47 protein-coding genes and 1 pseudogene are annotated in these 53,788 nt (G+C 71.1%); 38 read left to right on the forward strand and 10 right to left on the reverse strand.

Annotated features, from left to right (window positions below; all coding sequences use genetic code 11):
* The 4 genes from Afe05nite_RS04700 to Afe05nite_RS04715 form a co-directional block, all read left to right on the forward strand.
* Positions 1 to 215: hypothetical protein (locus tag Afe05nite_RS04700; RefSeq protein WP_203815719.1), on the forward strand; the 215-nt coding region annotated here is incomplete at its 5' end.
* 834 nt (positions 216 to 1,049) lie between these two features.
* Positions 1,050 to 1,244: a hypothetical protein gene (locus tag Afe05nite_RS04705; protein WP_203815720.1), complete on the forward strand. Its 195-nt coding sequence runs from the start codon at positions 1,050 to 1,052 to the stop codon at positions 1,242 to 1,244.
* Between the two features lie 242 nt (positions 1,245 to 1,486).
* Entirely contained in the window at positions 1,487 to 5,065 is a 3,579-nt protein-coding gene (gene smc, locus Afe05nite_RS04710; RefSeq protein ID WP_203815721.1) for a chromosome segregation protein SMC, read from the forward strand.
* A gap of 5 nt (positions 5,066 to 5,070) precedes the next feature.
* Positions 5,071 to 5,691 carry an HAD family hydrolase gene (locus Afe05nite_RS04715; RefSeq protein ID WP_203815722.1) on the forward strand — a complete coding sequence of 207 codons (621 nt, stop codon included), beginning with the start codon at positions 5,071 to 5,073 and terminating at the stop codon, positions 5,689 to 5,691.
* Positions 5,692 to 5,705: 14 nt separating this feature from the next.
* Here the strand turns inward: Afe05nite_RS04715 and Afe05nite_RS04720 are convergent, their stop codons facing one another.
* Positions 5,706 to 6,230, reverse strand: coding sequence for a DinB family protein (locus Afe05nite_RS04720; RefSeq protein ID WP_203815723.1), 525 nt, complete (start codon positions 6,228 to 6,230; stop codon positions 5,706 to 5,708).
* Positions 6,227 to 7,906: an alkaline phosphatase D family protein gene (locus Afe05nite_RS04725; protein WP_203815724.1), complete on the reverse strand. Its 1,680-nt coding sequence runs from the start codon at positions 7,904 to 7,906 to the stop codon at positions 6,227 to 6,229. Before Afe05nite_RS04725 ends, Afe05nite_RS04720 begins: the two co-directional genes overlap by 4 nt.
* Positions 7,907 to 8,026: 120 nt before the next feature.
* Between Afe05nite_RS04725 and ftsY the strand changes: the two genes are divergently transcribed.
* From ftsY to Afe05nite_RS04760, 7 genes are all read left to right on the forward strand, one after another.
* On the forward strand, positions 8,027 to 9,208 hold the full coding sequence (ftsY, locus tag Afe05nite_RS04730) for a signal recognition particle-docking protein FtsY (RefSeq protein WP_203815725.1): 1,182 nt from the start codon (positions 8,027 to 8,029) through the stop codon (positions 9,206 to 9,208).
* 15 nt (positions 9,209 to 9,223) lie between these two features.
* Positions 9,224 to 10,048: a phosphotransferase gene (locus Afe05nite_RS04735; RefSeq protein ID WP_203815726.1), complete on the forward strand. Its 825-nt coding sequence runs from the start codon at positions 9,224 to 9,226 to the stop codon at positions 10,046 to 10,048.
* Positions 10,049 to 10,297: 249 nt separating this feature from the next.
* On the forward strand, positions 10,298 to 11,668 hold the full coding sequence (locus Afe05nite_RS04740) for an ammonium transporter (protein ID WP_275407443.1): 1,371 nt from the start codon (positions 10,298 to 10,300) through the stop codon (positions 11,666 to 11,668).
* Between the two features lie 35 nt (positions 11,669 to 11,703).
* Positions 11,704 to 12,042, forward strand: coding sequence for a P-II family nitrogen regulator (locus Afe05nite_RS04745; RefSeq protein WP_020517993.1), 339 nt, complete (start codon positions 11,704 to 11,706; stop codon positions 12,040 to 12,042).
* A gap of 10 nt (positions 12,043 to 12,052) precedes the next feature.
* Entirely contained in the window at positions 12,053 to 14,302 is a 2,250-nt protein-coding gene (locus Afe05nite_RS04750) for a [protein-PII] uridylyltransferase (protein ID WP_239117554.1), read from the forward strand.
* Between the two features lie 43 nt (positions 14,303 to 14,345).
* Positions 14,346 to 16,829 carry a glycosyltransferase family A protein gene (locus Afe05nite_RS04755; RefSeq protein ID WP_203815729.1) on the forward strand — a complete coding sequence of 828 codons (2,484 nt, stop codon included), beginning with the start codon at positions 14,346 to 14,348 and terminating at the stop codon, positions 16,827 to 16,829.
* 2 nt (positions 16,830 to 16,831) lie between these two features.
* Positions 16,832 to 17,824, forward strand: a complete 993-nt coding sequence (locus Afe05nite_RS04760) for a class I SAM-dependent methyltransferase (protein WP_203815730.1) — start codon at positions 16,832 to 16,834, stop codon at positions 17,822 to 17,824.
* A 132-nt stretch (positions 17,825 to 17,956) separates the two neighbouring features.
* Here the strand turns inward: Afe05nite_RS04760 and Afe05nite_RS04765 are convergent, their stop codons facing one another.
* Entirely contained in the window at positions 17,957 to 20,281 is a 2,325-nt protein-coding gene (locus Afe05nite_RS04765) for a glycosyltransferase family A protein (RefSeq protein ID WP_203815731.1), read from the reverse strand.
* A 97-nt stretch (positions 20,282 to 20,378) separates the two neighbouring features.
* Here Afe05nite_RS04765 and Afe05nite_RS04770 point away from each other — a divergent pair, with 97 nt between their 5' ends.
* From Afe05nite_RS04770 to Afe05nite_RS04785, 4 genes are all read left to right on the forward strand, one after another.
* Entirely contained in the window at positions 20,379 to 22,391 is a 2,013-nt protein-coding gene (locus tag Afe05nite_RS04770) for a glycosyltransferase (protein ID WP_239117555.1), read from the forward strand.
* Positions 22,378 to 22,986 (forward strand): hypothetical protein, encoded by a 609-nt coding sequence (locus Afe05nite_RS04775; protein WP_203815732.1) that lies wholly within the window; start codon positions 22,378 to 22,380, stop codon positions 22,984 to 22,986. Before Afe05nite_RS04770 ends, Afe05nite_RS04775 begins: the two co-directional genes overlap by 14 nt.
* A 78-nt stretch (positions 22,987 to 23,064) precedes the next feature.
* On the forward strand, positions 23,065 to 24,648 hold the full coding sequence (locus Afe05nite_RS04780) for a hypothetical protein (protein ID WP_203815733.1): 1,584 nt from the start codon (positions 23,065 to 23,067) through the stop codon (positions 24,646 to 24,648).
* Positions 24,648 to 25,661 (forward strand): class I SAM-dependent methyltransferase, encoded by a 1,014-nt coding sequence (locus tag Afe05nite_RS04785; RefSeq protein ID WP_239117556.1) that lies wholly within the window; start codon positions 24,648 to 24,650, stop codon positions 25,659 to 25,661. The genes Afe05nite_RS04780 and Afe05nite_RS04785 overlap by 1 nt, the downstream gene beginning before the upstream one ends.
* Here the strand turns inward: Afe05nite_RS04785 and Afe05nite_RS04790 are convergent.
* Complete coding sequence (locus Afe05nite_RS04790) at positions 25,655 to 26,140, reverse strand: CAP domain-containing protein (protein WP_203815735.1); 486 nt, start codon at positions 26,138 to 26,140, stop codon at positions 25,655 to 25,657. The two genes, Afe05nite_RS04785 and Afe05nite_RS04790, sit on opposite strands and share 7 nt — an antisense overlap.
* A 220-nt stretch (positions 26,141 to 26,360) precedes the next feature.
* Between Afe05nite_RS04790 and Afe05nite_RS04795 the strand changes: the two genes are divergently transcribed.
* Positions 26,361 to 28,535: a glycosyltransferase gene (locus Afe05nite_RS04795; RefSeq protein WP_239117557.1), complete on the forward strand. Its 2,175-nt coding sequence runs from the start codon at positions 26,361 to 26,363 to the stop codon at positions 28,533 to 28,535.
* Positions 28,532 to 29,191, forward strand: a complete 660-nt coding sequence (locus Afe05nite_RS04800) for a hypothetical protein (protein WP_239117558.1) — start codon at positions 28,532 to 28,534, stop codon at positions 29,189 to 29,191. The genes Afe05nite_RS04795 and Afe05nite_RS04800 overlap by 4 nt, the downstream gene beginning before the upstream one ends.
* Here Afe05nite_RS04800 and Afe05nite_RS04805 read toward each other — a convergent pair.
* Positions 29,180 to 31,219 (reverse strand): acyltransferase family protein, encoded by a 2,040-nt coding sequence (locus Afe05nite_RS04805; protein ID WP_203815738.1) that lies wholly within the window; start codon positions 31,217 to 31,219, stop codon positions 29,180 to 29,182. The two genes, Afe05nite_RS04800 and Afe05nite_RS04805, sit on opposite strands and share 12 nt — an antisense overlap.
* 90 nt (positions 31,220 to 31,309) lie before the next feature.
* Here Afe05nite_RS04805 and Afe05nite_RS04810 point away from each other — a divergent pair, with 90 nt between their 5' ends.
* The 3 genes from Afe05nite_RS04810 to Afe05nite_RS04820 are packed head-to-tail and all read left to right on the forward strand — an operon-like array spanning position 31,310 to position 34,249.
* Positions 31,310 to 32,866, forward strand: a complete 1,557-nt coding sequence (locus tag Afe05nite_RS04810) for a hypothetical protein (protein WP_203815739.1) — start codon at positions 31,310 to 31,312, stop codon at positions 32,864 to 32,866.
* A complete protein-coding gene (locus Afe05nite_RS04815; protein WP_203815740.1) occupies positions 32,863 to 33,840 on the forward strand; it encodes a glycosyltransferase family 2 protein in 978 nt (325 codons plus the stop codon). Before Afe05nite_RS04810 ends, Afe05nite_RS04815 begins: the two co-directional genes overlap by 4 nt.
* A complete protein-coding gene (locus Afe05nite_RS04820; RefSeq protein WP_203815741.1) occupies positions 33,827 to 34,249 on the forward strand; it encodes a GtrA family protein in 423 nt (140 codons plus the stop codon). Before Afe05nite_RS04815 ends, Afe05nite_RS04820 begins: the two co-directional genes overlap by 14 nt.
* Positions 34,250 to 34,251: 2 nt before the next feature.
* On the opposite strand, the gene Afe05nite_RS04825 is transcribed toward Afe05nite_RS04820, so the two are convergent.
* The gene (locus Afe05nite_RS04825; protein ID WP_203815742.1) at positions 34,252 to 35,514 is read right to left on the reverse strand and encodes a nucleotide sugar dehydrogenase; all 1,263 of its coding nucleotides are present in this window, start codon (positions 35,512 to 35,514) and stop codon (positions 34,252 to 34,254) included.
* Positions 35,515 to 35,568: 54 nt separating this feature from the next.
* The gene (locus Afe05nite_RS04830) at positions 35,569 to 37,347 is read right to left on the reverse strand and encodes a stealth family protein (protein ID WP_203815743.1); all 1,779 of its coding nucleotides are present in this window, start codon (positions 37,345 to 37,347) and stop codon (positions 35,569 to 35,571) included.
* Positions 37,348 to 37,599: 252 nt separating this feature from the next.
* Between Afe05nite_RS04830 and Afe05nite_RS04835 the strand changes: the two genes are divergently transcribed.
* The 17 genes and pseudogenes from Afe05nite_RS04835 to Afe05nite_RS04915 form a co-directional block, all read left to right on the forward strand.
* Complete coding sequence (locus tag Afe05nite_RS04835; protein WP_203815744.1) at positions 37,600 to 37,827, forward strand: hypothetical protein; 228 nt, start codon at positions 37,600 to 37,602, stop codon at positions 37,825 to 37,827.
* Between the two features lie 64 nt (positions 37,828 to 37,891).
* Positions 37,892 to 39,445 carry a signal recognition particle protein gene (gene ffh / locus Afe05nite_RS04840; protein ID WP_203815745.1) on the forward strand — a complete coding sequence of 518 codons (1,554 nt, stop codon included), beginning with the start codon at positions 37,892 to 37,894 and terminating at the stop codon, positions 39,443 to 39,445.
* Positions 39,446 to 39,537: 92 nt separating this feature from the next.
* Positions 39,538 to 40,158, forward strand: coding sequence for a Uma2 family endonuclease (locus tag Afe05nite_RS04845; protein WP_203815746.1), 621 nt, complete (start codon positions 39,538 to 39,540; stop codon positions 40,156 to 40,158).
* Positions 40,159 to 40,175: 17 nt separating this feature from the next.
* Positions 40,176 to 41,252, forward strand: coding sequence for an amidohydrolase family protein (locus Afe05nite_RS04850; protein ID WP_203815747.1), 1,077 nt, complete (start codon positions 40,176 to 40,178; stop codon positions 41,250 to 41,252).
* 45 nt (positions 41,253 to 41,297) lie between these two features.
* Complete coding sequence (proS, locus tag Afe05nite_RS04855; protein WP_203815748.1) at positions 41,298 to 42,704, forward strand: proline--tRNA ligase; 1,407 nt, start codon at positions 41,298 to 41,300, stop codon at positions 42,702 to 42,704.
* A 16-nt stretch (positions 42,705 to 42,720) separates the two neighbouring features.
* A complete protein-coding gene (locus tag Afe05nite_RS04860; RefSeq protein ID WP_203815749.1) occupies positions 42,721 to 43,401 on the forward strand; it encodes a ribonuclease FAU-1 family protein in 681 nt (226 codons plus the stop codon).
* 155 nt (positions 43,402 to 43,556) lie between these two features.
* Entirely contained in the window at positions 43,557 to 44,165 is a 609-nt protein-coding gene (gene rpsP, locus Afe05nite_RS04865) for a 30S ribosomal protein S16 (protein WP_203815750.1), read from the forward strand.
* Positions 44,143 to 44,400: an RNA-binding protein gene (locus tag Afe05nite_RS04870; RefSeq protein WP_360413255.1), complete on the forward strand. Its 258-nt coding sequence runs from the start codon at positions 44,143 to 44,145 to the stop codon at positions 44,398 to 44,400. Before rpsP ends, Afe05nite_RS04870 begins: the two co-directional genes overlap by 23 nt.
* A gap of 6 nt (positions 44,401 to 44,406) precedes the next feature.
* Positions 44,407 to 44,970: a ribosome maturation factor RimM gene (gene rimM / locus Afe05nite_RS04875; RefSeq protein WP_203815763.1), complete on the forward strand. Its 564-nt coding sequence runs from the start codon at positions 44,407 to 44,409 to the stop codon at positions 44,968 to 44,970.
* Positions 44,971 to 44,972: 2 nt separating this feature from the next.
* A complete protein-coding gene (gene trmD / locus Afe05nite_RS04880) occupies positions 44,973 to 45,731 on the forward strand; it encodes a tRNA (guanosine(37)-N1)-methyltransferase TrmD (RefSeq protein ID WP_203815751.1) in 759 nt (252 codons plus the stop codon).
* 122 nt (positions 45,732 to 45,853) lie between these two features.
* Complete coding sequence (gene rplS, locus Afe05nite_RS04885) at positions 45,854 to 46,210, forward strand: 50S ribosomal protein L19 (protein ID WP_203815752.1); 357 nt, start codon at positions 45,854 to 45,856, stop codon at positions 46,208 to 46,210.
* A 179-nt stretch (positions 46,211 to 46,389) separates the two neighbouring features.
* Complete coding sequence (gene lepB, locus Afe05nite_RS04890; RefSeq protein ID WP_203815753.1) at positions 46,390 to 47,283, forward strand: signal peptidase I; 894 nt, start codon at positions 46,390 to 46,392, stop codon at positions 47,281 to 47,283.
* Positions 47,280 to 47,927 (forward strand): signal peptidase I, encoded by a 648-nt coding sequence (gene lepB / locus Afe05nite_RS04895; RefSeq protein WP_203815754.1) that lies wholly within the window; start codon positions 47,280 to 47,282, stop codon positions 47,925 to 47,927. Before lepB (Afe05nite_RS04890) ends, lepB (Afe05nite_RS04895) begins: the two co-directional genes overlap by 4 nt.
* 48 nt (positions 47,928 to 47,975) lie before the next feature.
* Complete coding sequence (locus tag Afe05nite_RS04900; protein ID WP_203815755.1) at positions 47,976 to 48,419, forward strand: NUDIX hydrolase; 444 nt, start codon at positions 47,976 to 47,978, stop codon at positions 48,417 to 48,419.
* Positions 48,419 to 49,261 (forward strand): ribonuclease HII, encoded by an 843-nt coding sequence (locus Afe05nite_RS04905; protein WP_203815756.1) that lies wholly within the window; start codon positions 48,419 to 48,421, stop codon positions 49,259 to 49,261. The genes Afe05nite_RS04900 and Afe05nite_RS04905 overlap by 1 nt, the downstream gene beginning before the upstream one ends.
* Entirely contained in the window at positions 49,258 to 49,584 is a 327-nt protein-coding gene (locus Afe05nite_RS04910) for a DUF2469 domain-containing protein (RefSeq protein WP_023561849.1), read from the forward strand. The genes Afe05nite_RS04905 and Afe05nite_RS04910 overlap by 4 nt, the downstream gene beginning before the upstream one ends.
* Positions 49,585 to 49,657: 73 nt before the next feature.
* Positions 49,658 to 50,023 (forward strand): annotated as a pseudogene (locus Afe05nite_RS04915) (murein hydrolase activator EnvC family protein); the annotation flags it as partial.
* Positions 50,024 to 50,080: 57 nt separating this feature from the next.
* On the opposite strand, the gene Afe05nite_RS04920 reads toward Afe05nite_RS04915, so the two are convergent.
* Positions 50,081 to 51,268: an aminotransferase class V-fold PLP-dependent enzyme gene (locus Afe05nite_RS04920; protein WP_203815757.1), complete on the reverse strand. Its 1,188-nt coding sequence runs from the start codon at positions 51,266 to 51,268 to the stop codon at positions 50,081 to 50,083.
* Between the two features lie 17 nt (positions 51,269 to 51,285).
* On the reverse strand, positions 51,286 to 52,191 hold the full coding sequence (locus Afe05nite_RS04925; protein WP_239117559.1) for a tyrosine recombinase XerC: 906 nt from the start codon (positions 52,189 to 52,191) through the stop codon (positions 51,286 to 51,288).
* Positions 52,192 to 52,279: 88 nt separating this feature from the next.
* On the opposite strand from Afe05nite_RS04925, the gene Afe05nite_RS04930 reads away from it, so the two are divergent.
* On the forward strand, positions 52,280 to 52,768 hold the full coding sequence (locus tag Afe05nite_RS04930) for a DUF6636 domain-containing protein (RefSeq protein WP_203815759.1): 489 nt from the start codon (positions 52,280 to 52,282) through the stop codon (positions 52,766 to 52,768).
* Between the two features lie 167 nt (positions 52,769 to 52,935).
* On the opposite strand, the gene Afe05nite_RS04935 is transcribed toward Afe05nite_RS04930, so the two are convergent.
* Positions 52,936 to 53,340 carry a GntR family transcriptional regulator gene (locus Afe05nite_RS04935; protein WP_203815760.1) on the reverse strand — a complete coding sequence of 135 codons (405 nt, stop codon included), beginning with the start codon at positions 53,338 to 53,340 and terminating at the stop codon, positions 52,936 to 52,938.
* Between the last annotated feature and the right edge of the window lie 448 nt (positions 53,341 to 53,788).

Raw genomic sequence — 53,788 nt, forward strand, 5'->3', positions numbered from 1 at the left:
AAGATCCCCGTCCCGCCCCGCGCAAGATCCCCGTCCCGCCCCGCGCAAGATCCCCGTCCCGCCCCGCGCAAGATCCCCGCACAGTCGCCGACAAGATCATCACCCCGCCCCGCGCAAGATCCCCAGACACCGCCCGCAAGATCACCCATCCCACCGCTCGCAAGATCCGTTTCGCCGGCCGGATGATCCGTGCGCTCGACGCTCCGCGGGCCTGAAGATCGCTGCCCGCCGCATGGCCGCGCCCGCCGCATGGCCGCGCCCGAGTCGTGGCCGCGTTCGCGTCATGCCCAAGCCCGCCTCATGGCCGCGCCCGCACGATGCCTGTGTTCGGCTGCGCGATGGCTGTGCGCGCACGCGATGCCTGCGTTCGGCCACGCGATGGCCGCGTTCGTTCGCGCACGGCGGCACGGGGGCCGCAAGATCGTTGCGCTCGGCTGCATGATCGCCATGCGGGCGGTGCCAAATCCGTCGTCGGGCTGGGCGATGCGATCACGGCTTGGGGCTTGCCGGGCGGTCGGATGTCGGTTTCGCGGAACCCGGGGCGTCGGGTCCCTGCCTGGAGGGACGCGTGGGGTTCGCGGAGGTGCGGGTGGCGAGTGCGCTGCCGGGATAGGCAGCGTGACCGCGAGGTGGGTGAGTGTCGAGTTGCGGTGTTACTGAGGGCATCGACCGAGTCGCAGACCCGGGGCAGTCGGTCAAGACGTGGGCAAACCGGCAAAGAAAACATAAGGCCCGGTAAGGGCCGCGAGGGTGGCATGATTCACTGAGCTTGCGGCCGGGTCCGCCGCCGCACGGCTTGACGGAGCGTGGGTATCGGCGGACTATGGAGGTGTCGCCAGTCGCGCCCACTCATGCCCATAGGTAAGCAGTCTCATGTTGGGCATGGGGCATCTGCACCTAAGACCACAGGGTTTTTTGGCCTCGGCCGCGGGTGCATGAGTCTGTGCTCACGCGTGCCCGTGTGCATAGATGTGTGGTGCTTGCTGGGCGCGCGCTGCAGGCGCGTGGTTCAAAACACCCAAAGAAGCAGTGCTTCTCAAGGAGTCACCATGGCGAAGGCCCTCTTTGGCCACGTAGGTGCAGCGCCCGATCGGCGTCTGCTCGACGAGGTCACCCGACTGCGTTCCAGGGTTCAGTCTCTGGAGTTCGAGATCACCCGCCTCCGGGCGGACAATGATCGTCTCGCGGCTGCCGCCGCTGAGGCCGACGACCTCCTGCGGCTCACCGAGCCGGCGCTGACCTGAGTTCCACCCGCCGAGACTTGGCGGTCGATCCCCCCAGCAGTGAGTAGTCCAGCACCAAGAAGCTCGGCACAGCTGTTCAGCACCAAGAAGTAACGCACCCCGCGCGCCTCCACTCCGTGGCGGCGCGCATCTTTTTGTCCGATTTTCCCGGGTTGACCTTGCCGTGCGCGCCGTGCCAGGCCCGCGGACCCGGGTGCGGGTAGCCTGCTTGCCAGCCATCCGTTGCCGACCCTCGGAGATCCGTGCACCTCAAGAGCCTGACGGTCAAGGGCTTCAAGTCCTTCGCCTCCGCCACGACGCTGCGTCTGGAGCCGGGCATCACCTGTGTGGTGGGCCCCAACGGCTCCGGCAAGTCCAACGTCGTCGACGCCATCGCCTGGGTTCTCGGCGAGCAGGGCGCCAAGGCACTGCGCGGCGGCAAGATGGAGGACGTCATCTTCGCCGGGACCTCCGGCCGGGCGCCGCTGGGCCGCGCCGAGGTGACGCTCACGATCGACAACAACGACGGGGCCCTCCCGATCGAGTACACCGAGGTCTCGATCACCCGGCGGATGTTCCGCGACGGCGCCAGCGAGTACGAGATCAACGGCAACGCCTGCCGGCTGCTCGACATCCAGGAGCTGCTCAGCGACTCCGGCATCGGCCGGGAGATGCACATCATCGTCGGGCAGGGCCGGCTCGACGCGATGCTGCACGCCAAACCCGAGGACCGCCGTTCCTTCATCGAGGAGGCGGCGGGCGTACTCAAACATCGCAAGCGCAAGGAAAAGGCCATCCGCAAGCTCGACGCGATGCAGGTCAACCTCAACCGGTTGACCGACCTCACCGCCGAGCTCCGCCGCCAGCTCAAGCCGCTCGGCAAACAGGCCGAGGTGGCCCGCCGTGCCGCCGGCATCCAGGCCGACCTGCGTGATGCCCGGCTCCGGCTGCTCGCCGACGACCTGCACACGCTGCGCACCACCCTGGACCGGGAGATCGCCGACGAGTCGGCGATGCGTGACCGCCGCCAGCAGGTGGAGGCGGAGAACCGCGAGATCCAGCGGATGCTCGCCGAACTCGAGCACGCGCACGCCGAGGACGCGCCGTTGCTGCAGGCCGCCCAGGACACCTGGTACAAACTGGCCGCGCTGCAGGAACGTTTCCGCTCCACCGAGCAGCTCGCCAGCGAGCGGCTGCGTCACCTCGCCGCCACCGGGGACGAGGACCGGCCCGGCCGCGACCCCGACCAGTTGGTCGCCGAGGCCGAGCGGGTGCGCGAGCAGGAGGAGGAACTGCGCGAGGCGCTCACCGACGACCAGATGCGGCTGGCCGAGGCGGTGGAGAACCGGCAGGACCTGGAACGGCAGCTGGCCGCGGCCGAGGGCGCGCTGCGCAACGCCGCCAAGGCCATCGCCGACCGCCGGGAGGGCCTGGCCAAGCTGACCGGCAGCGTCAATGCGGTCCGCGCCCGTACGTCCAGTGTCGCCGAGGAGATCGAGCGCCTCGCCACCGCGCACACCGACGCCCTGATGCGCGCCGAGGCCGCCCAGGGTGAGGTCGACGCGGTGGCCGCCGAGTCCACCGAGGCCGACCGGGACAACGTCGAGCTCGACGAACGGCACGCCGAGGCGCAGGCCGCGCACGACCGGGCCGCCGCCGTGGTGCGTGAACTCTCCGACGCCGAACGGGCGGCCGAGAAGGACGCGGCCAGTTGGAAGGCGCGCGAGGAAGCACTCGCGCTCGGTCTGCAGCGCAAGGACGGCGCGGGCGCTCTGCTCGCCCGGCGCGACCAGGTGCCGGGCATGCTCGGCGGGCTCGCCTCGCTGCTCACCGTCCGGTCCGGGCAAGAGGCCGCGATCGCCGCCGCCCTCGGCTCCCTCGCCGACGCCGTCGCACTCTCCGGTGTGGACGAGGCGATTGAGGCGATGCGTACGCTCAAGATCGCTGACGCCGGGCGGGCCGCGCTCGTCGTCGCGTCGCCCGCCGCCCCCGGCATGCAGGGCTCCCTGGAGTCGCTGCGCCCGGCGACGCCCGACGGCGCGGTCTGGGCGCCGGAGGCCGTCGACTGCCCCGAGCAGATCCGGCCCGCGATCAACCGTGCCCTGCGTGACGTCATCCTGGTCCCCGACCTCGGCACCGCCGCCCAGGTGGTGGCCGGCAACGCCGAGCTGCGCGCGGTCACCCCCGACGGTGACGTGCTCGGTGCGTTCGCCGCGGCCGGCGGTTCCGGCAAGGCCACCAGCTATATCGAGGTGCAGGCCGCGGTCGACGAGGCCAAGGCCAACCGGGCCACCGCCGAGGAGGCGATCGGGCAGCTCAAGAGCCAGCTGGTGGACGCCCGCGCGGAGGTCGCCGAGCGCAAGGACGCGGTCGGTGTGGCCGCCGCCGCCAAGCGCGCGGCCGAGGGCGAGCGCAACGCCGCCGCCCGCCGGCTCGCCGAGCTGGGGGCCGCCGCCCGCTCCGCCAAGGCCGAGAGCGAGCGCCTCGGCGCGGCCCGGCAGAAGGCCGAGGCGGCCCGCGAGAACGATCTGATGCGCCTGGCCGAGCTGGAGGAGCGCCTCGACCTCGCCGAGTCGACCCCGCTCGACGAGGAACCGTCCACCGAGGAACGCGACACGCTCGCCGCCCTGGTGCCCCAGGCCCGGCAGAACGAGATGGAGGTCCGGCTCGCCGTCCGTACGGCCGAGGAACGCGTCTCCTCCATCGCCGGCCGCGCCGATTCGCTGATGCGCCAGGCCAACGCGGAGCGGCAGGCCCGGGAGCGGGCCGCGGCTCGCCGAGCCGCCCGCGCCCGCGGCGCCGAGATCGCCAAGGCGGTCGCGCTCGGCGCGGCCACCGCCCTGCTCCGGGTCGAGATGTCGCTGGCCGACGCGGTCGAGGCCCGTGACGAACTGGCCCGGGCCCGGACCGCCCGCGAGGCCGAGCTGCAGGAGGTTCGCGCCGCCGCCAAGCGGCTGGTCGCCGAGCTGGAGCGGCTCACCAGCGAGGTGCACCGGGACGAGATGGCCCGCGCCGAGCAGCGGCTGCGCATCGAGCAGCTCGAGGCCAAGGCGGCCGAGGACTTCTCGCTCGATGTCGACACGCTGATCGTCGAGTACGGGCCCGAGCAGCTGGTGCCGCCGAGCGCGGCCGAGACCGCCCAGGCCGAGAAGGACGGCAAGCCGGAACCCACGCCGGCCCCGTTCCACCGGCCGACCCAGGAGAAGCGGGCCAACAAGGCCGAGCGTGACCTCCAACTGCTCGGCAAGGTCAACCCGCTGGCGCTCGAGGAGTTCGCGGCGCTGGAGGAACGTTTCAAATTCCTCTCCGACCAGCTGGAAGACCTCAAGGCCACCCGCAAGGACCTGCTCACCGTGGTCAAGGACGTCGACGAACGCATCCTCGAGGTGTTCGCGTCGGCGTTCGAGGACACTGCCCGCGAGTTCCAGGCCGTCTTCCAGGTCCTGTTCCCGGGCGGCGAGGGCCGGCTCGTGCTCACCGACCCGGAGGACATGCTGACCACCGGTGTCGAGGTCGAGGCCCGCCCGCCGGGCAAGAAGATCAAGCGGTTGTCACTGCTCTCCGGCGGCGAGCGTTCGCTCACCGCGGTGGCGATGCTGTGCGCCATCTTCCGGGCCCGCCCCTCGCCCTTCTACATCATGGACGAGGTCGAGGCGGCCCTCGACGACGTCAACCTCGGCCGGCTGATTACGCTCTTCGAGCAGTTGCGGGAAAAGAGCCAGCTGCTGATCATCACGCACCAGAAGCGCACCATGGAGGTAGCCGACGCCCTCTACGGCGTCACCATGCGCGCCGGGGTGACCCAGGTGATCAGCCAGCGACTCAAGAAGGAAGAGGAATAGCCGGTATGCCACCGCGGGAACGCGCCCAGGCCCTGCTCATCGACCTGGACGGCGTTCTGCGTCGCTGGGACCCGACCCCGATGATCGCCGTCGAGGTCGCTTACGGCCTGGAACCGGCCGCCCTGCTCGAGACCTCGATGTCGTGGGACATCTACCGCCCCGCGGTCGCCGGCGAGATCACCGACGCCGAGTGGATGGGGCTGGTGTCGTCCCGGTTGCCGATCGACCCGGACCGGGCGGCCGAGGCGGTGGCCAAGTGGCAGGACTACCGCGGCGAGCCCGACCCCGACGCGCTGGCGTTCGTCCGCGAGGTGCGCGCGGCCGGCCGCAAGGTCGGTCTGGCCACGAACGCCACCGACCGCCTGCGCCCCGATCTGGCGGCCCTGGGCCTGGCCGACGAGGTCGACGTGGTGATCAGCTCGTGGGAGCAGAGGCTGCACAAGCCGGCGCCGGAGTTCTTCGCGCGGGCCTGCGAGCTGATCGGTTACCCGCCGAAGCAGGTTCTCTTCATCGACGACGACGACCGGGTGGTGCGCGGTGCCCGGGCCGCGGGGTTGTCGGCGTACCGCTGGAGCGGCCCGGAGCACGTGGCCTACCTGCGTAAGGCGCTGGACCTGCCGGAGTAGCGGGGAGCGGCGGGTCAGTCGCCGGTCCGGCCGTCGATGCGCTCGCGGAGGAAGTCGGCGTGGCCGTTGTGGCGGGCGTACTCCTCGATCATGTGGATGTAGACCCAGCGCAGGCTCATGGTGTGGCCGCGCGGGCTGGTGAACTCGTGCTCCAGCGGGAGGCCGGCCACCGCGCGGTCGGCGGCGGTCAGTTCGGCCCGGAAAGCGGCGAGGTCGGCGGCCGGGTCGGCGTCGGCTACGTCGTCGAAATCGCCGTCGTTGTTGTCCGCGGAGCTGTAGAGGCCGCCGGCGTCGGGGAGACCGGCCGCGCGCACCACGAACCAGCTGCGCTCGACCTCGGTCATGTGCCGGACCAGGCCGAGCAGGGTCAGGTTGGACGGCTCGACGGCGGCCGTCCGGAGTTGCTCGGCGGTCAGCCCGGCGCATTTGGTGAGCAGGGTCTGGCGCTGCCAGTCCAGCCAGCCCTGGAGCATCTCGCGCTCGGGGCCGGTGAGGGGTTCACTTTCGCGTTGCGCTTCGGGTGCGATCCAAGTGTTCATCGATCCGGACCGTAGCCGACCTCGGCCACCTCGAACAGGTCGCCTTCCTTGCTGGTGCCCTCCACCCGCACGACGGCCCGCCGGCCGTCCAGGCGCAGCGTGCTGACGGCGTTGCCGAAGTAGGGTCCGGCCAGGCGACTCCAGGTCCAGGCCGGGCGGCGCACCCCGGCGGACCGGGCCAGGCCGCGCACGCCCTTCGCGGCCGCTCGGGACCAGCTGAAGCGCATCAGCGGGCGCATGAACCCCGGGACCTGATTGTGTACGGGCGAGCAGGTCAGCTGCATGACGGGGGTGCTCAGCGGCTCACCGAAGTCGGCCCGCGCGACGTACGAGTGGTGGACGTCGCCGGAGAGCACCGAGATGGTGGCCGGCGCCGCGTACGCCCCGCCCGCGCCGACCCGGTGTGTCGGTGCCCCGTCGCCGCCCTCGGCCAGCCGTTTGAACAGCTCGCCCAGGGCCGCGAAGGACCGGCCGAACGCCGCCCAGTGCTCCAGGTCGAAGGTGCGCCGCATCTTCTCGGCCAGGGCCGCCACCCGGGGGTTGCCGGAGTCGGCGGTGCGCTCGTTCCAGGCCTCCAGGTGGTGGATGGCGGGGGGCATCAGCCACGGCAGCGAGGACCCGACCACCAGGTGGTCGTAGTCGCCGTGGGCCTGGTCGACGAACCACGCCCACTCGTGGCCCGGCAGCATCTCGCGGGCGCCCGGGGTGAGCACGCGGTTGCAACGGTTGTCGAGCATCACCAGCCGGGTTCGGCCCAGGTCGAGGGCGAAACTCCACTGGTAACGGTCGGCGGTGGCGCTGTCGACCGTACGGCCGAAGTCGTGCAGCAGAACTGTGGCGTCGCCGGCCGTGGTGACCTTCTGGAAGAGCGGGTCGGCGTCGAGCTCGGCCGGCTCCAGGTTGCCGAGGTGCTGGTAGACCCAGTAGGAGGCGAGACCGCCGGCGATCCGCTCGATCCACCACGACTCGGCGGCCATGTCGCGGCGCCACGACTCGGAGGTGTTCCAGTCGTCGATCAGCTCGTGGTCGTCGAAGATCATCACGCTCGGCACGGTGGAGAGCAGCCAGCGGATCTCCGGGTCACGCCACGACTCGAGGTAGAGCTTGGTGTATTCGTCGAAGGTCACCACCTGGTCGGCCGGACCCTGGTGGCCGGCCGCCCGGCGGCGCTTGAGGAAGCGTTTGACCTTGGTCGAGGTGTTGTCGGCGTAGACCTGGTCGCCGAGCAGGACGATCAGGTCGGGGCGCAGGTCGGGGTTCTGCGGGTCGGTCATGAGACGACGCGCGTAGGCGTCGAGGGCGTCCGGCGGCAGGCGGCGGGCGGTCGCCTTGGGCGTCGCCTCGCGACACGATCCGAAGATCAGCCGGACCGGGACGTCCTTCTCCAGCTCCGGGCGGGTGCGGATGACCGACGGCGGGAACGTCGACTCGGCCGACGGCCAGACCGGGCGATCATCCAGGTGTACGCGGTAGGAGCTGGCCGCGTCCGGCGTCAGGCCGTCGACGACCACGAGCGCGTAATGATGCCCGTACGCCGAGAAGGTCGACGCCGAGCCGGAACCGCCGCCTTCCGCCTCGATTCGCACGGTGGCCGGCTCGGTTGTCTCCACCCAGATGGTGGCTCGATCACCGACCACGCGTCGCAGGACAGGGCCGATGAGCAGATGTGCGGTCACCGTGGGGAGAGCCTTCCACGCGGTTGTCGGGGGCGCTCCATCCTCCGTCAGAGAAGCCGGATGGCGCCACTCGTCCGGCCGACCACACGCGCCGACGGCTCATCTGTCAGGATTTCAGCCATGGAATACGTGGTCGCCGCAGTCATCCTGCTCGTCGTCCTGGTGGCCGGTGCCGTCGGCCTGATGGTGCCGCGGATGCGCCGCCGTGAGCTGCCCCCGCAGGCGGGCGGTGGAACCACGACCCTGGAGCGTCCCACCGAGGACGAGATCCCGCCCCTGGTCGTGCCCGCGGAGGCGGACGAGGGCCTGCCGCCGCTGATCGAGGAGCCGCCGGTCCTCGAGACCGAGCGCAAGCCGGAGCTCGATCAGCCGGAGCCGACCGCCGGCCGGTTGGTGCGGCTGCGCGCCCGGCTGGCCCGCTCGCAGACCGTGCTGGGACGGGGCCTGCTCAGCGTGCTGTCCCGCGATCACCTCGACGAGGACGCCTGGGAGGAGATCGAGGACAGCCTGATCAGCGCGGACGTCGGGGTCGAGGCCACCCAGGCGCTCGTCGAGCGGCTGCGGGAGCGGGTCCGGGTGCTCGGCACCCGGACGGTCGCCGAGGTGCGCGCCCAGCTGGCCGAGGAGCTGACCGCGGCGCTCGAGCCCGACATGGACCGCACGCTGCGCACCGAGCCGCACGAGGGCCGCCCGGCGGTGGTGCTGGTGGTCGGGGTCAACGGCGCCGGCAAGACCACCACCTGCGGGAAGATCGGCCGGGTGCTGATCGCCGACGGGCGCAGCGTGCTGTTCGGCGCGGCCGACACGTTCCGGGCGGCGGCCGCCGAGCAGCTGGCCACCTGGGGTGAGCGGGTCGGCGCCGAGACGGTGCGCGGGCCGGAGGGCGGCGACCCGGCGAGTGTGGCGTTCGACGCGGTCAAGCGGGGCATCGACACCGGCATCGACACGGTGCTCATCGACACCGCCGGCCGGCTGCAGAACAAGGTCGGTCTGATGGACGAGCTCGGCAAGGTCAAGCGGGTGGTGGAGAAGCACGGCCCGGTCGACGAGACCCTGCTGATCCTCGACGCGACGACCGGTCAGAACGGTCTCGAGCAGGCTCGCGTGTTCACTGAAGTGGTGGATGTGACAGGCGTCGTACTGACGAAGCTGGACGGCACCGCGAAGGGCGGCATCGTCATCGCCGTGCAGCGCAAGCTGGGGATTCCCGTCAAGCTGGTGGGTCTGGGCGAGGGCCCGGACGATCTGGCGCCGTTCGAGCCGGGCGCGTTCGTCGAAGCGTTGCTTGGCTCCGACAGCTAGTCTCGAAGTTCACGAGTGAGCCAGACGTCGGGGAGGCCGTGGGTGACGCAGGAGCCGGTGCGGGAGATCCCGCTCCACGGCGGCAACGTCAGCACGGTCTCGCGCATCGGCGACACCGTCCGGCGGAATACCGGTCCGTGGACGCCCGCAGTGCACGCGCTGCTCAACCACCTCGAGCGGGTGGGTTTCACCGGGTCGCCGAGCGCCCTCGGGGTCGACGAGAAGAACCGTGAGGTCCTCTCCTACCTCGACGGCGAGTGCGGCGAATATCCGCTGGCCCCGCACTGGGTGACCGAGGAGGCGCTGGTCACGGTCGCGACCATGCTGCGCATGTTCCACGACGCGCAGTACGGCTTCGTGCCGCCGCCGGGTGCGGTGTGGCGCTCGTTCGGGCCGCCTCCGCCGGACACCGAGGTGATCTGCCACCACGACGCCGCGCCGCACAACGTGGTCTGGCGGCCGGACGGCACGCTCGCCCTGATCGACTTCGATCTGGCCTCGCCGGGGGCGCGTATCTACGACGTGGCCTACGCGGCGTGGACGTGGGTGCCGCTGTTCAGCGATCGCGACTCCTACACGCTTGGCTGGAAGCGGCCCAACCGGCCGCGCCGCCTGCGACTGTTCGCCGACGCCTACGGGTTGATCCCGCGGGACCGGCACCGGCTCGTGCGCACCATCCGGAAGCGGATCGTCGACCACGTCGAGGGCATCCGGCGGATGGCGGCGGCCGGCGACCCGGCCTTCGTCCGAATCGTGCACAAGGGGCATCTGCGGCGTCCGATGCGTGATCTGCGGCTGCTCGATTACGAACGTCACACGCTCGAATACGCACTTCGGTGATCGGCTGTTGACAATGCCGCGTCCGGATCTTGCGCTCCGGGAAGCGGTAATTGCACCAGTTCACGGCGTTTCGCCGCCGGGGCTGTGAGAGTTTCTTCACACGTACGAAACAAGCCGTGACGCGTTGGAAATCGCGCGTAGACCATGCGTGAAACAGCGGACCGGAACGCTTTGGCCCGAACCCGGCCGCTGGCGACGCTGCCCTGTGGAGCTGGGGGAGGACACCAAAAAATTCCGAGAGGAGGCAGCGTGGAGATCAACGCCGGCAATACTGTCTGGTTGCTCCTGTCGTCTGCGCTCGTTTTGCTCATGACCCCCGGTCTGGCGCTGTTCTACGGTGGCCTCAACCGGTCCAAGGGCGCCCTGAACATGATGATGATGAGCTTCTCGTGCATCGGCATCATCTCGATTCTGTGGTCGCTCTATGGCTTCTCACTCGCTTTCGGCTCGAACGACAGCGACGGCGTGAACAAGTTCATCGGTAGCTTCAGCCAGTACTTCGGTACCGGCACGAGCTGGCTGCCGGAGATCTGGGGCACCACGGGAATCCCGACGTACGTCTTCATGGCCTTCCAGATGATGTTCGCCATCATCACGGTCGCGCTGATCAGTGGCTCGCTCTCCGACCGCCTCAAGTTCGGCGGCTGGGTGATCTTCGCGATCGCCTGGTTCACCCTGGTCTACGTCCCGGTCGCGCACTGGGTGTGGGGTGGCGGCTGGATCGGCGCCCACCTGCACGCGCTCGACTTCGCCGGTGGTACGGCCGTGCACATCAACGCCGGTGCTGCCGCGCTCGGCGTGATCCTGGTTCTCGGCAAGCGCATCGGCTGGCCGCGCGAGAACATGCGTCCGCACAACGTTCCGTTCGTGGCCCTCGGCGCCGGCCTGCTGTGGTTCGGCTGGTTCGGCTTCAACGCCGGCTCCGAGCTGACCGTCGACGGCACCGCCGCCGCCGCTTTCGTCAACACTCAGCTCGCCACCGCCGCGGCGCTCGTCGGCTGGTGCGTCGTGGAGTGGCTGCGCGACGGCAAGCCGACCATGGTCGGCGCGTCCTCCGGTGCGGTTGCCGGTCTGGTCGCGATCACCCCGGCCTGTGGTTTCGTCGCCCCGCTGCCGGCCGCCCTCATCGGCATCATCGCCGGTGCGGTCTGTGCCCTGGCCGTCGGACTGAAGTACAAGCTCGGCTACGACGACTCGCTCGACGTGGTCGGCGTCCACTTCGTCGGCGGATGGATCGGCTCCCTCTCGATCGGCTTCTTCGCCACCACCCAGGTCAACTCCGCGATCACCGACGCGCTCGGTGCCAAGGAAGGCCTGTTCTACGGCGGCGGCGCCGAGCAGCTTTGGCGTCAGTTCGCCGGCAGCGCGGTCGTCACGGTCTACTCTCTCGTCATCGCCGCGGTGATCGCGTTCATCCTCAAGGCCGTCAAGGTCCTGCGGGTCAGCGACGACGCGGAGATCGGCGGCATCGACATCGCCGACCACGGTGAGACCGCGTACGACTTCACTCCGGCCGGTGGCTCGGGTGGCGGCGGCGCGTTCGCGATGGCCGGTCTCAAGCCCGGTGCTGGGGTCGACGCTGACGGCAAGGCCGACGTCAGCCAGAAGGTTGCCGGTTAAATTCCCGTATGACTGCTCCGAAAGAGGGACTGAGCATGAAGCTGGTGACCGCGGTCATCAAGCCGTACCAGCTCGACGCGGTGAAGGAAGCGCTGCACGCGCTCGGCGTGACCGGCTTGACCGTGAGCGAGGTACAGGGCTACGGACGGCAGAAGGGCCACACCGAGGTGTACCGGGGAGCCGAGTACACGGTGGAGTTCCTGCCGAAGATCAAGGTCGAGGTGGTTACCGACGAGATCGACGTCGACAAGATCGTCGACGCCGTCGTCACCTCGGCGCGGACCGGAAAGATCGGTGACGGGAAGGTCTGGGTGACCGCCGTCGAAGAGGTCGTCCGGGTCCGTACCGGCGAGCGCGGTCTCGACGCGCTCTGAGATGAACAGAATGTCTGGTGAGCCGCCCTTCGTGCCGGCGGGCGGCTCCCCTGACAAGCTCCGTGCGCACATCGGCGCCGCGGCCCGGGAGAACCGGGCCGCGGCGATCGATTCGTGGCTCACCGAGATCTTCCCGGCGCACGTCCCCGGCGTCAGCCTCGTCGCGGTCGGCGGGCTCGGCCGGCGGGACTGCGCCCCCTACAGCGATCTCGACCTCGTGCTGTTGCACAACGGCACGGCCGGCATCGACCGGATCGCGTCGGCCCTGTGGTACCCGATCTGGGACGCCCGGCTCGGCCTCGACCACTCCGTGCGCACCCTGCCGGAGGCGCTGTCGGTCGCGCACGACGACGTCAAGGTCGCGCTCGGATTGCTCGACGCCCGGCACGTGGCCGGCGACGCGACCCTCTCCGGCGAACTCGCCGCGGCGGCCGGCGACCAGTGGCGGCGCACCGCCGTCCGCCTGCTCTCCCAACTCAAGGACCTGACCGCCAGCCGCTGGGCCAGCCACGGCGAACTCGCCTTCCTGCTCGAGGGCGACCTCAAGGAGGCGGCCGGGGGCCTGCGCGACGTCACGATCCTGCGCGGCATCGGCCGGGCCGGGGTCGCCGACACCATGCGACCCGCCGTGCGAGCCGCCTGCCTGCGCCTGCTCGACACCCGCGACGCCCTGCACCTCGCCGTCGGCCGCAAGGTCGACCGGCTGGTCGCCCAGGAACGCGGCGCGGTGGCCGAACTGCTCGAGGTCGACGACGGGGACGTGCTGCTGCGCCGGGTCGCCGGGGACGCCCGCACGATCGCGCACGCGGTCGACGACGCCTGGCGGGCCGTCGACCGGCTCCGGGCCGGGCGCCGCCGCGGCCAGATCCCCGGGTCGACCGTTCGCCGGCCGGTCGCGCGCGACGTGGTCGAGCAGGACGGGGAGCTGGTGCTCGCCCGTACGGCCATCGGCCCGGTCCCGGATCCCAGCCTTTCCCTGCGGGTGGCCGCCGCGGCGGCCACCGTGCGGCTGCCGATCGCCCGCGCCACCAGTGAGTGGCTCGCCGCGTTCTGCCCGCCGCTGCCCACGCCCTGGCCCGCCGCCGCCCGGGCGGCCCTCGTCTCGCTGCTCGGCTCCGGCCCCGGCCTGCTGCCGACCTGGGAGACCTGCGACCGCTACGGCCTGATCGACGCGTGGCTGCCGGAGTGGGCCCGGATGCGCAGCCTGCCGCAGCACCACCCGGTGCACCGCTTCACCCTCGACCGGCATCTGGTGCAGGCGGCCTACGAGGCCACCGCCTACGCCCGCACGGTGGACCGCCCCGACCTGCTGCTGATCGGCGCGTTCCTGCACGACGTCGGCAAGGGGCTGCCCGGGGACCACAGCATCGTGGGCGCGCCGATCGCCGGCGAGATCGCCTCCCGGATCGGCCTGCCCCCGGCCGACGTGGCCACCATCGAGAAACTGGTGCGGCTGCACCTGCTGCTGCCCGACGTGGCCACCCGCCGTGACCTGAGCGACCCGGTGACCATCTCGACGGTGGCCGAGAAGGTCGGCGACACCGCCACCCTCGACCTGCTGCACGCCCTCGCGCTGGCCGACTCGCACGCCACCGGCCCGGCCGCCTGGTCGGACTGGAAGGGCCGGCTGATGGCCGAGCTGGTGCGCCGGGTGCACACCGCGCTCGACACCGGTGAGCTGCCCGAACCGCCCGCCGCCGACGCCGAGCTGCTCGACGGCGACCTGCCGGCGGTGCATCTGGACGGCGACCGGGTGGCGGTGGCCGCGGCGGATCGTCGGGGCCTGCTCGGCGCGGTGGCCGCCTGCCTGGCGATGCACCGGCTCGACGTGGTCGGGGCGAACGCGTCCACCGTCGACGGCCGGGCCATCGTCGAGTTCTTCACCCAGCCGCGCTACGGCTCGCCGTACGACCCGGTGGCACTCGCCGCCGATCTGCGCCGGGTCGCGGCCGGGGACGTGTCGGTCACCCAGCGGGTGCGGGCGCGGGCGATGAGTGCCCGGGGCGGCACCGCCGAACCGCGCGTGGTGTGGCAGCGTGACGTGGCCACCGACGCGGCCGTGCTGGAGTTGCGCGCCGCCGATTCGGCCGGGTTGCTCTACCGGGTGGCGACGGCCCTCGACGAGGCGGGCGCGACCGTACGGGCGGCCCGGATCTCCACTCTTGGAGGTGACGTGGTGGACGCGTTCTACCTGGTCGGCTCGTGGGCGGAGCAGGCCGAGCGGGATCGCGTCGAGGCGGCGGTGCTGGCCGCGGTCTGAGGGGGAGCGTCACTCCGACAGCCGCGGCGGAGTTGGTCGGAACATGCCCCACTTATCCGATCTGCTCGATGATCACATCAGGGCGATCGGCCCCCGGCTGCGTCTGGCGCTCACCGCCACCGCCTCGCGCAACCGCTCCCTGGACGCCCGCGTCCTGATGGTCCGCGCCGCCCTGGGTGACGCGGGCACGCTCGACGACCTGCTGGCGGCGGCCCGGCGGGGCGACCGGCGCTGGCTGCGCCGCCGGCGGCGCAAGGCGGATCCGGGGCTGCTGGCCGCGGTCGCCCAGATCATCGCGTTGCAGGAGCAACTGCCGGGGGACCGGGAGGACGCGCTCGCGCTCTACGACCTGGTGCGGCGGGTCTTCGGACCGTGGGCGCTGTCGCCGGGCAACCAGGCGCTGCACGCCCAGATGGCGCTGACCCACGAGGGGCCGGAGAAGGCGAAGAAGCTGCTCAGGCGCTATTGGCGGATGGGCTCGGCGGCCCGGACCGCGCTGCGCCTGGACGTCCTCAACCCCTTTGTGCGGGCGAATCCGGCGCCGCCCTGGCTGAGCGAGTTCCAGGCGTTGCTGCCCGCGCCCGGTCCGGTGGTGGGTGACGGTGACGGGGCACCGTTCGACCGGCTGGCGGCGCCGGCGGTGGAGCGGATCGACGCCACGCACCGGGTGTCGGTGGTGGTGACCTCGTTCAAGCCGGATCGGGGCCTGCTCACCGCGGTCCGGTCGATTTTGGCCCAGAGCTACGCCAACGTCGAGATCATCATCGTCGACGACGCGTCGCCGCCGGAGTACGACGAGGTGCTGCACGCCGCGACCGCGCTCGGCGACCGGATCCGGCTGGTCAAGCTGGCGGTCAACGGCGGCACCTACGCCGCCCGCAACGCCGGGCTCGACACGGCCGGCGGCGAGTTCGCGGCCTTCCAGGACTCCGACGACTGGTCGCACCCGCGCCGCCTCGAACTGCAGGTGGCGCCGATGCTGGCGGACCGGCGGGTGGTCGCCACCACCTCGGACGGGCTGGCCGTCACCGATCAGCTGTTGCTGACCCGGCCCGGGGTGCGCAGCGGGCGCTTCAACCCGTCGTCGCTGATGATCCGCCGCACCGCGGTGCTGTCCCGGGTCGGCTACTTCGACCGGGTGCGCAAGGCCGCCGACAGCGAGTACATCGGCCGCATCCAGGCGGCCTTCGGGCAGCAGCGGGTGCGGCACCTCGAGACGCTGCCGCTCGCGCTGATCCGGCTGTCGGCCGGGTCGCTGTCACGCTCGGAGATCAAGCCGCACTGGATGCACCCGGGGCGCACCGCCTACAGCTCCGCCTACCTGCGCTATCACCAGCTGATCACGGCCGGGGTGGCGTCGCCGGTGCGGCCCGCGGACGGGACGGGGCGGCCCTTCGCGGCCCCCGGTCACCTGCTCGGCGCCGACCCCGAGCAGGTCGCCGGATATGACGTGGTGATGGTGGCCGACTGGCGCTTCATGGAGAGCGCGCAGTGGAGCGCGGTCGACGAGATCGAGGCGCTGCGGGCGGCCGGGCTGCGGGTGGCGCTGCTGCACCTGGAATCGCCCCGAGCGGTCTACCTCAAGCGGCAGCCGATCGCCGCGCCGATCCAGGATCTGATCAACGCGGGGGCGGTCGACCGGGTCGCGACGGAGCTGGTCGAGGCCGGGATCGTGGTGGTGCGCCAGGCCGCGGTGCTGCAGTTCACCGACGGGGTGACCAGCCGGGTCACCGGGGCGCGGGTGATCGTCGTGGCCGACCGGGCGCCGGTTCGGCAGAACGGCACCGACCATCGCTACGACCCGGTCACGTGCACCGCCGCGGCGCGGCGACTTTTCGGATCAGACCCGCTGTGGGTTCCGCAGGATGCCGGCGTGCGCGCCGGTTTGCGTACGCGAAAGGGGGTGACCCTCGCCGAGTTCGACTTCCCCGCCGTGCTCGCCGTGCCCGGCTGGGTCGCTGTTCGCTCCGGGGCCTCGGGGCCGGCGGTCGCCGGCACCGATCTCGCCGACGCCGCCGCCTGGCCGCCCGATCTCGCCGCCGCCCTGGCCGCCTTTCACCGCCTGCCCGACGTCGACGTGCGCGTGCGACTGCCCGACCGGCCCCGCACCGAGACCGGCCCGGCCGAACCGCACCGGGCGCTGCCCCGCACCTGGCTCGGTTACGAGGCGGCCGACCTCGAACCGCGCCCGTTCCTGCACCAGCTCGACTTCTATCTGCACTTCCCGCCGCCGGAGAGCGTCGAGTGCTACTCCCGGCCGGCCATGGAGGCGGCCGCGATGGGCTGCGTGGTGATCATGCCGGAGCGGTACGCGGGGCTCTACGGCGACGCGGCCGTCTACTGCGGGCGCTCCGAGATCGCCCCACTGATCGCCCGGTACCGCGCCGATCCGGCGCTCTACGCCGAGCAGAGCCGCCGGGCCCGTGAGGTGGTCGCCCGGACCTGCGATCCGGCGCCGTTCGTCGCCCGGATCATGGAGCTTCTTCCCGTAACGGCCGACTCGACGGGTGCGTTACCGATGTTGTGAAGGTGAAGCTGAAGAGGCTGGTCAAAGCGCTGCTCGGCCTTTCGTCCAGGCAGATCGCCGGTCTTGCGGTGATGGTGGCGGTCGGCGCCGGTGTGGTGATGGCGTCGGCGGCCGGCCGGGCCGCGCTCGCCACCAGCCTGCTCGCCCTGCTGGTGGTGGCGGTGACGGCGGGCGTGGTCCATCTGTCCCGGCGCATCCGCGGGGTCCACCGGTCCACCCAGGAGGCAGTGCGTGACCTGCGGATCGTCGTCGAGCAACTGCAACGCCGGGTGATCGCCTCGGTGGAGAAGGAACGTCTGGCCGCCGGCGACCGGCATCAGGAGCTGACCGAGGCCCTGGCCCGCACCGAGCGGCTCACCGGCCGCGGTGCCGAACTGCTGCTGCGTGAGCAGAACCAGGAGACCGAGGCGCTGTTCCAGCTGTTCCAGCAGGTCAAGCCGCGGGCGCCGATGCCGGCCGGTGGCACGCTCAACCCGACCGACCTGCTCGGCCTGCTCGCTGTCGTGGCCGGCCGGCAGCCCGGGTTCACCGTGGTGCTGGGCGGGGGGCCGGCCACGATCTGGCTCGGCTACGGGCTGGAGGCCGCCGGTGGGCGGCTGGTCGCGGTCGACCACGACCAGAAGCGGGCCGAGGACACCCGGCAGATGCTGCGCGATCACGGTCTGGACCGGGTCGAGGTGCGGTACGCGGTGACGGCCGAGCTGACCGTCGACGGACGCACCGTCGACTGGTACGACGTCGACGCGCTGGACGGCCTCAGCGGCATCGACCTGCTCGTGGTCGACGGCACGGCGGCGCCCGGCGGTGAGGCCGTGGCGCCCGCCCTGCACGTGCTCGGCCGGCGGCTGGCCGACGGGGGTGCCGTGGTCGTGGACGAGGTGCCGGGCCGGGTGGCGCCGCGGCAGAGCACGTTCGGCCTGACCGAGCAGCGCCGGTTCGCCGGCCGCTGGACCACGCTGGCGCATCCGGTCGCACCGGTCACGAGCGGGAAGTAACGCGACCCCGCCGCGGGGGACGGCGGGGTCGCGGGTCGCGGGAGGCAGGGGAATCTCCCGCGACCAGCCGGTCGGGGGACCGGCTGTTCAGCTGTCGTACAACCGCAAGAATCGGTTGCCGAACGGCCCGCTTTACCCGCGCGTCAGTTGCCCTTGGGTTGCCAACAGGGCCGCCCGCTCCGCGTACAGCTCGTGGCCGTGGTTCCGGCGCACATATTCCGGCCCGCGGGCGGCCTGGGCCCGCAACGCCGTCCCGTTCTCGTGCAGGGCGCGCACCGTCTCGGGCACCTCCTCCGGCTCGCAGTAGACCGCCGCGTCGCCGAACGTGGCCGCGTAGCGATAGGGCAGCAGCACCACGCAACCGGCCGCCAGCGCGGCCAGCACGTCCGGGTCGGGGTCGGCGGGCGAGTCGGGCCGGGGCAGGGGCAGGTAGAAGTCGACCTGGTAGAGGAAGTTGCGCAGGCTCACCTCGTCCCGGCGGTAGACCAGCCAGGCGCGCGGCAGCCCGAACCGGCCGAACGCCCGCCCGGCCGAGCCGTCGTCGTCGAGGAGCCGCACGTCCACCCGGCTCGAATCGGGCAGCTCCTTGCGCAGCCGCTGCCATTCGGCCCGGCCGCCGTAGCAGCGACGGCCCACCACCGGCCGGTCGGCTCGGGGGCCACGCCGGTCCAGCCGCCATTGGGTGGGGTCCACCGTTCCGGGCAGGTCCACGGCGGTGAGCAGGTCGCCGGGGGAGCCGGTGGCGAGCGGGTCCTCGGCCAGGGCGGCGCTGAGCAGTCGGCGGCCGTCGGGGCCGGCCGGCGCCCAGAGCGGACGGCGGCCGAACAACCGGCGGGCGCCGGCCGCGGCCGAGCGCGAGATCGCCGACGACTCGATCACCACGCGCTGCGCCCGGATGCCGCTGGCCAGGTCGGGGGCGTGCGACAGCACCCGGGCCGAGCGGGCCACCACCAGCCGGGTCCGCACGTCGTCGGTCAGCTCGACCTGGGTGATCTCCCCAGAGTTGATCAACTCCTGGACCGCCGGGTCGAAGTTGCGCGGCCCCTGCCGCAGGTTGGCCAGCTCGTCGAGGTGCACCAGGGCGGCCCGCAGGCCGCGCTTGTCCAACGCCCGGAGCTGTCCGATCCCGGCCGCGCCGGCCCGCCCGTCGGTGGTCCAGTCGCCGGCCAGCAGCACGTCGTAGGCGCGGGCGCCGGTCTCGCCGCGGATCCGCCGGGGGGCGACGAAGGCCCGGGGCTCGCGGGGCGTGGCCGTACCGGCCTTGATCCGGTCGTGCCAGGCCTGGAAGGCCGACAGGTAGGAGCGGCGGGCCGGGTGCATCCAGCCGACCTTGTAGTCGGCGCTCGACAGCGAATCACGGCTGAGCCGGATCAGGGCCAGGGCCGAGTCGGCCAGGTGGACGGTGGCCGGGCGACCGAGGACGGCGCGGGCCCGTTCGACGTACTCGGCGTCGGCGCCCTTGCGGACCGGGTCGAGGTAGCCCACGTCGCGCAGGGCCTTCTCGCGCCGGAACATCAGCGAGGACAGGTTGTAGGAGCGGATCTGCGGCACGCCCGGCCGGGTCAGGACGAGGTCGGGGGTGACTCGGATGCCGGCCGAGGTGGTGGAGAAGACGGCCTCGTCGGCGAGCAGCGGGGCGACCTGTTTCTCCAGCCGGAGCGGGTGGGACCAGTCGTCCGAGTCCTGGAACGTCACGAAGTCGCCGGTGGCGGCGTCCAGGCCGGCGTTGCGGGCCACATAGGTGCCGCCGTTGGTGACCATCCGGATGATCCGGACCCGCGCGTCGAGCGCGGCGGCCGCCCGCAGCACCGGGTCGAACTGCGGCGGCGAACCGTCGTCGATCACCAGGATCTCGTGGTTCGTCCAGGTCTGCGCGACCAGCGAGCGGACCGCCGTCAGCAGCGAGCGGTCGGGACGCCAGGTGGTGACGATGGTGGTGATGCGGGCGGGGTGGCCGGTGCGCTGGGCGGCGCCGGTGGTCAGGCGGTCGAGGACCTCCCCGGGTCCGGCCTCGACGCGGACCGCCGGGTGCGGCAGGAGCGTGGCGAAGTCCCAGCCCGCGCCGGTGCCGCCGGCGTGCGGGTTGGCCAGGTCGAGGCGGACGGCGGTGCGGATCGACTCGGCCACGTCCGGGTATTCGTCGAGCAGCGCGGCGGCCAGGACGCGATCTCCCACCGCGTACGCGATCTGGACGTGCAGCCCTTGGTGTTCCGGCGCGATGGTGGCGGCCCGGCGCAACCGGTCCAGGATCGCCAGCGCCCCGTCCTGGTCGTCGGGCCGCAGGTCCTGCAGTGCCAGGACCCGGGCCAGTTCGCCGGCCGGCCAGGGCTCGACTGCCGCGCCCGCGATCACCGCCTCGGCCGACGAGGCCCCCGCCGCGCGAGCGAGGGGCCCGCGTGCGGCTACCGAGCGGGCCTGTAGGGCCGCCACGGCCAGCGGGTCCGGTCCGGGTGTCATCGGCTTGTCTCCTTCTGCGTGACTCCTAGTCTTAACGAGCCAGTGCCCTGGGTGAATTGTCCGTATCGCCCGTTTAGTCCCTATCGTTCTACCCACCGTGACCTTGTACGACGTCGCCATCATGTCCGACCTGCGCTATCCGGGCGGCAACTCGGCGAGCATCGTCGCCGAGGTGCGCGCCCAGGCCGGCGCCGGACTGTCCACCGTGCTCATCCACGTGCCGTCGCCGCACCTGCGGCACGCCCGGCCGTTCCAGTCCCGGATCGTCGAATGCCTGCGGGACGGCCTCGCCGACCTCGCCCACGACGACGGCACCGAAGTGACCGCCCGGGTGCTGCTCATCCGCCAGCCTCGCATCTTCACCTCGGAACCGGCCGGGGTGCCGCGGGTGAAAGCCGGACACACCATCGTGGTGCTCAACCAGCCGCCCGGCGACGAGCGCCACGAACAGCGCTACTACGTCTTCGACGAGGTACGCGAACGGATCTCGCGCCTGTTCGGCGGCGACATCGTGTGGGCGCCGATCAGCTCCCAGGTGCGCGACAACGTGCAGCAGGTGGCGCCCCGGACCACGCTGCCGGACACCGACTGGCACGAGATCATCGACATCGACGACTGGGTGGCGCCGCCCCGGGTGCCCGGTCCGGTGCCGGTGATCGGCCGGCACGGGCGGCCGGACGAGGTGAAATGGCCGCGCGATCCGGCCGAGCTGCTGCGGGCCTACCCGGACACCGGCGAGGTCAAGGTCCGGATTCTCGGTGGCGGGGAGATCGGCGTACGCCGCCTCGGCCGCACCCCGCGGAACTGGGACGTCGTCGAGTTCGGCGCGGAGTCGCCACAGGACTTCCTGGCCAGTCTCGACTTCTTCGTCTACTTCCACGACAAGGACTGGAAGGAGGCGTTCGGGCGCACGATTCTGGAGGCCATGGCCAGCGGAGTGCCGGTCGTCGTCGGCCCGCATTTCCGGTCGATCTTCGGCAACGCCGCCCTCTACACCGACCCCGCCGGCGTACGCGACCTGGTGCGCCGGCTGCACGCCGACCGGCCCGCGTACGAGAAGCAGGTCGAACGGGCCCGCCGCTATGTCACCGACCAGTTCGGCAGCGCCTCGCACATCGCCCGCCTCGCCTCGCTCGGCGTGATGCAACGCGCGGCCCGCCGCCCGCCCCGCCCGCCGATGCGCGCCGCCCGGACGAACCGGCGGGTGCTGATGGTCGGCGACGACGTGGCCCGCTTCCGCGCCATCGCCCGGCGGCTGCCGCCCGGCATGGAAGCGGTCGTGGTGGCCGGTTCGGCGAGTCTGGCCGAGGCGCACGCGGCCGGCCTGCTCACCGAATACCTGCCCGGCGCGGCCGAACTCGGTGTCCCCGAGGCCCGCTGGAACAACTTCGCCCGGGACCGGCTGGGCCACCTGACCGAGCTCTACAAGCCGCGCGCCGTGCTGGTCGGCGGTCTGCCGCACGACGGGATCGTCGCGGCCATCCCGGAGAACCCGCTGCCGCGCTGGCTGTGGCTGCGCCCGGCGATGTGGCGGCGGGGCACCGGCGGCGAATGGGCCGGCAAGGGTGCCGCCTTCGCCGGCATCCTCGAACCCGGTGAGTTCGCCGCGGCCGGCGACGAGGGCTGGACCACCACCGCCCGCGCCGGGGTCACCACCGTCGACCCGATCACCGACCTGCCCGACCGCCTGGCCGGCGACGAGGGCGACGACACCCTGCTCTGCCGCGGCGTGCCGGCGACACTGCCCGGGTTCCGGACGGTCACCGGGCTGCCCGCCGACCAGCTCGGCGAGGTCACGATCGCGGTGTCCCGGGCCGACTACACCAACTTCCACGAACTGCTCGGCGCCGGCGTCCCCACGGTCTTCGTGCCCGACCCCGACGCGCCCGACGACGAACTCGCCCGCGCCCGGTTCGCGGCCGCCGCCGGGGTGGCCCGCTACGCCGTCGACGACCAGAGCACCCGCGCCGAACTGGCGAAGCTCGCCGACCCGGCGGTGCGGCAGGCGATCCGTCGGCGCTGCGCCGAACTCTCCTTCGCCAACGGCGCCACCGAAGCCGCGGCCTGGCTGGCCGCCCGATGCCGGGAGGCGAACCGTGTCCGACCCTGACGAACTGGCGCTGGCCCGCTGGGAGGTGGCCACTCTGACCGGCCGCCTGCGCTGCGTCGAGGCGGAACGCGACGCCGCGCTCGCCGACCGGGACCGCCACCAGGAGTTGGTGGCGACCCTGCGGGGCAGTCGCTCGTACCGGCTCGGCCGGGCCCTGGTCGAGCTGACTCGCGACCCGGTCCGTACCGGCCCGACCCTGGCCCGCCGCCTGCTGCGGCGTGGCCCGACCGAGAAGAAACGCCGCCCGACGCCGGGCCCGGTGCCGGCCCGTGTCTATGTGGCGGTCGGCCTGGACCGCGACGCCTCCCACGCCCTGACCCGGGCCCTGCGCCAGCGCATCCTGGTCGACGGCGACCACCTGCCGGTGGTGGTGACCGACCAGCCCGCCCTGCGCGGCCTGCAGGTGCCGGGCGTGATCCTGGAATATCTGCCCGACCCGGCGACCTGGTCGCGCCACGAGGCCGGCGACTGGGAGACCCTGCTCGCCGGCCGGGTGGCCCAGCTGTGCCAGGACCACAAGGCCGCGCGCGCCGTGGTGGTCGACCCCCGAAACCCCCCGACCCTCGCCAACTTGCTGGAGCCCGCGCGCTACTGACGTGATCTGCGGCTTTCTGGTCGCCCACCGGCGTTACTGGGCTGATCGTGGCGTCGTTGGCCAGTTGTGACCGCGTCCGTGCTTGAAGCCGAGGCCCCCAAGGTCGCGATGCGATTTGTCGTGGAGGGACCGCCTGTCGGTGCGCTCTGGCGACGGGCGTTCGCGCGGGCCGCCCTCGCGCCACTGGTGGTGCTGGGGCCGCTGGTGGCGCTGGCGCCCACCGCCGACCACCGGTTCAACATCTACTGGCACGGGGGGCTCTTCCGGGACGATCCGCTGCGGATCGTGCCGCACACCCTCGACTCGCTGCCCAGCTATCTGCGGATGGGCAACTTCCGGCCGCTGGGGCGGATGCTGGAGAAACTGCTCGACCTGATCGCGTACGTCCTGGGCGACGTGTTCGGGATCCCCGCCAACATCGCGTTCCGGCTGGTGTCGTTCGTCGCCGCGGCACTGCTCGCAGTGGTGGCCATGCTGCTCGCCGAGAGTGTCGTCGCGCGCGGCCGGATGTTTCGGCGGCCGCCGTCGACGCTGGCCGCGGTGGTGCCGTTCGCGGTGGCGGGCGGGCTGGTCGCGGCCGGGCGGGCCAGTCCGGTGGTCCTGTTCGCCGGGCTCTATCTGAGCTCGGCCGCGCTGGTGCTGGCGGTGCCGCTGCTGTTGTGCCGGATCCACCCGCAGCGCCCGGTACGGCTGTGGTGGATCGGGCCGGTGGTCGTCGCGGGGGCCGCGCTGGCCTCGTTCAACGAGGTCGCCTACCTGGCGTTGCCGCTGGCGACGGTGGCCGTCGCGGCCCGGGGGCGGTGGGTGCTGGCGCTGACCGGGCGCAAGTTCTGGCTGGCCGCGCCGATGCGCGTACTCGGCCTGCTGTGGCTTGGTTTTCTGCCGGTCTTCGGGGCCGTTCGGGTGGTGATCAACCAGTACTGCGCGGTCCGCGCCTGCTACAGCGGTTCCGATGTGTCGGCCGGGCCGGCGGTCTTCGCCGCCCTGCCGAGTCGGGCGCTGGGCTGGCTCCCGCCGCTGATGTGGGGCGAGGCGGCCGGCGGCGGCCGGACGTCGGGTTTCGTGTTCGTCCTTGCCACCGTGGCACTGCTCGTGCTGGCCGTCCTTGCGATCCGGGACCTCGGCCGGATGTCCATCGTGGACCGTCCGGCCGCGCTCGTGCTGGTGCTCGTCGCGGCGACCGCGGTGCTGCTGGCCGCCACGATGGGCGCGCTCAACGGGGAGATCCAGCGGCTGGCCGCGCACGGCGCCTGGGGGATGGGCTGGCGTGACTCGGCTGTCACCATGCCGGCCGGTGCGATTCTGCTGGTCGCGCTCGGCCACGCGGTCCGGCCCGGCCGGCGGGCGCTGATCGCCGCGCTGGTGTTGCTTTTCACGGCCGTCGGCACGGTCTCGGCCACCGCGAACAAGCGGTTCCGGGACGACGTGATGGCCACCCCGGCGGCCCGGCTCGACGACCGGCTCGCCCAGGCGATCGCCGAGTTCGAGCCGACCGCCGCGGGGCAGATCCGGCGGTGCGCACTGCGCGGCGAGTTCTTCACCCTGTTCGCCGACGCACCGTTTTCGCAGTACCGGTTCGACCAGTCGTTCGACCAGGCGGCCGAGCAGAAGGCCGGCGTGCCGTTCTGTCCGCACGCTCCGACCGCCCGCGAGGGGAAATGATGCAGAGGCTCCGGAATCTCACCCGCCGTCAGTTGCTCCTGCTGGGGGCCGCCGCGGCGCTCGGCGTGGCGATCGGTGCCAGCGCGCTGGCCGGTTTCGTCGGGGTGGCCCTGGCAGTGGTCGGGGTGACGCTCGCCGGCCTCGCCGCCGGTCTGCTCCTGGCGCTGCACCGGCTCGCCGTTCTGGGCCGGGAGCAACGCAAGGCCCTGCGCGATCAGCGAGGGGTGCTCGAGCAGACCCAGCGGCGCCTGCTCGGGGCGGTGGAGCAGATGCTGCTCACCGCCGGCGACCGGCACCGGGACCTGACCGAGCTGCTCGCCACCGGGCAGAAGACGACCGCGCTGGGCACCGATCGGCTGCTGCGCGCGCAGACCAACGAGGTGGAGGCCTTGCTCCAGCTGTTCGGGGGCTTCACCCCGGCGGCGCCGATGCCGCCCTCGGGCGGGTTCGCGCTCAACCCGACGGACCTGCTCGACCTGCTCGACCTCATCCGTACCCGCAGGCCCAAGCTGGTGCTGGAACTGGGCAGTGGCACGTCGTCGGTGTGGATCGCGTACGCGCTGGAGAAGACGGGCGGCCGGCTCATCTCGCTCGACCACGAACCCGGCTACGCCCGGAAGACCCGGCTCGCGCTGGCCGCACACGGCCTGACCGGAGTGGCCGAGGTACGCGACGCCCCGCTGCGCCCGGTCGTCGTGGACGGGCGCACCTTCCCCTGGTACGACGTCGAAGCCGTGGCCGACCTGCGCGAGGTCGACCTGCTGCTGATCGACGGGCCGCCGGAGAAGACCGGCAAGGACGCGCGCTACCCGGCCATGCGGGTGCTCGAGGACCGGCTGGCCGACTCGGCCACCGTGGTGTTCGACGACGCGCACCGGCAGGACGAGGCCGAGGCGCTGCGCAAGTGGGTGGAAACGATCGAGGGCCTCACCAGTGAAGGTGAGGCCCTCGGACGGCACGCCGTGTTGTCGTACCGCCGGATCGTCCGGCAGATGGCGCCGACCAATCAGTAACCGAAGTCCTGGGTGTAGTACGGGGTGCCGTTGGCGGCGTAGACCGCGCCGACGCCGACCCGGGTCGACTGGCAGTTGAGGATGTTGGTGCGGTGGCCCGGGCTGTTCATCCAGCCGCTGACGACCTCGGCGGCCGAGCGGTAGCCGTAGGCGATGTTCTCGGCCGACGGCTTCGAGTAACCAGCGGTCTTGATGCGGTAGTCGAAGGTCGAGCTGCCCCGGCCGGTGTGGCTGAACTTGCCGGTCGTGGCCATGAAGGCGCTGTGCGCGCGGGCCGCGGTCAGCAGGTGGGCGTCAACCGTGAGCGGCTTGCAGCCGTGCGCCGCGCGCTGCTGGTTGATCAGGGTGTTGATGCCGTTCTGCAGGTTGACGACGCTGGTCGGGGCGGCCTGGGCCGGTGCGGCAGCGAGCAGGACCATGCCGAGCAGGGTGGCGGGGATCATCGCGATCAGGGCCAGACGCTTGGTGATGGTACGCATCGTGTCGTAGTGCCTTTCGCCGTGTGGGCCCGCCTTGCTTCCGGCGGGTTCAACGACATAGTTCGGCGCCGGTTCAGGCCCGATGAAGCCCTGGCGGTTGCCTTGCGGAGGCCCTTGGGTTGCCGTCCGGTTGGTGCCCGGAGAACGGTTGCCGTCACGGTGCGGGCCGGTTTCTCGTTGGGTTCTCGGGACACTGCGCAGACTTGAGGGAGACCCAGAAGTGCCCGTCTTTGACGTAGCGATCCTGTCCGACTTCCGATATCCCGGCGGAACCTCGGCCAGCATCGCCGCCGAGGTGCACGCGCAGGCCGAGGCGGCCCTCTCCACCGTTCTGGTGCATGTGCCGTCGCCGCACCAGCCGCGGGCGCTGCCGTTCAGCCCGCGGATCAGCGACCTGCTCCGGGACGGTCAGGCCACACTCGCCCGCGCCGACGAGCCGATCACCTGCAAGCTGTTGCTGGTTCGCCAGCCGCGCATCTTCACCGAGGATCTGGCGGTACGGCCGGAAATCAACGCCGAGCGTACGGTCATGGTGCTCAACCAGGCGCCGGGCGACGTCGGCAACCCGTCCCGCTATTACGACTTCGCGGCCGTCCGCGATCGGGTGCACCGCTATTTCGGCGCGGACGTCCAGTGGGCCCCGATCAGTTCCCAGGTGCGTGAACTGCTGCTGCGGGCGGAGCCGGGGGCCCGGCTGACGAGCACCGACTGGCACGAGATCATCGACGTGGCGCACTGGTGGCGCGACCGGGACGGCTTCGTCGGGGACGTACCGGTGATCGGCCGGCACGGGCGGGGCGACCCGGTGAAGTGGCCGCTCGACCCGGCCGAGATCCACGCCGCCTACCCGGAGCGCGACGACGTGCGGGTGCGGGTGCTCGGCGGTGGCGACATCGCCGTGCAGCGGCTCGGGCACAAGCCGGCGAACTGGGACGTCGTGAAGTTCGGGGCCGAGGAACCGCAGGAGTTCCTCCGCACCATCGACTTCTTCGTCTACTTCCACGACCCCGATCTGGTCGAGGCGTTCGGCCGGACCATCCTCGAGGCGATGGCCAGTGGCGTCCCGGTGATCATCGGGGAGCACTTCCGCCCCACGTTCGCCGACGCCGCGCTCTACGGGACGCCCCAGGACGTGCGGCGCATCGTCGCCGAGCTGTACGCGGACCCGGCCCGCTACCGCGAGGTGGTCGGCCGGGCGCGGGAGTTCGCCGAGCAGCGCTACGGCCACCAGTCGCACCTGACCAGGCTCGCGGACGCCGGGATCTCGTCCCGGCTCTCCCCGGTCAGCCCCCGGCGAACCGGACCCAAGACCCCGAAGAGGCGGGTCCTGATGGTCAGCGACAACGGTGCCGGCATGGGACACCTCTCCCGGCTGATGGCCATCGCCCGCCGGCTGCCCGGCGACGTCGAAACGGTCATCGCCACCCAGTCGTACGCCGCGAGCGTGGCCCACCAGGAGGGCTTCCTCACCGAGTACATCCCGTCGCGCAAGGCGCTCGACGCCGCCCAGCCGCGCTGGACCGCGATCCTGCGGGCCCGCCTCGCCCACCTCATCGAGCTGCACGAGCCCACCGTCGTGGCGGTCGACTGCCTGCCGCACCCCGGCGTGGTCGAGGCCGTCCGCGACCATCCCGAGCTGGTCTGGGTGTGGGTGCGCCGGGCGATGTGGCAGCGCGGTGTCGGGGCCGACTGGATCACCCAGGGCAAGGTCTTCGACCATGTGCTGGAACCGGGCGAGTTCGGGGACGTCGCCGACGGCGGTCCGACCGTCGCCGACCGGCCCAACGCCCACCTGGTCCCGCCGATCACCTTCCTCGACGAGAGCGAACTGCTCGACCGGGAGACCGCGAAGAAGGAGCTCGAGCTCGACGACCGGCCGGCGGTGCTGCTCCAGCTCGGGGCCGGCAACATCAACGACATCTCGTCGCCGATCGCCCGGATCTGCGCGCACCTGTCCGGCCACGGCTTCCAGCTGGTGCTGGCCGAGTCGACGATCGCCACCCGGCCGATGCCCCGGGTGCCCGGCGCCAAGGTCGTCAAGATCTACCCGGTGAGCCGCTACCTACGGGCGTTCGACCTCACGGTGAGCGCGGCCGGTTACAACTCGTTCCACGAGCAGATCGGGTTCGCGATCCCGACGGTGTTCCTGCCGAACACCGCCACCCGGCTCGACGACCAGGTCGGCCGGGCGCGGTTCGCGGCCGCCACCGGGGTGGCGCTCACCGTCGAGGATCCGGCCTCCGGCGAGCTGGAGCAGGTGCTCGACCAGGCGGTACGACCGGAGGTGCGGGCCGGGCTCGCGCACCGTTGCCGTGAGCTGACCTTTACCGGTGGCGGTGCCGCGGCGGCCTCGTGGCTGAGCAGCCTGCCGGAGAACACGTGGAGGATGGCGTGACACAGCGCCGGAGCGATCTGCTGGAAGCCCCCGATCGGGCCCGCTGGGAGTTGGCCGCGATGGCCGGCCGGCTGCGCTCGCTCGAGCTGAAACTGGCCGAGGAGCAGGTGAACGCGGAGGCGCTGCGGCGCGAACGCGACCGGGAGCACCGCCGCTGGGAGCGACTGCGGCACAGCCAGAGCTACCGGCTCGGGTTCGGGCTGGTCTCGCTGGCCAAGGATCCGCTGCACACGGTGCCCCGGATCGCGCGGGCGGTGCTGCGCCGGCTGCGGCGGCGCCCGAAGGTCACGACCGAGGGGGTACGCCGGGTGCCGGCCGCCGCCCAGCGCCCGCCGGCCCACCTCTACGTGGCGATCGGCCTCGACACCGTGGCGGTTCGCGAGTTCGTGCTGACCCTGCGGCAGCGCCTGCTGGTCAACCCCGACCACCGGCCGGTCGTGGTGACCGACTGCCCGCAGTTCGCGCTGCTGCGCGACCTGGGCGTGCTGCTGGAATATCTGCCCGACCGGGACACGTGGGAGAAGCACCGGCCGGACCGGCCGTGGGACGACGTGCTGGCTCAGCGCCTGTCCCGGTTGTACCGCGACCACGACACGGCCCGGACCATCATCGTGGACCGGGCCCAGCCGCCGTCGCTTGCCGACCTACTCCGCTAGGGCCGGTAGCCGCGCTCCCAGCAGTGGAGCCAGCGCGGCCGAATACGTCGTCGTCATGTGGTTGGAATCGCGGTACACGAGCAGGTTCCCGACCACGGGCGGGCACACGTCGGTGCAGAACCAGGTGATCGGATCGATCACGGTGGTGCGCGGCCGACCGGCGTACCCGAGGAAGACCGCACGCTGGGCCGGACCGCGCAGCGCCGAACGCAGGCTGCGGGTGCACTTCCCGGCCTTTCCGGCGTTCGCCGGTTCGGCGAGGCACTCCGGCACCGGGCCGCCCATGTAGGGCGTGTCGGCGATCGCGGCGACCCGGGCGCCGGTGCCCTCGAGGGCCCCGAACGTGCGGTCCCAGGCGGCCCGCCACTGCCCGGCGACGTCGGTCGCGGGCTGCGCGGGACGGTAGTTGAAGCTGGAGCCGATCACCACGAGCGCCGGGCGCAGCCGCGCGATCCGGTCGAGCGCGGAGCGGTGGAAGGCCTGACACTCGGTGTAGGCGCGCTTCAGCGCGTCGTGCCAGACCGGCAGGTCGGCGGCGGTGCAGGAGCTCTTGGTGAGCTCGACGAGCCGCCAGTGCCGCTGGGTCGAGACGGCCTCCATGGCCGGGAACCACTGCGCCGCGTGCGAGTCGCCGAACAGTACGACCGTCTCGGCGCCGGCCGGATCGCCGAACACGCAGCCCTCGGGCGCCACCGTGACCGGGACGTCGGCGTGGCAGCCGTTGTCCCAGACCCGCGGCCGGTCCCGCGCGGCCTTCTTCAGCTTCGGCATCAGGTTGGCGGGCAGCGCACCCATGCCCCGGCTGGCGTCGATCGTTCGGGCGAGCTCGGCGGCCGGATCCCGCGCGCCGGCGATGGTCTGCCGCAGGTCGGCGCGGCGCCCGGCGGATTCGACGCTGTGCGGCAGCACCACCAGGAGCACCGCGGCCGCCGCCACCGTGCCGGAGAAGCCGGCCCCCAGGCCGATGCTCTGCCACACCGGCCGCCGGCCCTGCCGCAGCGGGTTCTCCACGAACCGGTAGGTGAGCCAGGCCAGGCCCAGCGCGCCCACCGCGAGCAGCGCCTTCTGCCACGTCCGCGCGGCCGGGAACATCACCAGCACCGGCCAGTGCCACAGGTACCAGCCGTAGGAGAGGCGGCCGATCACCTGCAACGGCTTGCGGTCCAGGATCAGGTGCACACCGGCCCCGCGGGCCCCACCGGCCGCGATCATCGCGACGGCGCCGGCCACCGGAAGAAGAGCCCGCCAACTGGGGTACGGGGTGGATTCGTCGAAGAGCACCGCGGCGGCCAGGATCGCTCCCAGCCCGGCCCAGCCGAGCAGCGCGTGCCCGCGGATCCGGGCCGCGCCCAACGCCAGCAGCGCGCCCGCGCCGAGCTCCCACACCCGGGTGTGCGGCCCGAAATAGGCCCACGGCGCCGAGCGGGCGGTCTCGGTGACGCTCAGCACGAGGGAGGCCAGCGAGAGGACGGCGAGGATCGCGGCCAGCGGCCGGCGGCGTCGCCACAGGTACGCGCCGGCCAGGATCAGCAGCGGCCAGACCAGGTAGAACTGCTCCTCGACGGCAAGCGACCAGAAGTGCTGGAACGGTGAGGGCGCCTGGTCGGCGCGCAGGTAGTCGGTGCCGAGCGCGGCGAACCGCAGGTTGGCGAAGTAGCCGGTGGCGGCGAGCGCGTCCTGGGCGAACTCGCCGAGCCGGGTCAGCGGCAGCCGGAACCGGGCCGCGATCAGCGTGCCGACCAGCACCACGGCGGCCGCCGGCAGGAGTCGCACGGCCCGCCGCGCATAGAACCGCGGCACCGAGATGCGGCCGGTCCGCTCGGCCTCGCGCAGCAGGAGGGAGGTGATGAGGAAGCCGGAGATGACGAAGAAGACGTCCACCCCGACATAGCCGCCGCCGAGTCCGGGCAGGCCGACGTGCGCGGACACGACGAGCAGCACCGCGATCGCACGAAGACCCTCGATGTCGGGCCGGAACCGGGACTCCGGCAGGACGGCGGCGCGGGTGTCTCGCGGCCGGGTTGGCATCACTGCGTTGTGCACCTCATGCCAACGCTCGCGAGGGCGGCCAGGACGCGTGTGTCGCATCTTTCGGTCGGTTCGATTCGTTGCCATGTCGTGACCGCCGAGACCGTCAACGTCCCGCCGCAACGCGCGGAGGCCGATCCGTCGGCGCTGTCCACGACTCCCGCGACGGCGGCTTCCCGGCCCTGGCGGGCGGTGTGGCTGCGGTGCGTACTGGTGCCGCTGACCGTACTCGCCCCGCTGGTCACGCTGACCCCGTCGGCCGACCACCGATTCAACGTGTACGCCAACGGCGGCCTCTACGGCGCCAAGCCCTGGCTGCTGTTCCGCAACGCGTTCAGCACCGTGCCGATCTTCCTCGACCTGGGCAACTTCCGGCCGCTGGGCCGCATCGTCGAATGGTCACTGGACGTGGCCGTCTTCGCGCTCACCGCGCTGTTCGGCCTGCCCGCCAACATCGGGCTGCGGCTGGTCTCGTTCGCCTCGGCGATCCTGCTCACGATCGCCGCCGTGGTCTTCGCCGCGGCGCTCGTGTCCCGCCGGGAGCGGCTGTTCACCGCGCCGCCGCCGGTGCCGGTGGCGCTGCTCCCGTTCGCGGTCGGCGCCGGCCTGGTGGCGGCCGGATGGACGAGCACGACCGTACTGTTCGGCGCTCTCTACCTCGCGACCAGCGCTCTGGTCCTGGCCGTCGCCGCCTGGGCGTGCCGCAGCCGCCGCCCCGGCGCCCTGGTCGTGCTGGCCGGGGCCGCACTCGCCGCGTTCAACGAGCTGGCCCTGCTGGCCGTGCCGCTGGCCACCGCCACGGTGCTGCTGCGGAACCGCTTCGTGCTCGGCCGATCGCTCCTGCACCGGCCTCGTTTCCTGGTGCTGCTCTGGGCCGGGTTCCTGCCGGTGATCCTGCCGGTCCGCGCGCTCATCTATCACCACTGCGCCGGCGGCGGCTGCTACACCGGCTCCGACCTGGCGTTGGCCGGCGCGCCCGGCGCGCTGCCCGCCCGGATGCTCTCCTGGCTGCCGCCGCTGATGTGGGAACGGGCGTCGCACGGCCGGCCGCACGTGGCGGCGGCGGTCCCGGTGCTGGCGCTGATCATGTTGGCCGTGCTGGCCTGGCGCGCCTGCCCCGGTCTGCGCCGCCTGCCCACCCTCGACCGGGGGCAGACCCTCGGCCTCGCCTCGGCCGCGCTCGCCCTGCTCGTGCTGGGAGCCTCGATCGCCGCCCTCAACGCCGGTGTGCAGCGCTTCGAACTCGGCCTCGGCTGGCGGGACAGCGGGCTCACCACGGTCGCCGGCAGCATCCTGCTGCTCGTCTTCTGGCGGCGTTACCTGACCGTGGCGCTCGTCGGGCTGGTGCTGGCCGGCGCCTTCTCGGCGGCGGCCAACAAGGACTTCCGCGACCGGGCCTCACACGGCCCGTGGCCGTTCCTGCACGACCGGATCGCGCAGGAGGTGGCCGACTTCGACGCCACCCCGGCGGGTGACGCCCGCCGCTGCGCGCTGCGCGCCACCTTCGTCCAGACCTCCGCCCGCAACAACCTCGGCCAAGGAAATCAGCTCAGTACCGAACGAGAAGTGAGGCGCTTCGACGTGAGTCTCAACCGTGCCACGACCCTGCTGGCGGGCGCCCCCTTCTGCACCACGGCACCGCGGTGAGCTCGCTGGTGTCGGTGGTCGCGCCGATCTACAACGAGGGCCCCGGGGTCGACCGGTTCGTCCGCCGTCTCACCGAGGTGCTCGGCGACGCCGGCCTGCGCTACGAACTCGTGCTCGTCGACGACGGCTCCTCGGACGATTCCTGGGACCGCATCGTCCAGCAGGCGGTGGCCGACGAGCACGTACGCGGCATCCAGCTGTCCCGCAACTTCGGCAAGGAACCGGCCGTCCTCGCCGGACTCGAGCACGCCGCCGGGGACGCCGTCGTCGTCATCGACTCCGACCTGCAGCACCCGCCCGGTGCCATCCCGGCGATGGTGCAGCGCTGGCGGGACGGCGCGCACGTGGTCGAGGCGGTCAAACGCAACCGCACCGGCCAGGGCATCGTCAGCAAGCTCGGCGGCAAGGTGTTCAACCGGGCGTTCACCGGCCTCACCAAGGTCGACCTGGTGAACGCGACCGACTTCCGGCTGCTCAGCCGGCCGGCCGTGGACGCCCTGCTGAAGATGCCGGAGCACTCGTCGTTCTTCCGCGGCACCAGCAGCTGGATCGGGTTCCGCCGCACCACCATCGAGGTCGAGATCGACCACCGGACGGGCGGCGCGTCCCGGTGGACGTTCAAGTCGCTGTTCCGGCTCGCGGTCAACGGCCTGACGTCGTTCACCTCGGCGCCGCTGCACCTGGTCACCCTGGTCGGCCTGGCGTTCGCGGCGTTCTCGGTGCTGCTCGGCACCCAGACGCTGATCCGCTGGCTGCGCGGCGCCTCGGTGGCCGGCTTCCCGACCGTGATCCTGCTGCTGCTGGTGATGGGGACGTTCGTCCTGCTCGGGCTGGGCGTGATCGGGGAGTACCTCGCGCGCATCCACGAAGAGGTCCGCGGCCGGCCGCGCTACCTGGTGCAGGAGAAGTCGGCGCAGTCGGCCACGACCGCGGTCCCGGAACAGCTGGTGCGGGCCGAGCATGCCGAACGCTAGCCCGGGCCGCTTGCTGCGTTACGCGGTCAGCGGCGGGGCCAGCGCGGCCACCCACTTCGGCGGGGGACTGGCGCTCGACGCGGCGGGCTTCCGGCCGGTGCCGGCGTCCACGGCCGGGTTCGTCGCGAGCATCCTGGTGTCGTACGGCCTGCAGCGGGCCTGGGTTTTTCGCTCGTCGGCCGGCCACGCGACGGCCGGGAGCAGATTCCTCACCGTGACCGCCGCCGCCTTCACGCTCAACACCGTGGTGCTGTGGCTCGGCACCGAGGTCCTGCACGCGCCGTTCGCGGTGGTGCAGGCGGTCGCGCTGGTGGCGATTCCGGTTCTGAACTACACGCTCAACTCGCGTTGGACCTTCGCCGAGGAGGCCCGGGACCGGGCCCCCTCGGACATCGCCCAAAAACGGTAGGCCTAGAGACGGTGGGCCTCGCGGGCCGTGGTCACGCCGCGGGTGTCGAAGAAGCGCTTGGCCACCCCGGCCAGGTGGTCGGCGTCGTATTCGCGGTGGTGCTGCACCAGGATCACCAGGTCGGCCGCGGCGGCCGCGCCCTCCAGGTCGTCGGTGCGGGCCACCTCGACGTCGCCGACCTTCCAGGTGGCGACGTGCGGGTCGTGGTAGAGCACGGTGGCGCCGAGCGACGCCAGCTGCCGGGCCAGCGGCGTCGCCGGCGACTCGCGCTGGTCGGCGATGTTCGCCTTGTAGGTGACCCCGAGCAGCAGCACCGTGGCGCCGTGCACGGCCTGACCGTCCGCGTTCAGCAGGTTCTGCGCGCGCCGGGCCACGTAGTCCGGCATCGTCGCGTTGATCTCCTGGGCCAGCTCGACGAAGCGGAACGGGTAGCCGAGCTTGCTGCGCACGTTGTGGCTGAGGTAGTTCGGGTCGATCGGGATGCAGTGGCCGCCGACGCCGGGCCCGGGGTAGAAGGCCTGGAACCCGAACGGCTTGGTCGAGGCGGCGTGGATCACGTCCCACAGATCGATGTCGAGCTCGTGGCAGAACCGCGCCATCTCGTTGACCAGCGCGATGTTGACGTGCCGGTAGGTGTTCTCGAGCAGCTTGGCGGTCTCCGCCTCCCGGGTGCCCTTGGTGCGCACCACGGTGTCGACGAACCGGCCGTAGAACTCGGCGACCCGGTCGGCGCACCCGCTGGTGTAGCCGCCGACCACCTTCGGGGTGTTACGCGGGCCGAACCGCTCGTTGCCGGGGTCGATCCGCTCCGGCGAGAACGCGAGGTGGAAGTCGATGCCGGCGGTCAGCCCGGACAGCTTCTCCAGCAGCGGCCGCACCACCTCGTCGGTGGTGCCCGGGTAGGTGGTCGACTCGAGCACGACGAGCATGCCGGGGCGCAGGTTGCGGCCGATCGCCTCGGTGGCGCCGACCACCGCGCGCAGATCGGGGCCGTCTCCCTCGGCGAGCGGCGTCGGCACGCAGATGACGGCGGTGGCGGCACTCGCGATCAGGGTCTCGTCGCTGGTGGTGCGGAAGCCACCGGCGAGCATCCCGGCCACGTCGGCGTCGCTGAGGTCGTCCACGTGCGACCGGCCGGCGGCGAGTGAGTCGACCACACTGTGCTTCACGTCGAAGCCGAGGACGTTCATGCCGGCCCGGGTGGCTTGCTGGGCGAGCGGGAGACCGACGTAGCCGAGCCCGAGAATGACCACATCATAAGTCACGAAATTTCCCCATTTTCTGGCGCGCCTTTGGCGTGCCCCGTTGTCTTGGCGGCGTCAGGCGACGTTGGTGTCCGACGCGGACGGCGGTACCGGCTGGACCGGCAGGGCGATGTCCGGGTGCGACTGGTCCCGTGGTGCTCGTGGCGAGACCACCGGTCCGCGCGGCAGTTCCAGTCGGGTGGTGGCCGGCCGGGGCGTTCCCAGCTCGTACGGCGACGGGAACGGCAGGTAGGCGGGCAGGAACTCGGCGAGCAGCGCGGCCTGCTCGGCGGCCGTCTCCGGCGACGAGTTCGTGTCGTTGAGGCAGAACGCGTCCATGTGCCGGTCGTGCAGCACCCGGGCCAGGCGCAGCGGCGTGCCGGCGTCGGCCAGGTCGGTGTACATGTAGGCGATCTCGCCCGGCGCCGCCCGGCCGGTCAGGTAGCCGTAGTACTGCTGCAGCGAGGACAGCAGCGACACGTCCTCCGGGTGCCGGAACTGGTGCTCGGCGGTGGCCACCACCTGCTCGGCGAAGCGCGACTCGATCTCGGCGAGCACACTGCGCCGGGACGGGTGCGGGGTGTGCTTCATCTTGCGGGTCAGCACCCGCCCGAACGCCTGCTGGATCAGCCGCCGGTTGTTCTTGCCGGCCGAGTTCGCGGGCGGGTCGTCGTCGCGGCGCGGGGCCGAGTCGACAAGAGCCGTCGACGGGAAGAACCGGGTCAGCCCGCCCGGCGTGAAGAACATCTCGGGCGGCACCGGCCGGGCCAGGAAGACGTCGTCGTTGAGGTAGAGGAAGTGCTCCGACAGGCCCGGGATCCGGTGCAGCCGGGACTCGATGGCCTGCGAGTTGAACGTCGGCAACTGCCCGGTGCCGCCGAAGACCTCACGATGGCTCACCACCGTCAGGTCCGGCTGGGTGGTGTCCAGCCAGGCCGGCACCTGATCGTCGGTGACCAGGAAGATGTGCCGGACCCAGGGGGCGAACGCGTACAGCGCCCGCAACGAGTAGCGCAGCTCGTCCCGCGACGCGTAGCGCGAGTCGTTGCAGGCCAGTTCGCTGACGTCGGCGACCCAGCCGTTCGCCCGCATGGCGACGGCCTTGCGCTCGATCCACTCCGGGTCCTCGCCGTCCACCCAGGTGTAGACCACGTCGATCGGGAACGCGACCCGATCCGGGCTGACCATCGTGAAGATCTCGCGGGTGCGGTACGAGGCCGGGTCGTCGGGGGCGCTGAACGAGCCGAAGACGTGCTCGCTCGCCTCCACCACCGGCTCGTCGACCGGCACCACGTCGGCCACCGGGTTGCTCCGCGGGCCGATCAGGTGGCCGTCCACGGTGCGCCAGAACTCGATCTCACAGCCGTACTCCGGCCCGAACACCAGGTTGCCGCCGGGATCGGTGACCGGGCGGCTCAACCGCAGCACGGTCGCGGTGCGGCGGCCACGACGTCCCGGCCGGCCGGTGGGGCGGACGACCTCCAGCAGCCCGGCGTCACTCGCGCTCAGTGTCTCGAGCAGGGCGAGCACCCGGTCGCGCTCCTCTTCCGGTACGGCCACCGCGGACCCGGTCACCGAGTCGACCGGGATCCGGAACCAGTCGACCTGCGCCGCCTCGAGGGCGGTCACCACCCGATCGAGGTTCTCCCGGCGTACGCCCGCGGGGGTGGCCATCTCGGTGACCCGTGCCGAGCGCACGCGGCCGGTCCGGGCGCGGGCCAGCGGTACCACCCGCCGGGCCGTGGCCAGGCGCCGCTCAGCCGGTACGTAGGGCAGCAGCTTGCGCTGGACGCCGGCCAGCAACCGGCGCCGGACCGGCCATGGCGTGTGTCGCAAGATCCGCCGTATCGGCACGCCGTCGTCCTTCCGCCCGGCCGTTGTGGTCACTGACCCTCAACGTCGGCCCTCGACTCGAAGTTGCGGTCGTTGGTGACGCCTGATATCGCCGGTATACGCCATTTGATCAGCGAGGTGCGACAAAACGGGCATTACGCACCCCTATGGGGTGTGCTCCGGGATTCCACCGATAGGCAGGGTTGCCTCGCTGAGGCATCGTGGACGTCGGCGCTCCCGTTCCCGGGGCGTCGCATCCTGGGGGAGGACCCGATGGGTAAGGCTGTTGCGTTTCTGCTCGCGGTGATCGGTGCCATCGTCGTGGTCGGCTGGGTCGTGCACGCGATCATCGGCCCGCTGTTCTACCTGGCCCTGATCGTCGCCCTGGTCGGCGGCGGCATCTACCTCTACGGCAAGGCCAAGAAGTCGCTGGCTCCCGGCACCCGCACCCAGCGGCGCATCGAGGCAGCGCAGAAGACCTACCGGATGCGCAACCGGTGAGCCGCAACGCGGGCGGCTAGGCTTGGCGACATCGCCTCAACTCTGACCAACGGGAAGTCGCACCGTGTTTGACACTCTGAGTGGCCGCCTGTCCGGGATCTTCGACAAACTTCGGAGCAAGGGCCGGCTCACCGATGCCGACATCGACGCCACCGCTCGCGAGATCCGTCTCGCGCTGCTCGAGGCGGACGTCGCGCTGCCCGTGGTCAAGTCCTTCATCTTCAACCTGAAGGAGCGGGCCCGCGGGGCCGAGGTCTCGCAGGCCCTCAACCCGGCCCAGCAGATCATCAAGATCGTCCACGACGAGCTGATCACGGTGCTCGGCGGCGAGGGCCGGCGGCTGCGGTTCGCCAAGACCGCGCCCACCGTGATCATGCTGGCCGGCCTGCAGGGTTCCGGCAAGACGACCCTGGCCGGCAAGCTTTCCCGCTGGCTCAAGGGTCAGGGCCACCAGCCGCTGCTGGTGGCGGCCGATCTGCAGCGCCCCAACGCGGTCAACCAGCTCCAGGTGCTCGCGGGCCGGGCCGGCGTCGACGTCTACGCGCCGCAGCCCGGCAACGGCGTCGGCGACCCGGTGCAGGTCGCGCGGGACTCGATCGAGCACGCCAAGCGCACGGCCAAGGACATCGTCATCGTCGACACCGCCGGCCGCCTCGGCATCGACGCCGAGATGATGCAGCAGGCCGCCGACATCCGCGACGCGGTAAACCCCGACGAGGTCATCTTCGTCATCGACGCGATGGTCGGCCAGGATGCCGTGCAGACCGCCGAGGCGTTCCGGGACGGCGTCGGCATCACCGGCGTGGTGCTCTCCAAGCTCGACGGCGACGCCCGCGGTGGTGCCGCCCTCTCCGTCCGGCACGTGACCGGCGAGCCCATCCTGTTCGCGTCGACCGGTGAGAAGCTCGAGGACTTCGACCTCTTCCACCCCGACCGGATGGCCAGCCGCATCCTGGGCATGGGCGACGTGCTGACCCTCATCGAGCAGGCCGAGCAGGCCTTCGATGACGATCAGAAGGAGAAGATGACCTCCAAGCTGCTCGGTGGCGAGCAGTTCACCCTGGAGGACTTCCTCGACCAGCTGATCGCCGTGCGCCGGATGGGCCCGATCGCCAACATCCTCGGCATGATGCCCGGCATGGGCAACATGAAGGCCCAGCTCGACGACCTCGACGACTCCCACTTCGACCGGGTCACCGCGATCATCCGCTCGATGACCCCGCAGGAGCGCACCAACCCGAAGATCCTCAACGGCTCCCGCCGCGCCCGCATCGCCACCGGCTCCGGCGTCACCGTGATGGACGTAAACCAGCTGCTCAACCGCTTCGCCGACGCGCAGAAGATGATGAAGCAGATGAGCGGCATGATGGGCCTGCCCGGCGCCCGCCGGAAGGCCACCAAGAGCCCGAAGAACAAGCGCAAGGGCACCAAGGGCGGCTCGAGCCGCCCCCGCGTCGGCGGCGGCGCCCTGCCCCCGGGCTTCCCGGCCGGCATGCCCCAGCTCCCCCCGGGCCTCGACCCCAACGCCCTGGGTGGCGGGCCGGGCGGCTTCAACCTGCCGAACCTCGACTTCAACAAGCTGATGAAGCCCAAGAAGGACGACGACGGAAAGAAGTAAGCTCGGACCGGGCTAGTCTCTGGTAAAGATGGCATTGAGCATCTAGTCGGGAGACCAGTATGGTGAGCGGTGATCCCCTCGAGGAGACATCGATGACCGCTGCACCCCATCTCGCCGGTCCGGATTTGATCGACCATCTGATCGGCCGAGGCGACCTGACTGTCGACGACATCGCGGACCTGCCTGAGGATCTTCGCTACGAGTTGATCGATGGCAGGCTCCTCTTGACCCCCAATGCTCTCCCCATCCATCAGGTAATCAGCCAAAACGCCGCTTTCGCGCTGGAGATGAACCGCCCGGACGACCTCGTGGTCAACATGGAGCAAGCGGTTCTTCTCAACCGGCGCAACGAGCTGCGTCCCGATGTCATGGTCTTCCAGGAGGAAGGCGCGGGTCGTTCCCCGGTTCCGGCCGCCGACGTTCTTCTCGTCGTCGAGGTGATCTCGCCGTCGTCGAAGTTCGACGACCCGGGACATAAGGCGAAGCGCTACGCCGACCTCGGCATCCCGGCCCACTGGATCATCGATCCGCTGGCTGGGCCGGTGACGCTGACGCAGTTCGCGCTGGGCCCGGACGGCAGTTACGAGCAGCTCCGCCGCACCGCCGAGCTGGTCACGCTCGATCAGCCCTGGCCGGTCACGCTGGATCTGCCGGCGTGGACGCGCCGGCGTGACCGGATCAACGAGCGGGCGTCGCGCCGCGCGTGGTCGTGATCGGGTAGGACTGTCCCATGGCATTGCATGTGCGTGGGGCGGTCCTGCCGGACGGCGACGTGAAGGATCTCTGGCTGGTCGGGGATCGGGTCACGTTCGAGCCCGTGGCCGGCGCCGAGACGATCAGTGACGGCGGATTCGTCGTTCCCGGGCTGGTCGACGCGCACTGCCACCTCGGAATCGCCTACGGGGCCAAGCCGATCACCGGTGTGGAGCAGGCGCGGGCGCTCGCCGTCACCGACCGCGACGCCGGTGTGCTCGCCCTCAGGGATGCCGGGTCGCCTTTTCCCTACCCGGAGCTCGACGACGAAGTGGACATTCCGCGGCTCGTGCGGGCCGGGCGGCACGTCGCGCCGCCCCGGCGTTATCTGCGGGACATCGGGATCGAGGTGGCCGCCGAGGATGTCGCGGCCACCGTCACCGCGCAGGCCAAGGCCGGCACCGGCTGGGTCAAGATCGTCGGGGACTGGATCGACCGCTCGGTCGGTGACCTCGCGCCGTCGTGGGACGCCGCGACCATGACCGCCGCCGTCGAGGCCGCGCACGCCGCCGGTGCTCGGGCCGCCGTGCATACCTTCTCCGAGGACGGCGTGGAGATCATGGTGCGGGCCGGGGTCGACTCGGTCGAGCACGGCACCGGGCTTTCGCTCGATCTCATCGACGAGATGGCCCGGCGGGGAACCGCACTGGTGCCCACGATGATCAACATCCGGACCTTCGGGAGCATCGCTGAGCAGGCCCGGGAGAAGTTCGCCGGGTACGCCGACCACATGATCGCGCTCAGGGACCGGTTCCCGGCGGTCGTGCGGGCCGCGCACGAGGCCGGAGTGCCGATCTACATCGGGACCGACGCGGGCGGTGGAATCCGGCACGGACTCGCTGCCGAGGAGATGCTGATCATGGAGGAGGCCGGCCTTCCGGCGGCCGACATCATCGCGTCCGCCTCGTGGAAGGCCCGCGAGTGGCTCGGTTTCCCGGGGCTGGTCGAGGGTGGCCTCGCCGACCTGGTGGTCTACGAGGTGGACCCGCGAGCCGACCTACGGGTGGTGCGGGCCCCGCAGCGCATCGTGCTGCGCGGCCGGATCATCAGATAGCCCACCGAACGGGTTGCGGGAGGAGCGAGGCTAGGATGCTGCCTCATGGCTCGCGTGCTCACTCCTCGTGCGGAAGACTTCCCCCGGTGGTATCAGGACCTGATCGCCAAGGCGCAACTGGCTGACAACGGCCCGGTGCGCGGAACGATGGTGATCCGGCCGACCGGTTACGCCATCTGGGAGCGCATGCAGGCGGACATGGACGCGCGCATCAAGGAAGCGGGCGTGCAGAACGCGTACTTCCCGCTGTTCATCCCGGAGAGTTACCTTCGCCGCGAGGCCGACCACGTCGAGGGCTTCTCGCCCGAGCTGGCCGTCGTCACCCACGCGGGTGGAAAGCAGCTCGCCGAGCCGCTGGTCGTGCGCCCCACCAGCGAGACCGTGATCGGCGAGTTCATGGCCAAGTGGGTGGATTCCTACCGCGATCTGCCGCTGCTGCTCAACCAGTGGGCCAACGTCGTGCGGTGGGAGCTGCGCCCGCGCACGTTCCTGCGCACCACCGAGTTCCTCTGGCAGGAGGGCCACACCGCGCACGCCAGCGAGGCCGACGCCCGTGCGCACGCCCGCGACATCCACAAGAACGTCTACGAGGCGTTCATCACCGACATGCTGGCCATCCCCGTGGTGCCCGGCCGCAAGACCAAGGGCGAGCGGTTCGCCGGTGCCACCAACACCATGACCGTCGAAGCCATGATGGGTGACACCAAGGCGCTGCAGATGGGCACGTCGCACGAGCTCGGGCAGAACTTCGCCAAGGCGTTCGACATCAGCTACTCGTCCGCGTCGGGCACTGTCGAACACGCCTGGACGACCTCGTGGGGCACGTCCACCCGGATGCTCGGCGGCCTGATCATGGTGCATGGCGACGACAACGGCCTGCGGCTGCCGCCGCGGCTCGCGCCGATCCAGGTGCAGGTCATGGTGGTCAAGGCGGGCGAGGGCGTGGTGGCGGCCGCAGCGAAGCTGCGCGACGAGCTCAAAGCCGCGGGTGTACGGGTGAGGCTCGACGACCGTGCCGACATCCCGTTCGGCCGTCGTGCCGTCGACGCGGAGCTGCAGGGCATTCCGATCCGGGTCGAGGTCGGCCCGCGCGACCTGGCGGTCGGCAACGTGGTCGTGGCCCGCCGGATCGACGGCACCAAGTCGCCGCTGCCGATGGGTGACCTGGTGGGCGCCGTGACGAGTGCGCTCAAGGCCGACCAGCAGCAGATGTACGACGACGCGCTGGCGTTCCGCGAGGAGCGCACGGTCGACGTCAAGACGCTCGGCGAAGCGATCGAGGCATCCCAGACCGGGTGGGCCCGGGTGCCGTGGTCGGCGGTCGGCGAAGCGGGCGAGAAGGAGGCGAACGGCAAGGCCGTGACGGTTCGCTGCCTCACCCGCGAGGATGGTTCGATGCCCGACTCCGACGAAGAGCCGGGACTCGTCGCCTACCTGGCCCGGTCCTACTGAGTCTCGGCCTACTGACGTGACGTTCTCGCCGGGCCGGCTGGTTCTCTATCGCAACATCGACGGGGACCGGCTGGCTTGCGTACGCCCGTGCCGGGTGATCTCGGACGACGAGCGCGGGCTGCTGCTCTGGCTGGCCCAGGGCAGCCCGGTGCTCGCCGAGCAGGCGGTCGACGGCCGCGGCATCCGCGACATGCCGTTCGCCGAGTGGATCACCCTGGCCAAGGAGACCGTGACGACCTCCTGGCAGGGGCCGGGCCTGCTCAAGTTCATCCCGCCGACGGGCGACCACTCGGTCTGGTTCTTCCGCGACGAGCAGGGCAACTTCAAGAACTGGTACGTCAACCTCGAGTACGGGGCCCTGCGCTGGGACGACGGTCACCTGGCCGGGGTCGACGTGATCGACCAGGACCTGGACGTCGTCGCCTATCCGGATCACTCCTGGGAGTTCAAGGACGAGGACGAGTTCAGCGAGCGGCTGAGCATCCCCGACCACTACTGGGTGCGTGACGAGGCCACGGTGCGGGCCGAGGGCGATCGCCTGGTCAGGCTGATCGAGGCGGGCGCGTTCCCGTTCGACGGCACCTGGACGGATTTCCAGCCCGAGCCCTGGCCGGTGCTCACGACGATCCCCGACGGCTGGGACCGCCCCCCGGTGCCGCGCCGATTTTTCGGGGTTTCGGGCCCGATTGGGAGCTGACCCGAACCGTCTGGCAGAATGGACCCCCGGTATTCGGCACGCGTGAGGCGCCCTCTAACCCTGAGCGCGTTGCCAGTCCATCGAGTCGCGGTCCCGCATCCCCACGCGGGTCTGGTGGCTCAACCTCACGCATGCAATCAGGAGCGAAGAAGACCGTGGCCGTAAAGATCCGGCTCCTGCGGATGGGCAAGATCCGCAACCCGCAGTACCGCATCGTCGTCGCGGACTCGCGCACCAAGCGCGATGGCCGTGCCATCGAATACGTGGGCATCTACCAGCCGAAGCAGAACCCGTCTCTCATCGAGGTGAAGTCGGAGCGCGTGCAGTACTGGCTCTCCGTCGGCGCGCAGCCGAGCGAGGCCGTGCAGCGCATCCTCGAGAAGACCGGCGACTGGCAGCAGTTCAAGGGCCTGCCGGCTCCGCCGCCGCTGCTCGTGGCCGAGGTCAAGAAGAGCCGCACGGAGATCTACGAGGCCGAGTCGAAGGCCGCCGCCGGCGTTGCCGACACGAAGCCCGCGACCCCGAAGAAGTCCGACAAGGCGAAGGCCGCCGCGGCTCCGGAGGCCAAGGCCACCGAGGCCAAGGCTGCTGAGCCCAAGGCCGCTGAGCCCACCGAGGCCACCGAGGCCAAGGTTGCCGCTGCTCCGGAGGCCGCCGAGGCCAAGCCGGCGCAGACCGAGGCTGTCGACCCGGCCGAGCCCAACCGCGAGGCCGTCGCCGAGACCGCGAAGGACCCTGCCGGTGCCGGCGCCGACCAGGACTGACGGGGCGCTCCGGCCGGCGCTGGAGCACCTCGTCAAGGGCATCGTCGAAAACCCGGACGACGTCCGGGTCCGGCTGGTCGACTCGCGCCGCGGCAAGCGGCTCGAGGTGCGCGTGCACCCGGAGGACCTGGGAACGGTCATCGGGCGCGGCGGGCGCACGGCCAAGGCCCTGCGGCAGGTCATCGGTTCGATCGGTGGGCGCGGCATCCGTGTCGACATCGTCGACGCCTACTGACCGATGTTGCTTGTAGTAGGCCAGATCGGTAAGCCGCACGGCATCCGGGGCGAGGTCTCGGTGGCCGTGCGCACGGACGAGCCCGAAGAGCGTTTCACCGCCGGTTCGGTGTTCACCACGGAGGTCCCCCGGGACCGCCGGGTCAGCACCGGGCCGGCGGCTGCCTCCGCGGGTGTCGCCTATCAGGTCCCGCCCGCGCTCGTGATCGAGTCGGTGCGGTGGCATCAGGGCCGGGGGATCGTCCAGTTCGAGGGCGTCCACGACCGAAATGTCGCGGAGGCGCTCCGTGGCGTCTTCTTGCAGGTCGACAGCGACACGTTGACGCCGCCCGCCGATCCTGACGAGTTCCATGACCACCAGCTGATCGGACTGCGGGTCGTGTCGCTCGGCGGCGAGGAGCTCGGCACGGTGGACCGCATCGATCACGCGCCCTCATCCGACCTGATCGTGCTCAGCAGATCCGGCGGGGGGACGGCGTTGATCCCGTTCGTCAGTCAGATGGTGCCCACCGTGGATGTGGCCGGGGGCCGGATCGTCGTGGATCTGCCCGAGGGTCTGCTGGACCTTTGAGCATGCGCGTCGACGTCATCACCATTTTCCCCGATTATTTCGGACCGCTGGAGCTGTCGCTCATCGGCAAGGCCCGGGGCGCCGGTCTGCTCGATCTCACCGTGCACGATCTGCGGAAGTGGACCTCCGACGTCCACCGGACCGTGGACGACACGCCCTACGGCGGCGGGCCCGGCATGGTCATGCGCCCGGAGCCGTGGGGGCAGGCGCTCGACGCGGTCGGGGCCGGCACGCTCGTGGTGCCGTCGCCGGTGGGCAAGCCCTTCACCCAGGCCGACGCGCACGAGCTGGCCTCGCTCGACCACCTGATCTTCGCCTGCGGGCGGTACGAGGGGATCGATCAGCGGGTCATCGACGACGCGGCGGCACGCCTGCCGGTGCGGGAGATCTCGCTCGGCGACTACGTGCTCTTCGGCGGTGAGGTCGCGGTGATCGTGATCATGGAGGCCGTCACCCGGCTGCTTCCCGGTGTGCTCGGCAACGCCGACTCGCTCACCGAGGAATCGCATGCGGCCGGTCTGCTGGAGGCCCCGGTCTACACCAAGCCGGCCTCGTGGCGTGAGCGCGATGTTCCGGACATCCTGCGCTCCGGTGATCACGGCCGGATCGCCCGGTGGCGGCGCGCTCAGTCGCTGCTGCGGACCGCCGCCCGACGGCCCGACATGCTGGCCGCATACCCTGATGAGTTTTTGGACAAAACGGACAGGAAGACCCTCGCCGAGGGCGGATTTCAGATCACGCCTCCCGCTGTGGCAGAGTAGGGAGGTTGCCGTTTTCGCTTCGCGCCGCGGGGTGAAACGAGGATCTTCTGGAGTGGCGGGAGATCAGAAGTGCCCACCGCGCATCGAACTCCGATGCGCTTTAGTACGACGAGGATGCAGCGATGAACACGCTGGACGCTCTCGACGCCCAGTCGCAGCGCACCGACCTTCCCGACTTCCGGGCCGGCGACACCGTCAAGGTGCACGCCCGAGTCGTCGAGGGTAACCGTTCCCGCGTCCAGGTCTTCCAGGGCGTCGTGATCGCCCGCCAGGGGTCTGGCCTCCGGGAGACCTTCAAGGTCCGGAAGATCAGCTTCGGCGTCGGGGTCGAGCGGACCTACCCGATCAACAGCCCGGCGATCGACCGCATCGAGGTCCTCACCAGGGGCGATGTGCGCCGCGCGAAGCTCTACTACCTGCGCGAGCTCCGGGGCAAGAAGGCCAAGATCAAGGAGCTTCGCGAGAAGCAGTCCGTCTGATACCCGTCGATCCGGCCGCGGGCGAACTACGCTTGCGCGAGTGCCGGATGGGATCAGTGTGAACCCTTCCAGTACTACCGCTCGTAAGTCTCCGAGAGGGGATACTCGGGCGGTAGTTCTGTATCCAGCTGGTTCAGTGCTGAATCCGGGGCGGTTTGGCCGGTTGGCGGCGGCGGGAGATGCGAAGCGTGGAACCGATGCAGGGCTACCGACCGTCGGCGCGGCGGCGGTCGATCACACGGCGTAAGGAAATGCCACTGTGGCAGGAGTTGCCGCTCCTGCTGGTCGTGGCGTTCTGTCTGGCCGTGCTCATCCGCACGTTCCTGGTGCAGGCCTTCTACATCCCCAGCGGGTCGATGGAGAAGACGCTCCTGGTCAAGGACCGCGTCCTGGTCAACAAGGTCATCTATGACATGCGTGACCCGATACGCGGCGAGATCGTGGTCTTCCGCGGCACCGACAACTGGGCGCCCGAGGTGACCGAGCCGGTCAGCAACAGCTTCGCCGCCAAGCTCGGGCGCACAGTCGGGGATCTCGTCGGGGTCAGCCGCCCGGGGGAACGCGACTTCATCAAACGGGTGATCGGTCTGCCCGGTGACAAGGTCGCCTGCTGCGACGCCAAGGGCCGGATCACAGTCAACGGCGTGGGCATGGACGAGGCGTACATCGCCGATGGTTACAACTCCGACCTGAACCAGCCGCCCAACCCGACGCAGTGCACCAGCCGGCGTTTCGCCGAGGTGACCATCCCGCAGGGTGAGATGTTCGTCATGGGCGACCATCGGGCCGTCTCGCAGGACGCCAGGTGCCAGGGCCCGGTCCCGATCAAGAACGTGATCGGCCGCGCTTTCGTGATCGTCTGGCCGAGCAGCCGTTTCACCAGCCTCTCCGTGCCCGAGGTCTGGAAGGCCTACGCCGCCGATCATCCGACCGCCGCCGCCGAGGGACAGGTTCCGGTACGCCGCGATAAGCCCATCTCCGAGGCAATCGTCTTACCGTTTCTGTTTAGTGCCGGACTATCCGCGCGTTCCAGGCTGAAGTTCGCGACAAGGCGTCGTAGGCTCCGTTCGTGATTGACGAGCAGACCGAAAAGCGCCGGGGCTCCTTCTGGCGCGAGCTTCCCATCCTGCTGGGTGTCGCGATCCTCGTCGCCGTCCTGGTGCGCGCGTTCGTCCTGCAGACCTTCTACATCCCGAGCCCGTCGATGGAGCACACGCTCAACGTGCTGGACCGGGTGCTGGTCAACAAGCTCGTCTACGACTTCCGCGACCCGCGTCGCGGCGAGATCATCGTCTTCAAGGCGCCCGACGACTGGCAGTCCGGCGCCGAGGGCGAAGACTTCATCAAGCGCATCATCGGGACGCCTGGCGATCACATCATCTGCTGCGACGCCCAGGAGCGCCTGATGATCAACGGTAAGTCCCTGGACGAGCCGTACATCTACAAGGACGCCGACGGCAACCAGGACCCGGCCGCCGACCGCAAGTTCGACATCACCGTGCCGGCCAACCGCCTGTGGGTGATGGGTGACCACCGCTCCGCCTCCGGCGACTCCCTCGAGCACTACGAGGAGACCAACGACATCCAGGAGGCGACGATCCCCGAGGATTCGGTGATCGGGCGCGCCTTCACGGTGTTCTGGCCGGTCAAGCGGGCTACGTGGCTGTCGGTGCCGGACGGCTTCGACAACATCCCGAATGCCTCGCCCGCGAAGTGACCTCGACCCGGTCGAAAGATCCACGAGGAGCGCATTAGCCTTGGTCGGGTGACCGTCCTCGACCGCCGCGCCGCTCGCGTACTGCTCGTCGACGCCGCGGGCCGCACGCTGCTGCTGCACGGCGGCGATCCGGCCCGGCCCGGCGAACGATGGTGGTTCACCCCCGGCGGCGGGCTCGACGCCGGGGAGTCGCCCGCCGAGGGCGCCGCCCGCGAGCTGGCCGAGGAGACCGGTCTGCGGATCGACCCGGCCCAGTTGGGCGAGCCGGTCTGGCACGAGGTCGCCGAGTTCAGCTTCCGCGAGCAGCAATACCGGCAGGATCAGGTCTTCTTCCTGCTGCGGGTGAGCGAGTGGCAGGTCGACACGGCCGGCATGGATCAGAACGAGCAGCAGACCATCACCGAGCACCGATGGTGGTCGCCCGCCGAGATCGAGGCCAGTCGGGAGCAGATCTTCCCGGCCTCGCTCGTGTCTCTGCTCGGGAGCCTCTGATGCTGGCCCCGCCGCGCACCGTCGTCCGCCGGGAAGGCGGCCTCTACGCCCTCGAGCGGGCCCTGCAGCGCCGTGGCTTCCGCCAGGTGGCCGGAGCCGACGAAGCCGGTCGTGGCGCCTGTGCGGGTCCTCTGGTGGCCGCCGCGGCGATCCTGCCCGAGGGCAAGCGCGGGGAGGTTCCCGGCCTCGCCGATTCCAAGCTGCTGACGCCGGCCGCCCGGGAGCGTGTCTACGCCGAGGTGGTCGACCGGGCGCTCGCCTGGTCCGTCATGATCATCCCGGCGACCGAGGTCGATGCGCGCGGGCTCCACGTGTGCAATCTGGCGGCGATGCGCCGCGCGCTCGCGTCCCTGACCACCGCCCCGGAATATGTGTTGACCGACGGTTTCCCGGTCGACGGCCTCGGCGTGCCGGGCCTCGCCGTGTGGAAGGGCGACCGGGTGGCCGCCTGTGTGGCCGCGGCGAGCGTGTTGGCCAAGGTCACCCGAGACCGGATCATGGTGGAGATGGACGATCAGTTCCCCGACTACGGCTTCGCCGTGCACAAGGGGTACATCACCGACGACCACAGCGCCGCGCTCAAGCGGCACGGCCCGTGCGCGGAGCACCGCTTCTCGTACGTGAACGTGGCGGCCGTGTCGGGCCGGGGCAATCGGCCGCCCCGGGCGCGGCGTCCCGTTCCTTTTGACGGACAACAACAGCTGCTGTTTGATGCATCAGCGGCCGAGCCCGCGATGCTTTCGGGCGCCGCTGAAGGTACCGTCGGCGTGGCGTCGGGCGACCAGCCTCAGCCGTCGCCGATGGTGGGGGAAGATGAGGCCATGGAGGGCGAGAAGCGATGAGCGCAGAGGATCTCGAGAAGTACGAGACCGAGATGGAGCTGCAGCTCTACCGGGAGTACCGCGATATCGTCCGCCAGTTCTCCTACGTGGTGGAGACGGAGCGCCGGTTCTACCTGGCCAACCAGGTCGACCTGCACGTGCGCAACTCGGACGGCGAGGTGTATTTCGAGGTCGAGATGCACGACGCCTGGGTGTGGGACATGTACCGTCCTGCCCGGTTCGTCAAGAACGTCCGTGTTATGACGTTCAAGGACGTGAACGTTGAGGAACTGGAGAAGCCGGACATCTCGTTGCCGGACGAAGCCGGCTTCGGCGGCAGCTGAGTAGTTATCCACAAAGTGCGGCCGTCCACAGGGGCGGCCGCACTTTGCTTCGTCCTCCGTCAGGGTGAAAGCCATGCCGTACACCCTGCTTCTGATCTTCCTGTGGCCGCTGCAGCCGGCTGAGGTCACCCGGCGCTTCGACCCGCCGCCCCGGCCCTGGCTGGCCGGGCATCGTGGGGTCGACCTCGGCTCCGTCCCGGGCGCCGTGGTCCGGTCCGCCGGCGCCGGGCGGGTCGTCTTCGTCGGCCTCCCGGGCGGCGTCGGGACCGTCACGGTCGCCCATGCCGGCGGCCTGCGCACCACCTATCAGCCGGTCCAGCCCAGCGTCCGCCCGGGTGACACCCTTGCCGCCGGGGACCAACTGGGCCTTCTGGTCGCCGGGCACGAGGGTTGCGCCCGGCCCGCCTGCCTGCACTGGGGTCTCCTGCGCGGCAAGGTCTACCTCGATCCGCTCGCGCTGGTCGGGCTCGGCCGGGTGCGGTTGATGCCCCTCGGGTCAGCGCTGAAAACTCGCCAGGAGCTGGGGGAGCCGCTCCGCCAGCCGATCATATTCTTCCGGCCGGTTGTAGACCTGAGCGCTCAACCGCAGCAGCCCACGCCCGCCCCACGCGTTCACGGCCGTCTCGGTGGCCAGCTTGTCGGAGATGTCCAGACGCAGCGCGATCGCCTCCGGCGCCGTCGACGCCAACCCCGCCGGCAACGGGATCACCCGCATGGCGACCTCCGGCACGATCGGCTGCGGCAGGTCCGCCGGCGGCACCCCGAGGGCGGCCCCGACCACCCGCTGGCCATAGGCGACGAGCGCCGCGTTGTGCGCCCGCACCGCCGCCCAGCCGAGCGTGCGCAGGGTGAACAGACCCGCCGGGGCGGACAGCCAGGGCGTGTAATCGATCGTGCCCTGGTATTCGACCGAGAGCGGGAAACCGGCGTCCTGCTCCCACGACACGACAAGCGGCTCGATCTTGCGGCGCCACTGCGGGGCGACCGCGAGCAGGGCCGTGCCGCGCGGCGCGAAGGCCCACTTGTGCAGGTTGCCCACCCAGAAATCGGCCCCGATCGCCGACACGTCCACCGGCAGCATGCCCGGCACGTGCGCCGCGTCGACAAGCACCGGGATCTCGTGCTCACGGGCGGCCGCCACGATTTCTCGGACCGGAAAGACCGCCGCCGTGGCCGACGCGATCTGATCGATGATCAACAGCTTGGTCTTGCCCGGCCGCAAGGCCGACCGCACCCGGCTCACCACCTCGGCGGCGGAAGCCGTCAGCGGGAGCGCGACGGTCCGCGCGGTGGCCCCGGCCCGCCGGCACTGCCGTCGGGCCGCCAACGCGACCGCGCCGTAGGCGTGATCGGTGAGCAGCACCTCGTCGGCCGACTCCAACCGCACCGACTGCAGCACGGTGGAGACCGCCGCCGTCGTGTTCGGCACGAGCGCACTGCCGTCCGGGTCGGCGCCCAGGAACGAGGCGATGTGTCGTCGGGTGTGGATGACCCGGTCGAGCATGCCCTGGGTGAAGAACCTGTGCGGGTTGGCCTCGATCTCGTCACGCAACCGCTGCTGGGTGCGCTGCACCCCGATCGGCACCGCGCCGAACGAGCCGTGGTTGAGATAGGACACGGCCGGGTCCAGCGAGAACAGGAGGCGGGCACCCGGGACGGGTGCGGGCGGTTCTCCGGCGCTCACGCCTCGATCGTACGGGGTCATGCGCGGGGGTGGGCCTGTTTGAAGGCGGCGCGGAGCCGCTCGGTCGAGACATGGGTGTAGATCTGCGTGCTCGACAGCGACGCGTGCCCCAGCAGATCCTGCACGGCACGCAGGTCGGCGCCACCGTCGAGCAGGTGGGTGGCGGCCGAATGGCGCAGGTCGTGCGGGCTGGTGTGGGGCAGGCCGGCCCGTTGCGCGGCCTCCTTCACGATTCGCCGCACCACGGTCTGCTGCAGCCGGCCGCCCTTGATCCCCAGGAACAGGGCGTCCCCGCTGTCGCTGTTCGCCAACGCCGCCCGGCCGTAACGCCGCCAGTCGTCCAGGGCCCGCTGCGCCGGCACCCCATAAGGGACGGCCCGTTCCTTGGCGCCCTTGCCGAGGACGCGCACGAGCCGGCGGCCCTCGTCGACGTCGGCCCGGTCGAGACCGCAGAGCTCGCTGACGCGTACCCCGGTGGCGTAAAGAAGTTCGAGAACGGCCCGGTCACGTAGCCCTTCCGGGTCGTCCTGCCGCACCTCGACCAGGCTCGCCGCCTGATCGGCGCGCAGGACGGTCGGCAGGTCTCGATGGGCCTTCGGGCTGGCCAGCTGGGCGCCCACATCGTTCGCGGCCCGGCCGGTGCGGTGCGCCCACGCCGTGAACGCCCGCGCCGCGGCCGCCCGCCGGGCCTGCGACGTGCGCGCCGCGCCCTGCCGCATCCGCGCGGCCAGCCATGCGCGCAGCACCCCGATGTCGAGGTCGCCGACGCCGGCACACCCGTTGGCGGCCGCGTGGTGCAGCATCGAGACGGCATCCCCGACGTAGGCCCGGACGGTGTGCTCCGACCGGTTCTCCACGCGCGCCAGATGACGCCCGAACTCGTTCACCGCCTCCCGCAGCCCGAGCGGGAGCTCCTCATGCATCGCGCGCGTATCCATCACTCCCGAAGGTCAACGCCCGGAGCCGCGGAGTCAAGCTCTTCTTGTCACAAGCTTCTAAACTGCGCTCACCATGGCGTCGATCCGAATGCTCCCAGCACTGGCGTTCTGCGCTGCCCTGGCCGCCCTCGCCGGCTGCGACAGATCCGACGGCACCCCGTCCCACGCCCCGTCCGCCCGAGCCGGTTTCGGCGATCCCACCGCGCCCGCCGTCCGCGACGTCGACGAGGCGATGTTCCGAACCCCGTCGAAGAACATCTACTGCGCCCTGACCCGGTCAGCCGTCCGCTGCGACATCGGCGAGAAGAAGTGGACCCTTCCGGCCAAGGCCGCCGACTGCGACTTCGACTGGGGCAACGGCCTCTACCTCGACCACGGCGCGGCCGGCCTCACCTGCGCGGGCGACACGCTGCTGAACTCCAGCACCGAAACCTTGGAATACGGCACCGCCATCCGCTCCGGCACCGTCCGCTGCACCAGCGAAAGCACCGGCCTGCGGTGCGAAGACGAAAAGACAACCCGCGGTTTCACCATGGCCGTCGCCCGCTACAGCCTCTTCTGACGGTACGGGCCGGGAAGTCCCCAACCGCCACCAGCCCGTTCCGTCCGCAGCGGCCGGCTCTGCGCGACAACAGGCCGTCCCGGCGTTCCGGCCCGGCGATTCTTGTCGTACCCCCACCCTAGGTTCGACCCATGCCCCGACCCGCCCCACCGCGCGCCGGCCACCGGCTAAGGGCGCGTGAGCTGCACCCGGTCTGCGGGGTGCACAGTCTCGACCCCGTCGGCCGATGTCACGACCAGCACCGGCACACCCTCGCCCAGGCGATGCTTGCGGCGCTCGGCATCGGTCGGCATGCGCGCGCTCGCCTTGTCACCCCGAGCCAGCGTCACCAGCTCGATCGGCTCCGGAATGCGGACGAACGTCCCTCGTGGCCGGTCCACCGTGACAAGGCCCTCGGTGCGCAACTGCCCGATCGCCTGCCGCACCGTCGTCCGGCTGATGCCGTATTCCTGCGCCAGGCGCAACTCGCTGGGCAGCGGCTCACCCGGCCCCAGCTCTCCCGACTCGATCTGATTGCGGAGCAGGTCAGCCAGTTGACGAAACACCGCCCGGTCCGCCGAGGGATCGATCATGTTAGTTACCTTACGTGGCCACGACGTTCCATCGTATTGTACGTATGAAACCCTGTAGGTATGATACAACCGCCGCACTGAGAAGGCCCCGACTCGATCAGGCGGCAGGGCGGGCGGCGGTCGCCGATCGCTCGTAGGGTCGCCGTCGCGCCTGGTGCGCGGTCCGGCCGTCGCCCGTTTCCACCGCAGAGGGAGACCTGCGGTGACCGGCTCGAAGGGCGCAAGCTTCCCGAGCGCGGAGTCCGCACCCAAAGCCGTCACAGACGCAGTCCTCTCGACACACTGTCCACTGTGCTCACAGCTGAAACGTTGCCCAAATTCGCCTCGCCCGTAGGACCTCCACCCCTCGTCACCCTGCTCCCCGCGACCCAGCCCAACCCTGTCCGCCGTCACGCACCGTGACGCCTCCTCCAGTGCCCCTTAGCTATCACCCCCACTTAGCCGCCAT

Origin of the sequence: Paractinoplanes ferrugineus, assembly GCF_016862195.1 — a bacterium.
Taxonomy (GTDB): Bacteria; Actinomycetota; Actinomycetes; order Mycobacteriales; family Micromonosporaceae; genus Actinoplanes; species Actinoplanes ferrugineus.

Excerpts from the sequence above, each read along its gene's own strand:
- Afe05nite_RS04705 (WP_203815720.1), top strand. The coding sequence starts at position 1,050 with ATGGCGAAGGCCCTCTTTGGCCACGTAGGTGCAGCGCCCGATCGGCGT.
- Afe05nite_RS04715 (WP_203815722.1), top strand. The coding sequence starts at position 5,071 with ATGCCACCGCGGGAACGCGCCCAGGCCCTGCTCATCGACCTGGACGGC.
- Afe05nite_RS04720 (WP_203815723.1), bottom strand. The coding sequence starts at position 6,230 with ATGAACACTTGGATCGCACCCGAAGCGCAACGCGAAAGTGAACCCCTC.
- ftsY (WP_203815725.1), top strand. The coding sequence starts at position 8,027 with ATGGAATACGTGGTCGCCGCAGTCATCCTGCTCGTCGTCCTGGTGGCC.
- Afe05nite_RS04745 (WP_020517993.1), top strand. The coding sequence starts at position 11,704 with ATGAAGCTGGTGACCGCGGTCATCAAGCCGTACCAGCTCGACGCGGTG.
- Afe05nite_RS04750 (WP_239117554.1), top strand. The coding sequence starts at position 12,053 with ATGTCTGGTGAGCCGCCCTTCGTGCCGGCGGGCGGCTCCCCTGACAAG.
- Afe05nite_RS04755 (WP_203815729.1), top strand. The coding sequence starts at position 14,346 with ATGCCCCACTTATCCGATCTGCTCGATGATCACATCAGGGCGATCGGC.
- Afe05nite_RS04765 (WP_203815731.1), bottom strand. The coding sequence starts at position 20,281 with ATGACACCCGGACCGGACCCGCTGGCCGTGGCGGCCCTACAGGCCCGC.
- Afe05nite_RS04785 (WP_239117556.1), top strand. The coding sequence starts at position 24,648 with ATGCAGAGGCTCCGGAATCTCACCCGCCGTCAGTTGCTCCTGCTGGGG.
- Afe05nite_RS04790 (WP_203815735.1), bottom strand. The coding sequence starts at position 26,140 with ATGCGTACCATCACCAAGCGTCTGGCCCTGATCGCGATGATCCCCGCC.
- Afe05nite_RS04805 (WP_203815738.1), bottom strand. The coding sequence starts at position 31,219 with ATGCCAACCCGGCCGCGAGACACCCGCGCCGCCGTCCTGCCGGAGTCC.
- Afe05nite_RS04820 (WP_203815741.1), top strand. The coding sequence starts at position 33,827 with ATGCCGAACGCTAGCCCGGGCCGCTTGCTGCGTTACGCGGTCAGCGGC.
- Afe05nite_RS04835 (WP_203815744.1), top strand. The coding sequence starts at position 37,600 with ATGGGTAAGGCTGTTGCGTTTCTGCTCGCGGTGATCGGTGCCATCGTC.
- Afe05nite_RS04845 (WP_203815746.1), top strand. The coding sequence starts at position 39,538 with ATGACCGCTGCACCCCATCTCGCCGGTCCGGATTTGATCGACCATCTG.
- Afe05nite_RS04850 (WP_203815747.1), top strand. The coding sequence starts at position 40,176 with ATGGCATTGCATGTGCGTGGGGCGGTCCTGCCGGACGGCGACGTGAAG.
- proS (WP_203815748.1), top strand. The coding sequence starts at position 41,298 with ATGGCTCGCGTGCTCACTCCTCGTGCGGAAGACTTCCCCCGGTGGTAT.
- trmD (WP_203815751.1), top strand. The coding sequence starts at position 44,973 with ATGCGCGTCGACGTCATCACCATTTTCCCCGATTATTTCGGACCGCTG.
- rplS (WP_203815752.1), top strand. The coding sequence starts at position 45,854 with ATGAACACGCTGGACGCTCTCGACGCCCAGTCGCAGCGCACCGACCTT.
- lepB (WP_203815753.1), top strand. The coding sequence starts at position 46,390 with ATGCGAAGCGTGGAACCGATGCAGGGCTACCGACCGTCGGCGCGGCGG.
- Afe05nite_RS04905 (WP_203815756.1), top strand. The coding sequence starts at position 48,419 with ATGCTGGCCCCGCCGCGCACCGTCGTCCGCCGGGAAGGCGGCCTCTAC.
- Afe05nite_RS04910 (WP_023561849.1), top strand. The coding sequence starts at position 49,258 with ATGAGCGCAGAGGATCTCGAGAAGTACGAGACCGAGATGGAGCTGCAG.
- Afe05nite_RS04925 (WP_239117559.1), bottom strand. The coding sequence starts at position 52,191 with ATGCATGAGGAGCTCCCGCTCGGGCTGCGGGAGGCGGTGAACGAGTTC.
- Afe05nite_RS04930 (WP_203815759.1), top strand. The coding sequence starts at position 52,280 with ATGGCGTCGATCCGAATGCTCCCAGCACTGGCGTTCTGCGCTGCCCTG.
- Afe05nite_RS04935 (WP_203815760.1), bottom strand. The coding sequence starts at position 53,340 with ATGATCGATCCCTCGGCGGACCGGGCGGTGTTTCGTCAACTGGCTGAC.